The sequence below is a fragment of the Streptomyces sp. NPDC005017 genome (genome assembly GCF_042873115.1).
Taxonomy (GTDB): domain Bacteria; phylum Actinomycetota; class Actinomycetes; order Streptomycetales; family Streptomycetaceae; genus Streptomyces.
Genome location: NZ_JBIALD010000017.1, coordinates 114692 through 170241 on the forward strand (window position 1 = coordinate 114692; position 55550 = coordinate 170241).

Sequence of the window (55550 nt, forward strand, 5' to 3'; positions counted from 1 at the left end):
GAGGGCGTCGGCTGACGCCGGGCGGGGCGACGCAGGGCTTCAGCGGCGGCCTCGGTGCGCCGGGCCGGGCCGCCGCGCGTCAGCGATGGCATGCGCATGGAACTCGCCGCATCATGGATATGTAGGTGATGAGCCGCCTCCCGTCACGAGGCACAGCCTCGAGGCCACCACCGCCATGCAAAGGCGTACCGGGAACGGGGTGGCGATGACAACGACCCTGGAACTGCAGATCGGCCGGCTTCACTCGGGCGAGTACGAAGTGCGGGTGGTGAGGTCTGCCGCCGGTGGTGAGGCCCAAGGGCCCCTGAGTCTCGACGTCGAGGAGTTGCTGGGGCGGCGTTCCACGTTGCAGGACCAGTTGCTCGCCTCTGCGGCTGCACCCCGGCGGATCGTGCCGGCGAATGAGCAGGACGTGCAGCAAGTGGGACGGCAACTGTTCGACGCGCTGTTCGACGGTCCGGTCTCGGGAACCTACCGAGCGAGTCTCGGTGTGGCCCGGGAGCGGCAGGATCGGCTGCAGATAGTGCTACGGCTGGACTCGCCGGAACTGACGCTTCTGCCGTGGGAGACGCTGTTCGACCCGCAGCTGGAGACGTACGTCTGCCGCCAGGAGCCGATGATCCGGCACGTTCCCGCCACCCACACACCCGATCCCCTGCCGGTGGAGCCACCCCTGCGCATCCTGGGGGTGATCGCCTCTCCTCACACGCTCCCGCCATTGAACACCGACGCCGAGAAGGAGCGACTCGAGAAGGCGCTCGCGGCACAGATCGCTGCCGACCGGGTCGAACTGGTGTGGTTGACCGATGCAGGCTGGGACACCATGCACACGCGCCTCATGGACGGCCCGTGGCACGTCGTCCACTTCATCGGGCACAGCGGCTACGACGACGAGGCGGGAGAAGGCGTGCTCGCGCTGGTGGGCGAGGGCGGCGGCATCGACATGGTCCAGGCTTCCCGCCTGGCCGACCTTCTCAGGGAAGCGGTCCCCGCACCAAGGCTGGTGGTGCTGAATTCCTGCGCGTCTGCTCAAGGCGGCCGAAGGGGCAGATTCTCCAGCATGGGAGCCGCTCTCGTCGAGCGCGATGTCAGCGCGGTGGCGGCCATGCAGTTCGCGGTCACCGACCAGGCCTCGGTGCGCTTCGCCCAGGGGTTCTACACCGCGCTGGCCCATGGGCGCCGGGTCGACGATGCCGTCAGGAGCGGACGCATCTCCATGCTCGGCGCAAGCCAGTCGCTGGAATGGATCACACCAGTGCTCTACGTGCGGGGCGAGGGCAACCTCTTGTTCAGCATGCCCAAGTCGCCCAGGCCGCATCCCGCTCAGCCGCCGCCCAAGGACGCCCGACGCAGCGCGCATGCTCGGACGCTTTACGTCAATGCCAGAGCCGAGCTTCGCATCGGCAACCCCGACAAAGCCGTCGCATTGCTGGACGACCTGCTCAGCCTGAACCCGAATCACACCGAAGCCATCCTGCTGCGCACCCAGGCAGCCGAAAAGGCGGTCCTCCTGGGCCTCTACGAAGAGGCGGTGGAAGCGGAGAAGGCGCGTCAGTGGCCGGAAGCGATCGACAGCTACGAGCAGATCCTTGAGAAGAACCCTGAATACGAGGACGCCCTCGCTCGACGCGACCGGTGTCGCGACCTGGAGCACATCGAAGACCTCCAGGACGAACTGCGGCACCACGCAGAAGCACAACGCTGGCGGATCGTCCTGGAAGTCAGCGAAGAACTCGCCCGGATCGACCCGACCACGACCGACCCCGACGGGCTGACCACCCGGGCCCGCCAGGAAATCGCCCAGACGGAGCAGACAGCACAGCTGAAAGCCCTCTACACCAGCGCGCGCGCCGCAGAACAGTCGAAGAACTGGGCCTCTGCGGTCAACAGCTACGAACAGATTTTGGGAGTCGACCCCCAATACCGGGACGCGCCCTCACGACGCGACCACTGCCGGGACCGGAAACGCATAGACGACCTTCACAAAAAGCTGCGGCACCACGCAGAAGAACAACGCTGGCAGTCCGTCCTCGACATGAACGAGGAACTCGACCAGATCGACCCCACCACGACGGACCCTGACGGACTGGCCACACGCGCACGCCGAGAACTGGCCCGGGCCGCGAAGGCGGCACAACTGGACAGCCTGTACACCGGCGCTCACGACGCGGAACGGACCGAGGACTGGGCCACGGCGATCGACTGCTACGAGCAGATCCTGCGGAAGGACCCCCAGTACCGGGACACCCGCGCGCGACGCGACCACTGCCTGAACCGGAAGCACATAGCAAACCTGCAGAACAATCTGCGTCGCGACGCGGAAGCACAACGGTGGCAGTCCGTACTCGAGGTCAGCGAAGAACTCTACCGACTCGATCCCGAATCCCATGACCCGAACGGGCTCGCCACACAAGCCCGTCACGAGATCGCCCTGGCCGCACAGGTGGCACAACTGGAAGAGCTCTACACCAGCGCCTACTCCGCAGAACAGTCCGAGGACTGGGTCACAGCGATCAACGGCTACGAGCAGGTCCTGCGGAAGGACCCCCAGTACCGGGACGCCCGCGCACGACGCGACCACTGCCTGGACCGGCAGCGCATAACGCAACTGCAGGGTGAACTGCGATATCAGGCGCAAACACAGCAATGGCAGTCCGTGGTCGAGGTCAGTGAGGAACTCCACCGGATCGACCCGGCCGCGGACGATCCCGACGGGCTGACCACACGCGCACGCCAAGAACTGGCTCAGGCGACGCACATTTCACAACTCGACCTGTACACCCGAGCCCGCGCGGCCGAAAACTCCGAGGACTGGGCGACCGCGATCGCCTGCTACGACGACCTCGCACGACTTGCCGACGGCGAATACAGGGACAGTACGCAGCGTCGCAGTATGTGCCTGGAACGCCTCTACCGCGACGAACGCGTCTCCGACAGCCACGACGAATCGCCCGCGTACGCGAGGGTGTCCCGTGAAATCGACGCACCGTGCGGGTGCCTGGCCTGGGCATCCAGCGGATGGTCGATAGCGGTCAACCTGCTGGACGATCCACGGATCCGTGTGTACGACATGGCCGGCGACGAGCAGTTGAGCATCAAGACCTCGAACAAGTGGGCGCCTTACGTCCTGGGCTTCAGTCCGGACGGTACGCGGCTGGTCAGTCAGGGAAGAAAAGGGGCGACCGTGTGGGACGCCGAAACGGGCGAGAGCGTCCTCCAGGTCACCCTCCGCCAGAGGGTCACCGCGGCAGCTTTCAGCCGGGACGGCAGCCGCATCGCCACCGGAACCTACGACACGGCTTACGTCTGGGACGCCGAGAGCGGCGAGGAACTCTTCCGCACCGAGCAGCACGCGGTGAAGGCGATGACCTTCAGCCCGGACGGCAGCCGACTCGTCGTCGCCGACCGGCTCGGACTGCACGCGTGGAACCTGAGCACCGAGCTGAAGAGCTTCGAGGATCGCAGGAGTTCTCTGGAGTCGATCGCGTACAGCCCGGACAGCAAACGCTTCGCCGCAGGCAGCAGGGACGGCACAGCTCTGCTGTGGACTTCGGGCGAGGTGGAGGAGCTGGTCCACGAGGGCCCTGTCACGTCCGTGGCGTTCAACGCGAGCGGCACACGTCTCGCCACCGGCAGTGAAGACGGCGCCGCGCGCGTCTGGGACACGTCCGACGGGCAACTGATCTGCCGGATGGTTCACGACGAGCCCGTCAATTCGGTGGCGTTCAGTCCGTACGGCACACGTCTTGCAGTCGGTACCAAGACTGACGTCACCCTGTGGACCTTCCAGTGATTCCTCACGGGCAGCAGGCAGACAGGAGGGCCAATCATGGGACGGCTTGTCGAGTTCTCCACCGACGACGGCAGTGCGGTACTCGTCGAAGTGAGCGGTCAACCGGCCGGAGTCGTGACCCGTGGAATTCAGGGTACCGAGGTCGCAGATCGTGCCAAGCGTTCCTTCGAAGAAGCCATATACCGGGTGCAGCCGGCCATGCACGCCGTGGTCGCCCACATCCAGTCCGCCGCCCAGTCCCCCGACGAGATCCAGGTCGCCTTCGGACTGAATCTGCACGCGGAGGCCGGTGCGTTCATCGCCGCCGCGAGCGCCACCGCCAATTTCACCGTCACGCTCACCTGGCAGCGAAACCAGTCGGGACCCTCCGGAGAGGGCACCGGCTGACCCGGCTCTCGCCCCACCACGGCGGTCCTGTGCCCGGCCCGGACCTCGTCGGGGCGGCGGGGGGGCGTGGGGTGGTGTTTTGATGGGTGGCATGAGCAGCAGAAGCGTCGTCGTGGAGCGGCGCATCGGTGCCGGGCAGCAGGCCGTGTGGGAGGCGCTGACCGATCTCTCCGGGATGGTCGGGGTACTCAGCGGTGTGTCGAAGGTGGAGGTCCTCACGCCGCAGCCCTTCGGGGTCGGTACCCGGTGGCGGGAGACGCGGCGCATGTTCGGCAAGGACGCCACCGAGGAGATGTGGGTGACGGCCAGCGAGGCTCCCCGGCGTTATGTCGCGGAGGCCGAGTCGCACGGCAGCCGGTACATCTCGGAGTGGGAGCTGAGGGCGGACGGGCCCGCCACGACGACGGTGCGGATGACGTTCACCGGTGTGCCGACCGGGGGCGCGGCGGGCATGCTCGCCAAGGTCCTGGGGCGGCTGGGGACGAAGACGGTGAGCCGGGCGATCGCGAAGGACCTCGACGACGTCGCCGCCGCGGTGGAGCGCCGCGGCGGCTAGGGCCGTTCTGATGGATCTCCGTGGACGCCGCGGAGATCCATCAGAAGGGCCGTAGGTCCGAGTCGCGTCGGCCGGCCCGCCGCCCTGGCGGAGCGGCGGGCCGGCCGGGCCGGTGTCACCGGACCCGGTGGGGGCGGCGAGGATCAGGGGCGGTACTCGAAGGCCCCGATGTCACAGGCCGGGCCCTGGGGCCGGGCGACGCCTCGCTGGTCGGTGGCGGGGCAGTCGGAGGCCGCGTCGACGGCCGGGCTGCCGGGCAGCAGTGACAGGGTGTCCGTGGGCCCGCCGTGGTTGCCGAGGGGACCGAGGCGGGGGTCCTGGCGCGGCAGGTCGCCCTCGGCCGTCAGGCCGCAGGTGCCGGCGCTGTCGAGGTTGCCGCCCCTGGACTCGATCGCGGCGAAGGCCTTCTTGCAGTCGCCGAAGGCGGGGCCGACGGTGTTGCCCGCGATGATCGTGTTCTGGAGGGCCAGGTGCCCCAGCGGCGCGTCGATCACGTCCGTGACGCCGGAGGGCAGACTGTCCAGGTAGGCGGGGGCGATGTTGATCCCGCCGCCGCCGTCGGTGGAACTGTTGCCCGTGATCGTGGAGTTGCGGATCTCCACCAGTCCGGTACCGCGGATGTCGATGCCCCCTCCGTATCCGGACAGGCTGCCCGGCCTGTCCCAGTCGTCGGTCACCCGGTTGTTCGCGATCGTGGAGTTGAGCACGGTGCCGGTGTCGTCGAAACGGATGCCTCCCGCCTCGCCGGCGACGTTGTCGCTGACCGTGCTCTCGATCAACGTCAGGTGGGAGTCCGGGATGTTGAAGACGCCGCCGCCGTAACCGGCGGTGTTCCCGGTGACCGTCACCCTGCGCAGGGTCATGTTCCCGCTGTTGGCGATTCCGCCGCCCCCCGGGTCGGTGACGCGCACCTCGCGCTGCCTGGCCTCGCCCCCGGTGACGGTGAGGTCGGACAGCGAGGTGTCGGCGCCCATGCGGAAGACGCGGTCGACATGGTCGGCGTCGACGACGGTTTCCCTGGCCCCGGCCCCCCGGAAGGTGGTCGGGGCGGTGACGTTGAGGTCGCCTGTGGTCGGGTCGGCCGTACGGGTGTTCAGATAGCGGGGGTTCGGGGGTATGGACAGGCGGTAGTGGCCGGCGGGCAGTTCGACCGTGCTGCCGGGCCGGGCGTTGGCTGCCATGACCGCCGCGCGCAGCGTGCAGGTGCCCGCGGCGGTACGGCAGACGCCGTCGGACGCGTCGCTGTCCACGGCGTCCAGGGTGGAGTCGACCGTGAACGTCGCGGGCCCTTCGACCGCCTGCGCGGGGGTCGGCGCGGCGGCCACGGTGCCCGCGACGGCCGCGAGTAAGGCGGTCGTCGCCGAAAGGGCGGTTGACTTCTTCATCGCCATGGTGGGGGGTGCCTCTCTGCTGTCTGTCTCGTCCAGTGGGAAACACACGCTCTGCGCAACACTCGCCCTGTGGAACGCTCGGCCTCCGGAGCGCTCGGTCTGCGGAGTGCTCGGTCTGCCGGATCAGACGTCCTGCCGGATCACCGGGATCGCCGGAATCACGCGTCCTGCCGGTCACCGGGGTCGCCGGGATCGCCGGCTCCGCGGGATCGTCCGCCCTACGGGCTTCTCGTCGTGCGGCAGAGTGAGAAACATTCGCGTACCCAACATGTATCAGAATGTTCGGCAGCCATGACAGATTCGATCCGGCCCCTCCTGAAGCCTCAGCTGTCCAACCTCCCACGTGGGCCACACGGGCTCGCGCAGGAGCTCGTGACGGGCTCTCAGCGCCAACGGCTCCTCTACGCGATGACGTTCGTGGTGGCCGAAAAGGGCTACATCGCCACGACCGTGGCGGACGTCACCTCGCGGGCGGGGGTGTCCCGCAAGACGTTCTACGCGCTCTTCGCGGACAAGGAGGAGTGCTTCATCGCCGCCGCCGACACAAGCCGTGAGCTGACGGTCAAGTGGCTCAAGGCGTCGTTCGCGCAGTCGTCGGAGCAGTCGCTCGCACCGGTGGCGACACTCCGCGCCTCGATCCGCGCCTTCCTCGGACTGGTCGCCGAAGAGCCGGAATTCGCCAGGGCGTTCTTCCTGGAGACGGCGACGGCGGGGGGCCGGGCCCAGGAGCACCAGGACGCCTGCCGGACCTGGTTCGCCGAGTCGATGCGCGTCTGGCGCAGTGCGCTGCCCGGCCACGACCGTGTCCCCGACGCGAACTACGTCGCCGCCGCCGACGCCACCCACGAGGCCGTCTGCCGCCGTCTGCGCCGGGGCAGCGTCGACGAGGTCCCAGGCCTGGAGGACGCCGTGCTGCACATCTGCCTGGCCCTGCTCGGCGTGGCCGAGGGGCCGGAGAGGCCGGTGGAGGAGAGCCGTCCCGCTACGGCGTCACGATCGGGAAGTTCGGGTCGGTCCGGGTGAGGTAGGAGAACAGGCGGGCCAGCAGGCCCTGATCACCGGTCGTCTCGACGCCGTCCAGGCCCCGGCCCGCGATCACGCCCAGCAACTGCGGCTTCGTGAGCGTCAGGACGAGCCCGGCCGGCGTGCGCGGCCGCGCGATCTCGCGGTGCGTGAGGGCGCCGTGGTGGAGGGTGAGCCGGTGCCGGACCTGCTCGGCGTCCGGTCCGGTGACGATCAGGTCGATGGTCAGGTCGTCGTCCCAGGCGCGAGGCCCGTCGACACGGATCGCGAGGGAGTCGAGCAGCATCGGGACCGTGAGGGCCATGAGCACCTCGGGGCTGGCCAGATCGACGATCTCGGTACGGGCGCCCTCGCGGAGCTCCTTGGCTCCCGTGAGGTAGAAGTTCCGCCAGGTGGCGTTCTCGGAGCCCTGACCGAGGCGTGTGTAGACGTCCGCGAGCAGCGCCTTGGCCTCCGCGTGGCCGGGGTCGGCGAAGACCACGTGGTTGAGAAGGGTGGCGGCGAACCGCAGGTCACCCGCGTCGGCATAGGTACGTGCCTTCGCCACCGCCTGTGCCGGGCCCCCGGCCACGTCCACGTACCGGCGGGCGAGTTCGACGGGCGGGTGTTCCCAGAGGTGGGCGGGGTTTCCGTCGAACCAGCCCAGGTAACGCTGGTAGACCGCCTTGGAGTTGTGGCTGAGGGAGCCGTAGTAGCCGCGTCCGTGCCAGGACTTCGCCAGCGCGGGCGGGAACTCGATCGTCTCGGCGATCTCGGCGCCGGTGAGACCGTCGTTGAGCATCCGCAGCGTCTGGTCGTGCAGATACGCGTAGAGGTCGCGCTGTTCGGTGAGGAAGCGCACGGCGTTGTCGTGGCCCCAGGTCGGCCAGTGGTGCGAGGCGAAGGCGACGTCGTAGCGGCCGTGGAAGTACTCGATCGCCTCGTCCAGATAGCGGGCCCAGATCCGTGCGTCGCGCACGAGGGCGCCGCGCAGGGTGAGGACGTTGTGCATCGTGTGGGTGGCGTTCTCGGCGAGGCACAGCGCGCGGTGGTCGGGGAAGAGGAAGTTCATCTCGGCCGGAGCCTCGGTCCCCGGTGTCAGCTGGAAGAGTACGCGGACGCCGTCCACGGTCTCCTCCTGCCCGGTCCGGGTGATGTCCACGGTCGGCGGGACGAGGGTGAAGGCGCCGACGGAGGTGCCCTGGCCCAGGCCGACGCCGATCTGGCCCTCGGCCGACTTCGGCAGCATCACGCCGTACATGTAACTGGCTCGGCGTCCCATCGCTCCGCCCGCGTACACGTTCTCGCTGGCCGCGTGCTCGAGGAAGCCCGCCGGGGCGATGACGGGAACGCCCTCCTCGGTGCCGTGCGGGAGGACTCCGCGCGCTCCGCCGAAGTGGTCGCCGTGCGAGTGGGTGTAGATCAGTCCCGTGACGGGCCGGTCGCCCCGGTGCTCCCGGTAGAGCGCCAGTGCGGCGGCGGCGGTCTCGGCGGAGATCAGCGGATCGACGACGATCACCCCGCGCTCGCCCTCGACGATCGTCATGTTGGACAGGTCGAGCCCGCGCACCTGGTAGACGCCCTCGGTCACCTCGTAGAGCCCCTGCCGGGCGCAGAGTCCGCTCTGCCGCCACAGGCTCGGGTGCGCGGTGCCGGGGCAGTCGGCCTCCAGGAATCCGTAGACGTCGTTGTCCCAGACCACCCGGCCGTCGGAGGCCTTCACGACCCCGGGTGTCAGTGCGGCGATGAAGCCCCGGTCGGCGTCCGCGTGGTCGGCGTCGTCGGACGGGGGCAGGGCGTCGCTCATGGGCGCGTGCTCCGATCGCCGTACGGGGTGAAAGGGTCGGAACCATCTCAGCACCGGGCCGACGCGGGCGCATGTCGTCGCCCGGCGAGGGCCGCGGAACGGGTCGCGGCCCGGCTGTGAACCGGCACAGTGACCGGGCGGTGACGCTGGGCCCGGGCACCCGATGACGGCCTCACGTCCTCCATGGCGCGCGGGCGCTGGACGAGCCCGCGGGGCCTCGGGATGCTGCCTTGGTCGCCACGGACCACGCACCTGAATCAGGGCATGCCGGGCGGCTCACCCACCTCGCCGCGGGCGGTGCCGCACACCGTGCCGTCCCCGCCGCCCCCGTGCCATGAGACGCGGGGGCGTGGCCGGGCATCGACCTCCTCCGACCTTCGTGGAGCCTTCGTGAACTCCCCGCACCGTCCCCCGCACGACGACCGCCCTCCGCGCCCGCTCGGCCGCATCGGCGGCGTGGTGCTCAGCTACCTCCTCCTCGCCGTCACGACCGCGCTCCACCCCACCCTGATGAGCACGCGCGTCGTGGGACAGGTGAGCTTCGGCCTGGTCCTCGTGACACTCCAAGTGGGCGTCATGGTGGCCGCGTTGGCCGTTCCGGCGCGCCGGGCCGCGGCCGTCGAGCCCGAGGCCTCGCGGTCACGGGCCCACGACCCGGGGCCGTGGTCATGATCGCGGCGGCCGGACACCAGGCGACCACGGTCGTCGGCTTCCTGATCTTCATGACGCTGTGCGGCTTCCTCTGCGTGCTGACCAACTCCGACGACAGCGACGACGCGGACGAGCTGCTCCCGCACCGCGGACTGAGGCCGTGGCAGCAGGGCCTCGCGATCAGCGGTACCGGCATGTCGTCGGTCACCCTGATGGCGATCACCGGCATGGTCGCGGCCACCGGAAACGACGGTGTGATGCTGCTGCTCGGCATCGTGCTGAGCATGGTGCTGCTCGCCCTGGTGCTCGCCGAACCGCTGCGCCGCGCCGGCCGCCGGACGGTCGGTGACGCGCTGGCCCACCGGATTCCGCGGTCCTCGGTCCGGATCGCGCTCGCCCTCGTGACCCTCGCGGTCTGCCTGTGCTACCTGGTGCTGCAACTGGCCGCGGTCGGCACCCTGACCGTGCGTCTCCTCGGGCTGTCGGGTTCGGAGCCCAAGTCCGCCTGCATCGTCATCGTGGGAGCCGTCATGGTCTCGATGGCCGTGACGGGCGGGCTGCGCGGCACGGCCCTGGTGCAGATCGTGAAGGTGTGCGTGCTGCTGCTGGTCTACGCGGTCCTCGCGCTCGTCGTCCTGCGCCGGTTCGACTGGAGCCCGGACCGGCTGCTGGCGGGGGCGGTGCAGGCCGGTGGGCACGGCCGGGCGCTGCTGGGCTCGGGGCTCCAGTACGGCTCCGACACGGTCGGTGTGCTGGAGCAGATCGGTACGGCGATCGTCGTTCCGCTGGGCATCGCGTGTCTGCCCCAGGTCACCATGCGTGTCCTCGCCACCCGGCACCCGGAGGAGACCCGTGCGGCGACGCGCTGGGCGGCCGGTCAGATGGTGCTGATGGCGACGCTGCTGGTGGTCGTCGGTTTCGGCGCCGCGGCCGTGGTCGGCGGTGCCGGCCTGGCGGGCTCGGAGTCGGCGGCGGGCGCCGTCCTGTCGCTGGCCGGGGCGCTCGATGCGGGCGGGCTGCTGCTGTCGGCCGTGGCCTGCGCGGTGTTCCTGGCGGCCCTCGCGACCGTCGCCGACGTCGTACTGGCCGGGGCCCGCACGGTCGCGCACGATCTGTACGCCCACGTACTGCGCCGTGGTGACGTCTCCCCCGCGCGGATCTCGGCCTTCGCCCGGTGGACCGCCCCGGCCATCGGCGCGATCGCCGTGCTGCTCGCCGTACTCGCGGGCGACTGGCCGCTGTTGGTGCTGTCCACGGTGGCGGTGACACTCTCGGCGTCCGCTCTCGCCCCGGTCCTGCTGTACGGGCTGCTGTGGCCGCGCTTCACGAGCACGGGGGCGCTGTGGTGCCTGTACGGCTCCACGCTGCTGACGCTCGGTCTGTCGGCCGTGTCGCCCATGATCTCGGCCGATCCGACCGCCGTCTTCCCGGACCTCGACTTCCAGTTGACGCCCTTGACGGTGCCCGGTGTGGTGACGGTTCCGGCGGGCTTCGCGCTGGGCTGGCTCGGCTCGGTGCTGAGCCGGCCCGACGGGGCCGGTGGGCGTGTTCCGGACGAGCTGCCCACCGCTCACTTCACGGCACGGCCGCGCTGACGCCTGGGGTGACATGTGAGAACAAAACCCCTCTGAAGCGAGTTCCTGCACAAGAAGGGGGTTTCAGGCCGTTGACGACGGTGGTCGATCGTGTGTCAGCGGCCTGACGGACCGCCTCACGGCGGGGCCGCTGCGCCTCCGGGGGCAGGTTCAGTCGGCGACGGCCGAAATCCCCTGCTGGGCGATCTGCTCGTCGACGTCCAGGTGGTGGATGACCGCCTGGACGGCACGGCCCGGATCCCGCCCGGCGACCGCGGCGAGCAGCCCGGCATGCGCGGCCTCCCGTCCGCGGGGCTCGTCGGGGTCGCTGTCCCGGTCGCCGACGGTACCCGCCGGCAGCCCCACGGTCTGCGGTGCCAGCCGCTCCCGCCACGCCCGCAGCTCGGCGGTCGGCTCACCGGATGCAGTCGTACGTCCATCGTCGCAGCACGGCACGCGAACAGCCCGGTACTGCCCTTACCAGCCAGCGCCACCGGCTCCGTGCCTGTACAGAGCGGCCAGCCGCGGCAGCCGGCGGACTGGGCCGCCCGCCCGGGGGCGGGCGGCCCCTTTCTCACCTGCCGGGGCACTCCTTCCACGCCATGTGGTACACGGTGCTGATGTCGCCGTCGGTCGAGTCCATGGTCATGAAGCTGACCTTGTCCGGCGAGGTCGTGCCCGCGTTCACCCGGATCTCCGTGTTGATGTTGAAGTTGCGCTGGACCCCGCACGGTGCCCAGACGAGCTGCGCCCAGTCGGTGACGTCCGTGGCCTGCCAGTTGTCGTTGTAGGCGCCGTTGAAGGGATGGCTCTTGAACGCCGTCTGCGAGGACCCCTGGAAGTAGTACGAGGCCCGCTGGACGGCACTGGCGCCGGGCTGGAGCGAGGCGAAGCCTCGGTAGTCGGCGCTGGCGATGGCGTAGGTGAAACCCTGCGGGACGTGGACGATCAGGTTCAACTGGCAGTTCTTGCGGAACGCCGTGGGGGCGGAGCTGCCGCCGGCCTGGGCGAGGTATTCGCTGTAGGTCACCGTGAAGGCGGTGTTGTCCTCGGAGACGGCGACGGCCGCGGTGCCCGCGGGGCAGCCGGAGCCGTTCACCGTGGCGACGTCGATGACGATCTTGTCCGGGGGCGGGTCGACGATCCCGCTCGACGGGCTGTGCGCGGGCAGAACGGCGGCGGTGAGAACGGCAGCAGCAGCGCCGCTCAGGAGCAGCCCACCTGTCATGGTCTCTCCCCTTCGCTCGGATCGGTGGGGGGTGGAAGCGTCCGAGCCCTCCTCAGCGTGGACAATCAATGAAGGAGCTGTGAAGAACCGGAGCGTTCGCATCCTAGGAACGCCCCGGTTGCCCGCCCAGAGAGAACTCCGGCCATTCACCCCGGCCCGTTCACACCAGGGTTGCCGTCCGCAGCACGCCCCGACAGGCTCCAGCCGAGCCCACTTGCCCCCCTTCGGCCCGGCCCCGATCCCACCGGACGGGCCAGACCGACAGTTGGGCGCCGCTCCGGCCCATCTACCGCTTCTGGCGGGTCAGTTCGCACCTCCCGGCCGCGCACGACCGTCGCAGGCGGCCCGCCGAGACCGTCTCCATGAGGCCGATCGCCCAGCACATGGGGCAGCCGCGCAGTGCGACCAGGCCGACGGGGGCCAGGAGCAGGCTGATCGGGCCGGTGACCGGCAGCAGGGCCAGGGACGCGGTGAGCGCGCCGAACCCGACGGCGCCACGGGCCAGATGCCGTGGCACGGTGGCGCTGGCGAAGCCGCCCCGTGCGGGGGCGTCGGGCGGTGTCGTCGTGGCCGGGTCAGGCGTCATCGCCGGCTCCCGTCGTCCGCGCCGGTTCGTCGCGCAGCGACTCTCGTACCGTCGAACGGGCCCTGTGCAGCCGGGACTTCATCGCGGCGGTGCTCAGGCCGAGCAGGTCGGCGACCGTGCGGCCGGGCAGGCCCTGGATGTCCCGCATGACCAGCACCTGACGCTGGTCGGCGGGCAGGGCGGCGACCGCGGCGGCGACGCGTTCGGCCTCCAGGCGCAGCAGGACGTCCTCCTCGGCGGACCGCGCGGTGTCGCCGGTCGTTCCGGGTCCCTCGGAGTCGGCGGCCGGGCCGCGGTGGACCAGCGCACGCGTGCGGCGCAGGCACTCGTTGCGGACGATCCGGAACATCCATGACGCCAGCGCCCCGGAGGCGCGCAGCATCCCGATCTTGCGGTACAGGATGATCAGCGCTTCCTGCGCGGCGTCCTCGGCGTCCTGGGGTGTGGCGCACAGCGTGTGCGCGAAGCGGTGCACGTGCGGGTAGGAGCCGTACACCAACGCGCTCAGTGCCTCGACGTCACCACGCTGCGCCGCGGTGACCAGCGGCGCGCCGGGCCAGGTGTGGTCAGCCACGCTGACGCCTCCGGCGGCGCAGCAGCGTGACGGTGCACGCGCAGATCAGCAGCGCGGCGGCCGCGACGATGACGACGGTGGTCATGGGTACCTCCCGTAGGTGCGGGGCGGACTCGTTCGTCCGCACACCTATGAGAGGCGGGGCGGCCGCAAAAGGATTCTCCCCGGTTGGTGGTTCAGTCCGGTTGGTGGTTCAGTCCTCACCCCGTACGACGTTCGCGTCGGCCCCCCGCCGCGGCTGGGCGGCGTTGCCGTCGGCGATCGCGCGGACGCAGGTGCGGATGCTCTGCCCGCGCAGGCGGCGTGCCCTCGCCCAGCCCGTCTCGGGCGGGCGGGCGACGGTCGTGATGTCGGCTTCCACGGCCACGGCTGTTCATCTACTTTCCGAGTCGACTGTCGAGGCCCGGTTCGTCTCCCGTGCCCCGGTGCTTGCCGTCCTCCCGGGTGTCCCGAGGGGCGCGGCACGAAACGCCGCGCGGAGTCATAGCGGCCCGCTCGCGCGAAGGGCTCAGGCGGCCGGCACGCGCAGGGCCGAGCCGCCCTCCCGCCAGGCGGTGAGCAGCCTGCCGGCCAATCGGTCCTCCAGCCACGTGGTGGCGCGGACGCCGAACACCACGTCCGCGTCCAGGTGTGGTTCGCTCTCCAGCAGCCCGCCGACCACGTCCTCGCGTACGACCTGTTCGTGCACGGCGTCCGCCTCGACGTGCTCGGCGTAGAACCGCACGGCCGCGGGTCCCGCGCCGGTACGGCGCATCGCGTCGGCCAGTCGGCGGGAGGCCGGGGACGAGGTCACCTCGACGGCGGCGAAGTGCCCGACGAGAGCGGCGCGCAGCGCGCGGTGCAGTCCGAGCAGCGACATCAGGTTGACGGTGGCGAACATCTCGGCGGGGGCGGCGTCGACGTACCGGCCGTACGCCGTGTCGAGCCCGAGGTCCGCCATGGCGTCCGCGAACAGCCGCGCGTGGATCTCCTCGGCACGGCCGGCGCCGAACTCGTCGTACTCGACGGCGACCATGGCCGCCTTGGCCCGGCCCTGCAGCCGGGGGATGACCCAGGCGTGCGGGTCGGCCTCCTTGAGGTGGTAGAGCGAGCGCAGCGCGGTGTACTCCCGCAACTGCCGCAGGGTGCCCTCGTCCCGGAGGAAGTGGGAGACGCTGTTCTCGGTGCCGGTGACCGGCTCGAGCTGGAGCTCGTCCAGGGCCTGCCCGGCGCTGTCGCCGTCCACCGGGACGTCGGCGCGCAGGGCGCTCAGGAAGCGGTTCTCCAGCGCGCCGCGGACGGCCAGCAGCCCGCTGTCCCACTCCAGTTCGTCGGGGACGCCGTCGAAGCCCTGGTAGTGCAGCTCGTAGAGGACGTAGAGGGCGAGTTGCAGGTCGTCGCCGTACGGGGAGGAGCGTTCCGGGGACGGTGTGGCGCCCGGGTCCGCGCCGCGCAGCGCGTCCAGGGCGGCGGCGGAGAGCGGGCCGCGCGGCTGCGGAAGCGTCGGGGGAAGGCGAGGCGTCATGAGGCGTCGCCCTCACCGGGGCGGGGACCGCGGCGGCGGTGGCTGGTGTCGCACCAGGGGAAGATCCGGCTGCGGCGGCAGGTGCAGACGGCGACCATGAACCGCTTCGACACCGTCACCTCCCCGTCCTCGCCCACCACTTCGACGGGCCCCTCGACGAGGAGGGGTCCGTCGCGCTGGACGCGGACACGGCGGGGGCGGTCAGGCGGGTTCGGCACGGATCACCACCAGTTCCTCGGTCGTCCCCTCGGCCGTCAGACCGCGCTCGCGCAGCCAGTCCAGCCGTGAGCGCAGCACCTGCCCGAAGGGCAGCCGGGCGCGGTCGACGACCTGCGCGCGCAGCCCGGCCTCGGTCAGGCGGGTCAGCGTGGCGCCGACGCCGCACAGGTGCGAGTGCACGATCAGCAGCGTGCCCGTCGGCCGCAGCACCCGCGGCGCGGTGTCGCAGATACGGTCGATCAGCAGACGGCCGTCCGCACCGGCGTCCCAGGCCCTCGCCCGGCCCCGGGTCGGCGCGGCGCCCGGCGCGGGCACGTACGGCGGGTTGGCGATCACCAGGTCGAAGCGGCGGCCGGGCACCGCCGTCGCGAGGTCGCCGTGGCGCACCCGCACGTTCAGCCGGTTCAGCAGCGCGTTGATCCGGGTGACGGCGACGGCACGCCAGGAGATGTCGACGGCGGTGACCCGGCCGCCGAGCCGGGCCGCCTCCATCGCGAGCACGCCGCTTCCGGTGCCGAGTTCCAGCACGTCGGTCCGTTCGGTGATCGGTTCACGGCACATCGCCCGTCCCAGGAGCCGGGTGTCGGTCTGCGGGGCGTAGACGCCCCGGGGAACCCAGCAGCGGAGGGGACGGGCGGCGGGGAGGGGGGTGGTGGCGGTCACGGTGTCCTTGTCGGTGGTGCGGTACGGATCGATGGCGGGTGGTCCGGCAGGGACCGGAGGTCCGGTACGGGCCTGTCGTGCAGGGACCGGAGGTCCGGTACGGGCCTGTCGTGCAGGGACCGGAGGTCCGGTACGGGCCTGTCGTGCGCCGACCGGGTTACCGTCCGCCCCTGCCGGGAAACACCTGACGTCGCAGCGGTCACACACTCACTTCCCCCGGCCGGGGCCGGGGCCGGTCAGCCGCGCAGCCGCTTGTGCAGCGCGGGTCGTGAGGCGTGCTCCCACAGGGCGGGCAGTTCCCGCTCCCTCTTCTCCGCCACGGCCTCCTCCCTGCCGTACAGCAGGCCCCAGGTGAAGCCGGTCTCGTGCGCGGTGTGGGCGGCCGTGGCGAGGTCCCTGAGCGTGCCGCGGGCGACGACGCTGTCCTGATGGTCGCCGAGGGCCTTCTGCACCGCCTTGGCGCGTTTGCCCAGGCGCCTGGCCGGGTCGCCGAGGGAGGGACGAGCCGCCTCCGTCGCGTAGCGCACCTTCTTCGCCGACTTGCGGGCCTCGTGCAGGGCCACGTCGCGCCCGGAGCCCGGCGGCAGGGACAGGGCCTCGGTCATGCGCCGGGCGAGGCGGTCGTACTCCTTGCGGACGGCCCTGGCCATGACCTTCTCCGCCTTCTTGCCCGCCTTGGCCCGCAGGGGCGGCCGCTCCACGAGCGCGGTGAGGGTGTCGAGCAGGGCCAGGTAGCGGGCCGAGTGCAGGGCGTCGAGCGTGCGCCGGTGGTCTTCGGCGTGGCGGGCGACGTCCCACACCTGGAGCCGTGCGGCCACGGGGCCGAGGACCAGTTCCCCTGGCAGGGTCCCGACACCGTGGGAGATGCGCTCCATCAGTACTTCCTGATCGCGTTCGGGGCCCAGTTCACCGGCCAGCCACTTCAGCTCCCCGCGGATCTCGTCGGTGACCTCGCGGTCCAGGACGGAACGGTAGGAGCGCAGACAGCTGCGCAGGCGGCGGCAGGCGACGCGCATCTTGTGGACGGCGTCGGGCCGGTCCCGCCGCGCGGCGGGGTCGTATGAGGCGAGGCTGTCGATCTGGGCGCGCAGGTAGGCGAGCACCTGGTCACCGGCCGGGCCCGTGGACGGGTGCGGCGCGCCTGCCGGGGCGGCGGCGGTCTCCTCGACCGCCCGGGCGAGCTTCGACGGCGACTGCGCACGGGCGAGGCCCCGCTCGCGCAGCAAGTCGTCCACGGCGTCCAGAACCGCCGTGTCGTCCTCGTCCTCGGCCAGCTCCACTTCCAGTTCGCGCCACGCCGTACGCCCGCCCTGCGCGCGCAGGGACTCCGCCTGGACGGCGTCGACGCTCAGCTCCGCGCGGACGGTGCCCTCGGGGCGTCCGGTGTCCACGAGCGGCCACACCTCGCGGTGGGTGCGCAACCGGACCACGGGAGTCAGCTCGGCGCCCCGGGTGCGGGACAGCGTCAGGTCCAGCAGCTCGCCGGGGATGTGCTCGGCGGGCGCCGTCCGGATCTCCTCCCGGCTGTCCCCCGGCAACGGCAGCTTCAGATGCCATCCCGCGTCGGCGCCGCCGCTCCTGCGCCGCAGGGTCACCGAGGAGCCGAGCAGCCGGAGATCCTCGGTGTCGTAGTAGACCGCGTCCAGTTCCTCGGAGCGCGGGTCGGCGACCCGCGTGACGCCGTCCAGCCTCGTCAGCCCGGGCAGCCAGGAGATGTCCTCGAAGGGAGGAACGTCGTACTTTCGCTCTGTCTCGCGCATCGACCCAACCATGCCTCCCGGGTGGGCGCTCCCCGGCCGTTCCAAACCACGGACCCGGGGGCAGGAGCACGTTCCGGCCCCGTCCGGCGTCCGGGATGCCCCGGACGCGGGCCGGCGGGCTCACCGGCAGGTGCGTACCAGAGGAAGTACGCGTGCCGACCACGACGGTCATCAGGCCCGCGCCGGGCCGGAGCGATGACGCTACGGCCGACGGGGTCCGCGGCGCGGACGAGGACGCCGCCGAGGAGCACCGCGCCCGGCACCACGCGGGCGTGCCGGCGGCCCGCCAGGGCTCGGGCCGCGTGGTGCCGGGCGACGAGCCCGACGAATGCGAGGGTGCCCGCGGCGGCCACCGCGGTACCGCCGAGCGGCACGCGGAGGACGAAGAGGGTGCGGCGGCCGCGGACCGGGTTCAGACCGAGGAGCCCCGGGGTGTCCTTGTCGAGCGAGACCAGGTCGAGCTCGGTGCGCCGTGCTGGCGTGCCGCCCCAGGACGTCACCCGCCCGCGGCCGCGCGGGTGCGGTCCTGGGCCGTTCGGCCCGGCGGAAAGGACGTCCAGGACCTGTCGGACCGGCCGGGGGCGTCCGAGTCTGGAAAGGGGCCGAGGTCGAAGGGCCGGCCCCGAGGTGCCTGTCCGAGCCCCGAGCCGAGGAGTGCCGCGTCATGGTGCGATACGTGTACGACTTCCGCGAGGGCCGCCGGGAGATGGCGGACCTGCTGGGCGGCAAGGGCGCGAACCTGGCCGAGATGACCCGGCTGGGCCTGCCGGTCCCGCCGGGCTTCACCGTCACCACCGACGCGTGCCGCGCCTATCTGGCCACCGGCACCGAGCCGCCGGGTCTGGCGGCGGAGGTCGACCGGTATCTCGCGGCGATCGAGGAGGAGGCCGGCCGGCGGCTGGGGCAGCGGGACGACCCGCTGCTGGTGTCCGTCCGCTCCGGGGCACGGTTCTCGATGCCCGGGATGATGGAGACGGTGCTGGACATCGGCCTCGGCGACGACTCCGTGGCGGGCCTGGCCAAGGTGTCGGGCAGCGACCGCTTCGCCTGGGACTCGTACCGCAGGCTCGTCCAGATGTTCGGCAGTACGGTCATGGGGGTCGACGCGGCTCTCTTCGCGGGCGCGCTGGCCCGCCTCAAGGAGGAACGCGGGGCGGCCGACGACACCCGGCTGGACGCGCACGACCTGGCCCGTCTCGTCGGGATCTACCAGCGGATCATCCTCGACGAGACCGGGGAGGAGTTCCCGCAGTCCCCCGCCGACCAGCTGCGCCGCGCGGTCCTCGCGGTGTTCCGCTCCTGGAACGGCGACCGGGCCAGGCTGTACCGGCGGCGGGAGCACATCCCCGACGATCTCGGCACCGCCGTGACCGTGCAGCGTATGGTCTTCGGCAACCTCGGCCCCGACTCCGGCAGCGGCGTCGCCTTCACCCGGGACCCGGCCACCGGCCGGCCCGGCCTGTACGGCGACTATCTGCCCGACGCGCAGGGCGAGGACGTCGTCGCCGGCATCCGCAACGCCATGCCGCTCACCGAGCTGGAGCGGCTGGACCCCCGCTCGTACGCGGGCCTGCGCGAGCACATGACGACGCTGGAGCGGCACTACCGGGACCTGTGCGACATCGAGTTCACGATCGAGCACGGCACGCTGTGGATGCTCCAGACCCGGGTCGGCAAGCGCACCGCCGAAGCCGCCTTCGCCCTGGCCGCGCAGCTGACCGACGAGGGGCTCATCACCCCCGACGAGGCCCTGGTGCGGGTCGACGGCGACGGGCTGGCCCGGCTGATGTTCCCGGCCTTCGACACGTCCGCCGCGGGTGAGCCGCTGGCCCGGGGCGTCGCCGCGTCGCCCGGCGCGGCGGTGGGCGCGGCCGTCTTCGACTCCGCCGAGGCGGTACGGCGTGCCGCCGCCGGCGAGAAGGTGGTCCTCGTCCGCCAGGAGACCACCCCCGACGACCTGCCGGGCATGATCGCTGCGCAGGCCGTGCTCACCAGCCGCGGCGGCAAGACCAGCCACGCGGCCGTGGTGGCCCGCGGCATGGGCAAGGTCTGCGTCTGCGGGGCCGACGGCCTCGACGTGGACACCGTGGCGCGGCGCTTCACCACAGGGGCCGCGGCCGTGGTCGAGGAGGGCACCGTCATCTCCGTGGACGGCTCCTCCGGCGCCGTGTACGCGGGGGCCGTGCCGCTGGCCGACTCGGCGGTGATGCGGTTCCTGGAGACCGGCGCACGTTCGGCGGGCGTGGTCGACGCGGTGGCCGGTGCCCTCGAACACGCCGACACGGTACGGCGGTTGGAGGTGCGGGCCAACGCCGACACCGCCGAGGACGCGGCCCGCGCACGGCGTTTCGGCGCACAGGGCGTCGGGCTGTGCCGTACCGAGCACATGTTCCTCGGCGAACGCCGCAAGCTGGTCGAGCAGATGATCCTGGCCCAGGACGACGCCGGGCGCGAGCGGGCGCTGGCGGCGCTTCTCCCCCTCCAGCGGCAGGACTTCACCGACATCCTGGAGGCCATGGACGGCCTGCCGGTCACCATCCGCCTGCTGGACCCGCCGCTGCACGAGTTCCTGCCAGACCGCACCGAACTCGCCGTACGCGTCGCGTCCGCCGAGGCGCGCGGGGAGGAACCCGACCCGCACGAGCGGGAGTTGCTCGACGCCGTCGGCAGGATGCACGAGGAGAACCCGATGCTCGGCCTGCGTGGTGTGCGCCTCGGACTGGTCGTGCCGGGGCTGGTGGCCATGCAGGTACGGGCCGTCGCGGAGGCCGTCGTGGCCCGTACCCGGGCCGGGGGCGCACCGCGCGCCGAGATCATGGTGCCGCTGGTCGGTGCCGTCGAGGAACTGCGCATCGAACGCGCGGAGGTCGAACGGGCCCTGGCCGAGGTGTCGGAGGAGTCCGGGGTGCCCGTGCACTGCCCGGTCGGCACGATGATCGAGCTGCCCCGGGCCGCGCTCACCGCCGGCCGCATCGCCGAGGAGGCGGAGTTCTTCTCCTTCGGCACCAACGACCTCACCCAGACCACCTGGGGCTTCTCCCGCGACGACGTCGAGGCGGCCTTCTTCTCCGCCTACCTCGACAAGGGCGTCTTCCCCGCCTCACCGTTCGAGACCCTCGACCGCGACGGTGTGGGACGGCTGGTCGGTATCGCCGTCGCCGAGGGCCGCGCGACACGGCCCGGCCTGAAGATCGGTGTCTGCGGCGAACACGGCGGCGACCCCGACTCCGTGCACTTCTTCCACACGGTCGGCCTGGACTACGTGTCCTGCTCGCCCTTCCGGGTCCCGGTGGCACGCCTGGAGGCGGGCCGGGCGGCGCTGTCGGGGACGGAGGGGAGCGACAGCAGGTGAAGTCCTGCCGACGAGAGACGGCCGTCCCCGTCCGCCCCGGCGTACGGCTCCTCAGCCCGTCTCGGGCCGGACGATCACCACGGGGCAGCGGGCGTGGTGGGCCACGTGCTGGCTGACGGAGCCCAGCAGGGCGCGGGCGAAGCCGCCGCGCCCCCTGCTGCCCACGACCAGGGCCTCGGCCCCCTCGGCCGCCTTGAGCAGCACGTCCACGGGGTTGCCGCGCACCACCAGCGGTCGCACCGCCCCGGCGGACTCGGCGCCGAGGACCTTCTGCAGCTCCTGGGCCAGCGCCTGACGGGCGATGTCCTCGTCGACGTCGGCGTCCACCGCGGGAGCGGACCAGGTGTGCGCTCCGGGAAGATCCCAGGAGGCCACCGCGTCCACGGTGGCGCCCGTCAGTCCGGCGTAGCGGACAGCCCATCGCAGTGCGGCCGCCGAGGACGGCGAACCGTCGACCCCCACCACGACCCGCGCCCCCGCAGCAGCCTCGTCCATCCGTCTCACCTCTCCTGTGGCCTGCGCCTTCTTCCACGCTGCGCGACCCGGGACGCGACCGCATCCCGGCGAGGGCCGTCACGGACCGCGCCCGGACCGGTGCGCGGTCCGTGCCCGGGACCCGTCCTCCGGCCCGGTCTCCTCGTCCCGGCTCGGCCAAAAGGGTGTGGCGAGCGGTGGGACGCGCACTCCCCGGCACGCGCGTCGGGGTGGGAAGGGGTGTATTCAGAACGTATGGCCCCCGCACGCCCCAGCCGTCGCCTCCCGTCCCTGGAGCCACGCCGTGCGCTGCTGGCCGTGCCGATCCTGCTGATCGTGCTGGTCACCGTGGTCGACATCCTGGCGCCGTCCAGGGTCCACCTCGGGCCGTTCCTCGTCGCGGCACCCGCCGTCACCGCCTCGTTCGCCGGGCCGCGGACGACCGCGTTCATGGGCGCGCTCGCCGTGCTGGCCCAGCTCACCGTGGCGAGTATCCGTACCAGTGCCGTCGATCTGAACCACAGCTTCCAACTCATCACCCTCGTCCTGATGTCGGCGTTCGTGACGTCCTTCGCCGCGCGCCGGGAACGCCACGAGAGGGAGGTGAGCCGGCTGCGTACGGTGGCGACGGCCGCCCAGGAGGTGGTGCTCAAGCCGCTCCCCCACCGGATCGGCCCGTTGCGCATCGCCTCGGTGTACCTGGCCGCCGAGTTCGAGGCGCAGATCGGCGGCGACCTGTACGCGGCGGCCCGCACGGAGCGGGGAACGCGGTTCATCGTCGGTGACGTCAGGGGCAAGGGCCTGGCGGCCGTGGGAGACGCCGCGCTGCTGCTGGGCGCCTTCAGGGGCGCGGCGCACCAGCAGGCCGATCTGCCGATGCTGGTGGCCTTCCTGGAGGGCACGGTGGCGTCCGACCTCGACGACCCCACGGCGGTGGACGCCGAGGCCGAGGACCGCGGCGAGGCGTTCATCACCGCGGTCCTGCTGGACGTCCCGGACGACGAGCCGGTGCTCCACCTGATCAGCTGCGGCCACCCGCCCCCGCTGCTCCTGCGCGGCGGACGCGTCGGCACGCTGGACACGACCCGTCCGGCACCGCCCCTGGGCCTCACGGGCTTCACCGGCCCCGACTACCGCGCCGCGACGTTCACCTTCGAACGCGGCGACATCGCCCTGCTCTACACGGACGGCGTCATCGAGGCACGCGACGAGCACGGCACGTTCTACCCCCTCGAGGAACGCGCGGCCCACCTGGCCGACAAGGACCCCGACGCCCTCCTCTCCCACCTCCGCAAGGACCTCCTCCGCCACGCAGGCGGCCACCTGGGCGACGACGCCGCGCTGGTGGCGATCACACGGGTGGATCCGTGCGGCGGGGACGCGTGACCGTCCGGCGCGGCCGCCGCGTTCAGGTGTCCTCAGACGTCGAGGTCGACGTCGGTCAGGGGGTAGGCGACGCAGGCGTGGGTGTGGCCGGAGCTGGGGTCGGAGAGGCGTAGGCGGGCCTCTTCGGCTGTGTGGACGGTGCCTTTGAGGACGCGGACGCGGCACAGGCCGCATTCTCCGGAGCGGCAGGCCGACTCGGGGCGGATGCCCTGGTCCTCCAGGGCGTCGAGGAGGGGGCGGCCGCGGGTGGTGGTGAAGGTGCGGCCGCGGGCGGTCACGGTGACCTCGCCGGACGGGTCGGTGCCGCCGGGCCAGTGGGGCTGGGCGGTGGGGTCGGCCGGGGCGCCGTTCGCCTCGAAGCGGACGCGGCGGCGGGGATGGCCGAGCGCGGCGAGCTGGCCGAGGGCGTACGGGTAGAGGGCCTGGGGTCCGCACACGTACACCATGCGCCCGTCGAGCGGCCCGGCCAGCGTCGTGATCAGGGCGGCGGTGAGGAACCCGGTCGGTCGCGCCCAGTCGGGGTCCGGTTCGGTGACGACGTGGTCGACGCGGAGGTTCGGATGGCCGGCGGCGAGGGTGTCCAGTTCCTCGCGGAAGAGGATGTCGTCGGCGCGGCGGGAGCCGTAGATCAGGTGGAAGCGGCGGGCGAGTCCGCCGTCGACGATGTCACGGATCATGCTCATGGCCGGTGCGACGCCGGATCCGCCGGCGAGGAACACGACGTCCTCGCCGTGGAAGAGCGGGTTGTGGTGGAAGGTGCCCATCGGGCCGGTGGTGGTGAGTGGGTCCCCGGGCCGCACCGTGTCGACGAGCAGGTTGCTGATCCGGCCGCCGGGCACCCGGCGCACCGTGAGGTCCCAGTGGTCGTGGCGGGCGGGGCTGGAGGAGATCGCGTACGGGCGGTTGGTGCCGTCGGTGAGGACGCCGACGTACTGCCCGGCGAGGAAGGGCGGCAGGTCGCCGCCGTCGGTCCGTACGAGCCGGAAGGTCCTGGTGCTCGGTGTGTCGGTGCGGACCTCGGCGACGGTCAGGTGCAGCCGCTCGGGGTGCAGGGCGTCGACCCGGCGCGCGGTGTCGGCCGGGGGCCGCGGGACCCGGCCCGCGATGTCGGCCGCGACGTCCTCGTGGCCGTCGAAGAGCGGGGCGAGGGAATGCGTCACTGCTGTCTCCCGGATCGGTTCAGGCGGCCTTGCCGCGGATCAGTCGCCGGGCCACGCGGACCCCGGCTTCGAGGGTGGGCTGGAAGCCGCCCATCGCGGCCCAGGAACCGGCCAGATGCAGGCCCCGCACATGCGACTCGCGTTCGTCGTTCCGGTACAGCCAGCCCTCGGTGCGGTCCTGGTCGTAGCCGTAGAACGCGCCGCCGGGGTGGCCGAGGTAGCGGGCCATGGTGAGCGGCGTCGCCACGTCGACCTCCTCGATCGCGTCACGGATGCCGGGCGCGATCACCTCGACCCGGTCCAGGAGCTTCTCGGCGTAACGGAACTTGGCGCGGGCGTACTCCGCGGCGGGTATCCGCTCCCAGACGTCGCCGTACTGTAGGGTCATGAGACTGACGTGGGTCGCGCCGGCGGGGGCGAAGCCGATGGGGGCCACGTCGTAGGAGCTGACGCAGATCCCTCGCGGGGCGTCGAGGGTGCGTGTCGCGGCGTACGTCGCCTCGTGGTCGAGGCCGGTGTTGACGAAGCTGGTGCTGGTGGTGAAGCCGAGTTCGGCCGGGGTGGCGTCGAGGCCCATGTGCAGGACGAAGCCCGAGACGCCGATCCGGCGGGAGGCGAGATCGTCGCGGACGGCCGTCGGCACGGCGGCCTCGCCGAGCATCGCGTACGTCAGCGGCAGTGAGGCGTTCGAGACCACGTCCTGCGCGGTGATCTCCTCCCCGTCGTCCAGCCGGACGCCCTTGACCCGGCCGCCCTCGCTGAGGATGCCGGTGACGGCCGTGTTGAACCGGATCTCGCCCCCGGCCTCGAGGAACACGTCCAGGAGCGCGCCGGACATCGCCTGCGAACCGCCCCTGATGTGCCAGGGCTTGAACTCGAGGTACGCGTAGAGGGTCAACGCGAGGTCCTGGAAGGCCAGTCGGGACGGCGGCTGTCCGAGGTACGACCAGTACGTCGCCAGCACCGACTTGAGCCCGGCGTCCTCGAAGTGCTCGTCCAGGACGTCCCGGACGGGCCGCAGCCCCTGCCGGAAGAGGACGGGGTCGAGTTCCTCGGCCGGCATTCTGCGGCGGGCCGCGATCTGCCAGAAGGTGACGTTCCTGACCAGGTCGAAGAAGCGCGTCAGCCGGTCGCGGTTGCCGGGGAACGCCGCCTCCAGCGCGTCGACGGCCGCCTCCCAGCCGGCCGGTACGGTCACGTCGTACTCCCCGGGCACGACCGCGCGGTAGAGGTCGTGCTCCTCGACGAACTCCAGCCGCTCGGCGACCCCCAGCCCGTCGAGCAGGCCGCGCAGCGGTGCCTCCTCGCCCTCGCGCCCGATGCCGGACAGCTGGTGCAGGGCCACCTCGAACTCGAACCGGCCGCGCCGGAAGGAGGTGGCACAGCCGCCCGGGACGTTGTGGCGCTCGACCAGCAGGGTGCGCACTCCGGCGCGCTGGAGGCTGGCGGCGGCGGTGAGTCCGGCGTTCCCGGCCCCGATCACCACGGCGTCGACGTCGGCCATACGCATGCACACCCCACTCAATCGAGTATTCAAAAAGTTGAGTATTAATATCTCGGAGCGTACGCCTCACGCCCCCGCACCGCCACCCCGCGGGAAGCTCGGCATGGACAACTTGTTCGGCGGCCGAGGGGAACGCGAGGAGACGCCCGGCGGGCGGGCCCGACCGTCAGGCCCTGCGGATGTGCAGTGTGGACGCGCCGAGAGAGAGCGGTGTGTGGCCGAGCAGTTGGAGACCGCACTCGGCCAGCAGCCGGGCGTAGTGGTCCGCGGTGCGCTCGCGGCCGCCCGTGTTGCACATCATGTGGAGGTCCCACGCGGTGGCGAGGGACGGGGTCGCGTCGGTCGGCAGCAGGCGTTCCACGACGAGGAGGTCGGCGTGCGGCGGCATGGCGTCGGCGCAGTGACGCAGGATGCTCCGGCAGCGGTCGTCGTCCCAGTCGTGCAGGACGCGGGAGAGCAGGTAGACGTCACCGTCCGGGGGTACGTCGGCGAAGTCTCCGGGGCGGTAGTCGCAGCGGCCCTCGGCGGCGGTGGCCGCGAGGCGGGTGCGGGCCGCGGCGAGGACCTGAGGGCGTTCGAGGAGGACGCCTCGCAGGGTGGGGTGGGCCGTCAGAACACGGAGCAGGAGTTCTCCGGTGCCGCCGGCGATGTCGACGACGGTGCGCGCGCGGGCGCCCGGTACCCCGGCTGCGGAGGCCGCGGCGGTGAGGACCGGGTGGGTGGGAAGGACGTCGAAGATGGGGGCGCTGGACACCATGGAGGCGTCGAACAGGGTGGCCAGTTCGGGATCGCGGGCGAAATGGTCGAAGTGGTTCTCGCCGTAGAGGTGCTCGAAGCCGGGCTGCCCGGTGCGCACGGTGTGCACCAGGTGGGCGAAGGACTGGTAGAACGGGCCGCCGTACATGAGCGCCAGGGGCCGCATCGAGCCACGGGCCCGCGCGGTCAGCAGCTCACCGACACGGGTGAGACGAAGGCCCTGCGGGGTCCTCGACACCACACCCACCATGGCGAGATACCTCAACAGCGTCGCCAGGCTGTCCCGGTGGGCGCCGACGGCCTCCGCCAGGACGTCGACGTCCGCGCCGGGGTGTTCGTCGATGGCCTCCGGCAGTCGCAGTTGGGCGCACGTCGCCAGGGCCTGGGTGGTCCAGGCACCGGTGAGCAGCCGCAGGAGCGTTTCCGCTGACCGCTGCTCCTCCTGCCGCGAGGCGAGGTGCTCGGCCAGCACGTCACGGTGGTCGCCGCTCGCGTACAACTCCAGCCGCCGGTACGGCGTCTTGGTGCCGGAAGGTGCGGTGAAGTAGAACACCGTGCCGTCCTCGTGCGGGTTGTGGCCGCCGCCGTCGGCCACCGCGCCCAGCCGTACGAAGCTCGCCAACAGCCCGCGCAGCACCAGCGGATCGGGTCGCGTCGCCTCGAAGGCGAGGTGCGCCTCGTGGTCCCGTCGGCGTTCGAGGGCGGCGATCCCGGCCAGCCCGGAACCCGGCGGTACGGTGAGCGCGAACACCTCCACCGCCCGCCGTTCCCCGCCGGGGCCGGACAGCGTGGGGCGGAGAATCCTTACGTCAAGATCGGCGGCAGCCCGCCCATGACGGGCGGCCAGGCGGTCACGGACGACGACACTGGGCTGTGCCACCGCGTCGGCGTTCAGCCCGCACGCGGCGAGTCGCTTCCGCAGTGTGTGTTCGTCGGGCGGGAAGACCAGCACCGCGGCATGCGCGAAGCGGCATCGGTCCGTGAGCGCCCGCAGTTCGGGGCCGTCCAGGCCGGGCAGTACACGGGAGAGCAGGACGGAGGTGTCCTGCTCGCGGACGAACGCGGCCGTGGCGCTCAGCCGTGTCGCGTCGTCGGCCTCGTTCGGGGCGATCGTCGTCGTGGGCGTCGTCAAGGAAACCTCGCAGTGCATTCCAGGTCCGTATCGAAGGAGAGGGGAAAGGTGCGCGGGTCGGGGCAGGCAAGTGCGCGGGAGCGCACGGGCATGCGCGGCCCCGGGCGGGCCAGGGGCGGAGGAAAGGGAGAAGTGAGAGATGATCGCGTGGGTCAGACGCCGACGTAGTTCTCGGCGAACCAGTCCTGGTGGGTGCGCGAGTCGCGCAGGGATGCCATACGGGAGCGGCGCAGGCGCTCCTGGAAGTGCGAGGACTTCCCGGGATCCCGCGTTCCGTGCAGCAGGCGGATCATCCAGTGCGAGAACTCCTGCGCACGCCAGATGTGTTCCAGGCATCGCTCCGAATAGCGGGCGAGCGGTTCGAGGTCGTGCCGGGTGAGCGCGTCGGTCAGGGCACGGGCCAGGATCTCGGCCTCCAGCACCGCGAGGTTGGCGCCCTTGGCCGCGGACGGGCTGATCAGGCCCGCGGCATCGCCCACCAGGAACAGCGAGCCGTAGCGCAGCGGTTCGAGCACATCGGATTCGAGGTCGACGACCGCACGCTGCACGACCCGGCCCCTGACCAGGGGACCGTACTCGGATGCCCGCATGCGCAGGGCGAGTTCGTCCCAGATCCGCTCGTCGCTCCACTCCTCGGCCAGGGTTCCCCGCGCGCACTGCAGGTAGTAGCGGGTGATCTCGGCGGAGCGTGCCATGTGCCCGGCGAATCCGTGCGGGTGGACCGCGTAGCCCACGGCGTCCAGACTCGGGGGCGCCTCGGCGAGCAGGCCGAGCCAGGTCACTCCGTGGTCGCGGCGATGACGGCGTACCGCGCCCGGCGGCAGCGAGCGCCGCCCCACCCCGTGCCGGCCGTCGCAGGCGGCGACGTACCGGGCCCGCCAGCGAGCGGGACGTCCGTCCCCCTCACGTACCGTCACCGAGGGTGCCGGGCTGTCCGCGTCCCGCACGGCGACCGCCTCGGTGCCGAAACGGACGCGCCCTCCGGCCGCGACGAAGCACGCCAGCAGATCGGAGACCAACTCGTGCTGCGGATGCACGGTGTGTGTCTCACCCCGGCCCAAGTGCCGGTAGTCCAGGCGGAACCGGCCGGCCCCGGTACGGAACTCGCAGACGCTGTGCTCCTGTCCCCGCAGCCGGATCCCCTCGTCCAGGCCGTGGCGCTCCAGGACGCGCACGGTGTGCGCGGCGAGGTAGCCGGCCCGTGCCCGGTGCCGGATGTGCGCGCTCGCGGCGCGTTCCAGGACGACACAGTCGATCCCGGCGCGCTGGAGGAGGTTTCCGAGGACCAGCCCGGCCGGACCGGCACCGATGATGACCACGTCGGCGGAGTCCTGGGCGACCTGAGCGTACTGACTCTCTGTCACAACGGTGGATCATAAGCATCGATTACTGGATGGATCGCCGAAGATCACCCGAATGCCCCGTCTGACGGAAAGTGACTTCTCCGCCGGTCAGTTGGGGGTACGACGTCGCCGCCCCGCCGCCCGGTCGGCCACGTGAGCCGTCAGCCGTGCCACATGTCCGCGACGGCCTCGCGAGACCCCCCGACCACGTCAGACCGTCTTCACCACCGTCCCCAGCCCTTCGAAGGCGGCCACCTCGTCGGGGGGTGCCGTGGTGTCGGTGACGAGGGTGTGGAGGAGAGTGGACGGGCCGACGTGGGCGTGGGCGGTGTGGCCGAGCTTGCTGCCGTCCGCGGCGGCGATGCTGCGGCGGCTGGAGGCGATGATCGCCTTCTTCACCGCCGCGTCGTCGAGGTCGTAGGCGGTCAGGCCGTCCGCCGCGGTCAGGCCGCAACAGCCGAGTACGGCGGTGTCGAACCGCAAGGCGGAGAGGGACGCGAGGGTGAGGGGTCCCGTCAGGGCGCCCTCGGCGGCGCGGGGCTGCCCGCCGGGCACCAGGAGCGTGGTCGGGGTCGGTGAGTCACCCAGGACGCGGATCGCCTGGAGGGACAGCGGCATCACGGCGACCGGCCGCCCGCGCAGCAGACGGGCGACCTCCAGGCAGGTGGTGCCGCTGTCCAGCAGCACCGTCTCGCCGTCACCGATGAGCGCGGCCACCTCGGCGGCGATACGCCGCTTGGCGTCGACGGCCTCGTGGGCGCGCAGCGCGAAGGGCGGTTCCTCGCCCCGGAGCAGCGCGGTGCGCGCCCCGCCCCGGACCCGTTCGAGTACGCCCTGCGCCGCCAGCGTGTCGAGGTCGCGCCGGATGGTCATCTCCGAGGCGCCGGTCAGTTCGGCCAGTTCCAGGACGGTGACGCTGCCCGAGTCCCTGACGGCCTGCGCGATCAGCCGGTGACGGTCTGCGTTGCTCATACCGCGATTGAAACACCCCCCACAATGAGCGTTCAATCTGTTCGAAGTCACGCTGTTCGAACATGGAACTTGTTCGTTATGGTGTCGGCGTGAACAATCCAACGCTGCGAGCCACCCGTGTGGCGACCTTCGTCTACTTCGTCCTCAACGGCACCCTGCTGGGCCTGTGGGTGGTGCAGATCCCCGCGATCGAGGACCGCGTGGACATCAGTCACGCGACCCTCGGGGGCTTTCTGGTACTGCTCGGGGCAGGAGCCTTCGCCGGCATGCAGGCAGCGGGCCGGCTGGCCGATCACCATGGGACGCGGGTCGTGGTGCCCGCCGCCGGCGTCCTGTGCAGCGCGACCCTGGTGCTGCCCGGCCTCTCACCCGGCCCCTGGACGCTGGCGGGCGCGCTGCTGCTCTTCGGCTTCGGCAACGGCTGTCTGGACGCGAGCATGAACGCCCATGCCGTCCACGTGGAGAAGGCGTACCGGCGGCCCGTGATGTCGGCCTTCCACGCCACGTTCTCCGTGGGTGGCGTCATCGCCGCGCTGGTCGGCGCGGGTGCCGCGAGTGCCGGTGCGGGTCCCGCCATGACGCTCGGCGCCGCGGCGGCCGTGGGGACCGTCGTCGCCCTGGTCCCGGCGCGGGCGCTGCTGCCGGGTCCGCCGGGGGCCGACACGGCCGTCGCGCGCACCGGCACCGCCGTCGCGGAGACGCATGCCGGCGCCGCGGAGTCGGATGCTGGCGTCGCGGAGTCGGATGCCGGCGCCGCGCAGGACGACGGGCGTCCGGGCGGGAAGGGGCGGCCCGCCCCGGGGCGCATCTGGATACTCGCTGTCCTCGCGCTGATGATCATGCTGTGCGAGGGAGCGGCCAACGACTGGAGCGCCCTGCACCTCAAGAGCGTCCTCGGCACGCCCGCGGGCGTCGCCGCCTTCGCCTACGGCACGTACGCGGTGACGATGACCATCGGCCGGCTGCTCGCCGACCGCGTCTCGGCCCGGTTCGGCCCGGTGGTCATCCTGCGGTACGGCTCGGTCACCGCCGCCGTCGGCATCACCGTCGCCGCCGTCTCGCCGTGGGTCTGGGCGGCGTTCGTGGGATGGGCCCTGTTCGGCCTGGGGCTGTCAGGCTGCATACCCCAGCTGTTCAGTGCGGCGGGGCACGCCGACCCCGCTGCGGCCGGGACCAACGTCTCGCGGGTCGCCGGACTCGGCTACCTCGGCATGCTGGCCGGGCCCGCCGTCATCGGCTGGCTGACCCATGTCACCGCGCTGAACCACACGTTCCTGCTGCTGACCCTGCTGTGCGCCCTCACCGCCGCGAGCGCCGGAGTCCTGCGGACCGGCCCCGACCGTGCGCGTGAAACGGCGGGGAGCGCTCACTGACCGGGCGGGGGCGCACGGGGCTCGTGGGCCGTACGAGTGACCGTCCTTCCCTTCACTCGTTTGACGCAACGCAAGAGCATCCCGGCGTCGGGCTTGGAAGGCACGCACTCCACGCCCCTTCTCTCGTTCCGTCGGCAGGCCGGCACATCGGCCGCCCCGGCGGTGCTGCATGCCGAATCGATTCTGGTCGAGCAGTACGCCGCCCTCGTACGGCTCGCTCATCTGGTCCTGCCCGCCTCCATCTGGTCCTGCCCGCCTCGATGGGCCGCCATCGCCGGGTGCTCGTGGCACACGGATCGTGCAACACGCCCTGCCCGGCGGCCCCGTGGCACGCGTCGGCCCGGCGGTGCCCGCGCCGTGCCACGAGCCCGGCCGACGAGGCACTGCGGCGGCTGCGCGTCCGGGACGGTGCGGCACGCCATCTCCTCGCTCCCCGGGTCGCGGGGGCCGCCACCAGGGACCTGTTCCGCCCCGACGGTGGCGGCCTGGCGGTGTGGACCTGCTCACGGGCCGACACCTGGCGGGGCGCCGAAGACGTGACGCTGACGCCGCGCACGCCCGGAGAACCGGTGCGGGTGCCGGGCACCCGACGCTCGACAGCCGCGTGCAGCCGCTTCGGACAGCATGTGGCCACCGCCGCTCCCTGGCGCTCACCGTCCGGCCACGACTACGTTCTCGCGGCAGGCAGCCGAGCCGTCACCGGTCTCACGGTCACCGGGGAGGTGAACGCCTCCCGCGACGGCCACACCCTCGCGGTACGCGGTACGCGCCCCGAAGGACGCGGCGGCCCGGGTGACCGCGAGGCTGACGACGGGCGAGACACTCACCGGGATCACCGGCTGAGCCCGGCCCGTCGGACCCCGACCGGCCGTCGGCGGGCGAAGAGGACCGGGATCCGATGCCGCGCCTCACACAAAGCACACATTCCCACCATTGCGTCATTCGAGGGATCGTGGCACGGCAGCGCAACCACGCACCCCCGGCCGCGCGACTCAACGGGCAGACAGGCACACCAAGCAAGGGAGTTCCGCCGTGAACGCAGCCAGCGACACGCTCGTCCCGACCGCGGACGTCTGGCCGATCTGCGACCCGTACCTCTACTCGTCCCCCGGCCACCCGGCCGATGGAGACACCCTCGGTCTCGTCGGGTACGACGGCGGCGACTTCCTGCTGCCTCCCCCGGACCCGGCCCAGCGTCTGAACCTCCCGGTCAGCCCGGCGGACCAGCGCCGGCTGGACCTGCACGCGGCGCTCACCGTGCGCGGCATCGCGCCCCGGCCGGGCGACCAGGACGCCATCGCCGCGATCAGCTCTCTCGGCGACACGGTCACCGACTCCGTCCTCCGCTGGGTCACGAACCCCGACCGCCAGTGCCTGTCGTAGGGCCTGCGGCGCCCCGGAGGGCACGAGAACCCGGGCCGGAAGGGCTGCTGGGGCCCCAACCCGCCCTTCCAGAGTCCGACTTGGAGTCCGGCTCCGTCCGTCGTCCGGGCGGGCCGCCGCATTCCCGTGAACGGGACGGGTCCGCGAGGGTACGCTCCCCCACGAGCGCCGCCGCAGGGCGGTGAGACGCCTGTGGGGGGCAGCAGGCGGAACGTCGCCGACGTCCTCGTGGAACGGGTCGTGCTCATGGTCGACGCGTCGGCCCGTGTCGTGGCACCGGAGGAACACGACGACCTGTTCGAGGAGTTCGCCGAGGACCTGCGCGCGAGCGGACGGATCCCGGGCGCGGACTCGGGGCACGTCGACGAGGCGGCCCCGGGCATCGCCGACACCCAGGCCGACCAGGCCGGGAACGAGGCACCCGGCACGCCGGACCCTGACGCGGTGAGGTCTCCTTCGGGGTGACCGGTTGCGGGCCGGGTCGGTGTCAGGCGGTGCGGCGGCGGTGGACTCGCGCCTCCCACGGCCTCAGGGTGACGCGGCCGGTGAGAGGTGAGGGGTCGGGGACGTTGGTGACGAGTGTGTCGCCGTGTTCCCAGCCGCCGGGCAGCTCGACGGTGAGTTCGTCCCCGCCGAAGTTGGCGAGCACCAGCAGTTCGGTGGCGGACGCGGCGTGGTGGCGGGTGAAGGCGTAGAGCCGCTCGTGGTCGGGGTGGAGCAGGGTGAAGTCGCCGTGGGTGACGGCGGGTTCGGTGTGGCGCAGCCCGATCAGGCGGCGGTAGTGGTGGAAGACCGAGTCGGGGTCGGCCAGCTGGGCCTTGGCGTTGACATGGATGTGATCGGGGTTGGCCGCGATCCACGGGGTGCCGGTGGTGAATCCGCCGTGCTCGGTGGCGTCCCACTGCATGGGGGTGCGGGCGTTGTCCCGGCCGCGCCGCCGCAAGCCCTCGAGTACGTCCGCCTCGTCGGCGCCCAGGGCGAGCTGGTCGCGGTGGTGGTTCAGTGACTCGATGTCGCGGAAGTCCTCGATCGAGGCGAACGGGGCGTTGGCCATGCCCAGTTCCTCGCCCTGGTAGACGTACGGCGTACCGCGGTGCAGATGCAGGACCGTGGCGATGAGCTTGGCGGAGCGGTCGCGGTGGGCGGGGCTGTCGTCGCCGAAACGCGAGACCACGCGGGGCTGGTCGTGGTTGCTGAAGTACAGGCTGTTCCACCCGGTGTCCCCCAGGCCGGTCTGCCAGCGGCCGAGGCTGGCCTTGAGGTCGGTGAGCCGCAGCGGGCGGACGTCGAACTTGCCGCCGGGGCCCTGGTCGAGGCCGACGTGTTCGAACTGGAAGACCATGTCGACCTCGCGGCGGGCGGGATCGGTGAACAGCCTGGCCTCGTCCACGGTGACACCGGGCATCTCGCCCACGGTCAGCAGCGGACGTGTGCGTCCCGCGAACACCTCGCGGTGCATCTCGGCCAGGTAGTCGTGGACACGCGGACCGCAGACGTAGTGCGCGCTGCCGTCGCCGTGGCGGCTGCCGCCGTGCACCGGTCCGTCGGGCAGGCCAGGGGCCTTGGAGATGAGGTTGATGACGTCCATGCGGAAGCCGTCGACCCCGCGGTCCAGCCACCAGCGCATCATCGCGTACACGGCCTGCCGGACCTCGGGGTTGTCCCAGTTCAGGTCGGGCTGCTTGCGGGAGAACAGGTGCAGGTAGTACTCGCCGCTCGCCTCGTCGTACTCCCAGGCCGGGCCGGAGAAGAACGAGCCCCAGTTGTTGGGCTCGGCGCCGGGTGTGCCGGGCTCCACGCCCTCCCGGGGCGGGCGCCAGACGTACCAGTCGCGCTTGTCACCGGTGGGGCCGCCGTCGCGGGAGGCGGTGAACCAGGAGTGCTCGTCGCTGGTGTGGTTGACGACCAGGTCCATCACCAGTTTCATGCCCCGCTCGTGCACACCGGCCAGCAGCCGGTCGAAGTCGGCGAGGGTGCCGAACAACGGGTCGATGTCCTGGTAGTCACTGATGTCGTAGCCGTTGTCGTCGTGCGGCGAGGGGTAGACGGGCGAGAGCCAGAGCACGTCGACGCCGAGTTCGGCGAGGTAGTCGAGGCGCTCGATGACGCCCTGGAGGTCTCCGACGCCGTCCGCGTCGGAGTCGGCGAAGCTTCGGGGGTAGATCTGGTAGACGACCGCGTCGCTCCACCAGGAGTCGGCGGGTCCGGCCACGTTCTCGGGCACGTCACAACCTCATCGCGGGTCTCGGGAACCGGGTGTCTTCAGAGACGAGCGTAGTCAAGGTCCGGCGGGGCGAGGACCAGGGCAGGGGTGTCCCGGCGGGACGTGATCACAGCAGTCACGCCGCGTATACACCGCGCGTATACGCGCGGTGTATACGCGGCGGGGGTACCTGGGCGGAGTGTCCGTCGGCACCCACTCACCGTGCCCGTGCGCTGCCCGTGACCGGTGGCGGCCTGATTCGGGAGACGAACCCGGGGCATCCGCTCTGGTGTCGATCCGAAGGGTCGACCTTGGTGTCGATCCGAAGGGTCGAGCCGTCGAGATGCCGATCCGGGAGGAGTGACACACATGACCGTGGCCGGTACGCCGACCGCCGCGGCGAGACGCGCGGCCCGAGGGGACGCCGTACGCGTTGCCGCCCGGGCGGGTTTCGTGGGACGGGGTGTTCTCTACCTGCTCATAGGAGTGCTCGCGGTACGCATCGGTCTGACGGGCGCGCGTGAGCAGGCCGACCGGGGCGGAGCGCTGGCGGAGGTCGCCTCGGCGCCGCTCGGAGCCGTGCTCCTGTGGGCCCTGGGCGCGGGTCTGGCCGGGATGTCGCTGTGGCGGCTGTCGGAGGCGCTGTTCGGCGCCGCCGGGCCGAAGGGCGACGGCAAGGGCAAGCGCCTGATGGCCGGTGTCAGGTTCGTCTTCTACGGCGTGACGTCGTTTCTCGTGATGTCCTTCGCCGCGGGCTACCGGGGCAGCGGCGCGGGCGAGACCGACCGGCAGAGCCAGGACATCACCGGCTGGCTGCTCGGGCTTCCGGGCGGGCCCTGGTGGACCGGGGCGGTGTCCCTCGCCGTGCTGGGCGCGGGGCTGTGGATCGGCGTCCGCGCCGCGCTGCGGAAGTACCGCGAGCATCTGACCTGGTCCCGCCTGTCGCACCGGCAGCGGCGCTTCATGGACGTGACAGGTGTCGCGGGCGGAGTGGGCCGGGGACTGGTCATCGCCGCCGTCGGATTCTTCGGTGTGAAGGCCGCGCTCGCGTTCGACCCGGCCGAGGCCAAGGGGATGGACAACACCATCCGCTCGTTCGCGCACACACCGGCCGGCCCCTGGCTGCTGATCGCGGTGGCGGCCGGGCTCGTGCTGTTCGGCGTGTTCTCGTTCGGCCAGGCCGCGTGGCGCAAGGTGTGATCCGCGCCCTCACTCCCCGTCGGGCCGGCCCGCGTGGCGCAGGGTGTGATCCGCGCCCTCACGTCCCGTTCGGCCGGGCCGCGTGGAGACGGCGCCGCGCCGCGCACTCACACTCCCTGGCGCGGAGCCCGTACCCGACCCCGCGCGCCCGCGGCACGGCTCATGACTCGCGTCGGGGCAGCTTCCAGCCGGCGCGCGGGAAGTGGCAGGTGTAGCCCTCGGGGTAGCGCAACAGGTAGTCCTGGTGCTCCGGCTCCGCCTCCCAGAAGTCACCTTCCGGCTCCACCTCGGTGACCACCTTCCCGGGCCACAGTCCGCTGGCCTCGATGTCGGCGATGGTGTCGAACGCCTCACGCTGCTGCTCGGCGTCCGTGTAGTAGATCGCGGAGCGGTAGCTGCGGCCGATGTCGTTGCCCTGACGGTCCCTGGTGGTGGGGTCGTGGATCTGGAAGAAGAACTCCAGCAGGTCGCGGTAGGTGGTGACCGAGGGGTCGTAGAGCACCTCGATCGCTTCCGCGTGGTCACCGTGGTCGCGGTAGGTGGCGTTCGGGGTGTCGCCCCCGGTGTAACCGACTCGTGTGGCGACCACGCCCGGCTGCTTGCGGACGAGGTCCTGCATCCCCCAGAAACAGCCGCCGGCCAGCACGGCTTTCGCGGTCCGGTCAGACATGAGCACTCCAACTGTCAGCGGTACGGAGGTCCGTGCCCGCACCTGGTGTTCGGAACATGTGCACGAGCACTCACCAGCGTAGTCGCACACCCAGGGCCCGCGTCCGGCCACGGTCCGCGAGAACAGTCGGCCACACCCACGGGGGATATCGGCCAGGACCCTGAGCGCGACCGCGTCGTCATCCGTACTATCGCTGACACATGACTGTGCGGTAGTAACTAGTACAGCTCATTCAGCACCAGGAAGAAGAGCGATGGCGTTAGACATCGCATATGTCTCGGGCTCACCGACCGCTGGCCGTGGCGCCCGGAAAGGTGGGAGCAGCATGTCCGAATCGCTACTTGGAACCACTGATGTGGCTTCGCAGTACGGCGCGCAGGTGGCGGAAGACCTCGAGCGCAACGTCAAGGAGCAGGAGCGGCTCAGTGGTGAGATCGAGTCCCTCCAGGCGCAGTTGACCGCTCTGCGCAGCGCGCACACGATTCTGGTGAACCTCCGGTCGGTGCTCGGTGAGGACTCGCAGAAGGTCTCGCCGTCCGCGCCCGAGCCCGCAGCGAAGGTGCCGACGCCTCGCCGCAAGGCCGCTTCCGCTCCGGCCGCCACCGAGCGGAAGAAGAAGGCCACGACCAGCTCACGCAAGCGGCCGGCCACGGCCAAGGCCACGAAGCCGGCCACGGTCACGGCGGTGAAGGACACCGCCGCGAACAGCACGGCGGTGAAGGCGGGCCCGAAGACCAAGGCGAGCACCGCCAAGAAGAGCACCGCCAAGGCACCGGCCGCGGCGACGGCCGCGCCCAAGCTGGTCGACCTGGTGCGCGACCATCTGACCGCGCAGAGCGAGCCGCGTTCCGCCGCCGAGGTCGCCGCCGCGCTGGAGAAGGCGCAGCCCGAGCGCACCATCAAGGTGACCGTCGTGCGCTCCACGCTCGAGGGGCTCGTGGCCAGGAACCAGGCTCAGCGCAGCAAGCAGGGCTCGTCCGTCTTCTACACCACCCCCGACAGCGCCGACACGGCCGGGTCCGCGCAGCCGGCCGAGCAGGCCCCGCAGGCCGAAGAGGCCACGCAGCAGTCCGACTGACGAGTCGTCAGGCCGACGCGGACGGTCGAGGACGGCCGACCGCGGGGTCAGGCCCAGGGGCACGGCGGCCACGTGCTTCTGGGCCACCGGCCCGTCACAGTGTCACAGGCTTGTGCGCAGACGGCTCCCAGTGGGTCCGAGCTGGTGAAATCCCGGCTCGCATAGGGCACGATCACCGGGACATTCCGACTCCCGGGGGGCACCTCATGGCCTACGCAGCTCGCTCACGCCGTACCACCGCCGTACTCGCCGCCGTCTCGCTCGGCCTCGTGGCACTGACCGCGTGCGAGGGTGACACCGACGCGGCCGCGCCCAGCGCCTCGGTGAGCTCGCCCGCCGCCGGTGACCCGGGCACGGACAAGGGCTCCGGGACGCCGTCGACGTCCGACCCCGGTGACGGTGGCACGGGAGGCGGTGACACGACCGGTGGGGGCTCGACCGGCGGCGGCGGTGGCACCTCCGCACCGACCGAGCCGGGCTCCGACGACGGCCAGGACGGCGGCGTGGGCATGTGCGAGACGACCGACCTGACCTATGTGGTCACCGTCGCCTCCAAGCCCGTCAACCACGCGCTGCTGACCGCGACCAACAAGAGCGCCGACTCCTGTCTGCTTCCTGCCAACGAGCTGGTGCTCACCATCCCCACGCTCGACGGGGCCGCCGGGCACATGGGCCCCGAGGGCAAGGACTGGATCCTCGAGACCGGTGAGACCGCCTACGCCGGCATCCTGTTCTCACACGCCGACACCGCGGGCGGCAAGAGCGCCGACAAGGTGGAGATCGCCCTCACGGCCGCCGAGAGCCCGGCGACGGTGTCGATCGGCGGCGGTCCCGTCAACGTCAACGACCCCGAGGTCACCACCTTCTTCGGCACCGCCGAGGACGCGCTCACGTACTGAGTCCCACCCGCTGACGCCCGTCCCGGCCGCGTTCGCGGAGGTACTCCTCCAGCTCCGCCGCCCCGGTCAGCATCGCCCGTCCGCGGGCGGACAGCCGGCCGTGCCAGTCGCGCAGTGCGGCCTGCAGCGGATCCGGTCCGCCGGCCGCCCTCACCCGGGCGAGCAGCGGGGCGATGCGTTCCAGCGGGTAGCCGCCCCGCCTGAGCTGATGGGCCAGGCGGGCGTCGCGTACGTCGGCCTCGTCGTAGACGCGGTATCCGGTGCGCGGATCGCGGCGGGGCCGCAGCAGACCGGCGCGCTCCCAGGTGCGCAGGGTGGCGGGCCGGAGGCCGAGTCCGGCTGCCAGGGGGCCGATGAAGGTGCCGCCCGGGCCGGACGCCGGAGGTGACTCCGGCAACGGGCCGGACCCGGGCGCGGCCACGGCCGCCTCCAGGTCGCGCAGGGCGTCCTCCACGGCCAGCAGGGTCCGCCGGTCGTCGAGGAGTTGGGCGTGGCTCTCGTCGATGAGGCGGAGGGCCTCGTCGACGGCGTCCTCGTTCACGGCCCGCATGACCGACGCCGCCGCCCGGTGGCCGTGGCCGGGCAGCAGGGCGAGGAACGCGCGCAGGGCGGCCGCGTGCAGGGCGGTGTAGGCGCGGTAGCCGTGCGGCGTGCGAGCGGCGGCGGGGAGGATGCCGGCCTCCTCGTAGTTCCTGACCGCCTGGGTGGACAGACCGTGCGCGCGGGCCAGGTCGATCGGCCGCAGCCGTCCCGTGGTTTGAAGGTTTCGCACCATGGCGCCGACGCTATCGCGGCAAAGTCTCAACCGAGGCTTCAACGATAGCGTTGAAGGCATGCCCACCGACATCAAGGACATCACCCATGCCGTCGAGGCCGCCGCCCTCATGGGGCTGCTGCCGGGCCGGCCCCGGCTGCTCGCCCTGGGCGAGCCCACCCATGGCGAGGACACCCTCCTCCGTCTCCGCAACGACGTCTTCCGGCAACTCGCCGGACAGGAGGGCTACCGGACGATCGCGCTCGAGACCGACTGCATGGCGGGCCTGGTCGTCGACGCGTACGTGACCTCCGGCACGGGCACCCTCGACGAGGTCATGGAGAGCGGCTTCAGCCACGGCTGGGGCGCGTCCGAGGCCAACCGTGAACTCGTGTGCTGGATGCGCGAGTTCAACGACGGACGCCCCGCGTCGGAGCACGTCCGCTTCGCCGGATTCGACGGCCCGCTGGAGATCACCGGCGCCGCGAGCCCCCGGCAGTCCCTCACCGCGCTCCACGCCTACCTCGCGGCGCACACGGACACCGGCCTGCTCCCCTGTACCGCGGACACACTGGACCGGCTCATCGGCGACGACGGCCACTGGACGGATCCCGCCGCGATGAGGGAGCCGGCCAGGTCCGTGGGACGGTCGCCGGAGGCCGGTGAACTGCGTCTGCTCGCCGACGATCTGGTGGCCCTGCTCGACGAACAGTCACCGCTTCTCGTCGCGGCGACCTCCCGGGACGACTGGGACCGGGCACGGCTGTACGGCCGTACCGTCACCGGTCTGCTGCGCTACCACCACTGGATGGCCGACACCTCACCGGCGCGCCTGGCCCGGCTGCTGGGCGTGCGCGACCAGATGATGGCGCGCAACCTCCTCGGCCTGGTGGCTCGGGGTCCGGTGTTCGCCTATGCCCACAACGCCCATCTCCAGCGGGAGAAGAGCACGATCCGGATGGGCGGGCAGCCGCTGGAGTGGTGGAGCGCCGGTGCGCTGGTGAGCGCCCGGCTCGGGGCGGAGTACGCCTTCGTCGCCACGGCTCTCGGCACGATCCGGCACCAGGGAGTGGACACCCCGCCGCCGGACACCGTGGAGGGGCTCCTGTACACGCTTCCCCGGGACTCCTGTGTCGTCGACAGCGCGCGGCTGTCCGGCGTCCTCGAAGTCACCGCGCCCGTGCCCCGCACATCCCCCTGGTACGGCTACGCCCCGCTCGACCCCGCCCGGCTGACCGGTACCGACGGGCTCGTGTTCGTCAAGGACATGGTGCCGGGCTAGGACCTGTCGTCGCGGCGAGGCGGCTCGGGCCACGCCTCGTACGCGTGGCGCGGGGCCGGCTCAGATCCGCTCGATCCGCCAGGCGACCATGCCGGTGGCTCCCGGGTCCCCGTTCACGTCGATGCGTACGAGCTGGTCCATGGTGATGCGCCGCCGGACGACGGAACCGTCGCAGGGCGGTGTGGCACGGCTGCCCTCGCTCGCGGGCCTGAAGCTCAGGCGCGCGCTGCCCCGGCCGGCGGCAGGCCGCACCCGCGGGGACATGCCGGCCTCCGGTGCGGCCTACGCGAAGTCGTACACCGCGAAGTCGGCGATCGGGACGTACCCGAGGCGCCGGTAGAGGGCGTTGCTGGTGGGGTTGGCCGCGTTGGTGAACAGCACGACGTCCGTGGCGCCCGCGGCCAGCGCGGCGCGGCTGACCTCGACGGTCACGGCACCCGCGTAGCCCCGGCCGCGCAGGTGGGCCGGGGTGTAGACGGGGTCGACCCGGATCTGGCCGCCGACCATGGGGTTCACGCCCGCCATGGAGACGGGCGTGCCGTCCGGGGTCTCCCAGAAGGTGTAACTCTTCTCGGCGAAGCGGGTGTTGGACCAGGTGGTGGCGTCGATGGTGACGTTCTCGCCGACGTCCGCGGCGAACTCGCGGCACCAGCGCATGAGGTGTTCGTGGTCCCGCTCGCCCAGGCGCCGGCCCCGCCCCTCGGGCAACGGCTGCTGCGGGGTGAGGGTGCCGAGGCGGTGCAGGCACAGCCGGACGCGGACGCCGGCCGTCGTGCCCGCGCGCCGCTGCCAGGCCTCGGCGAAGGCGGCCGCCGTGTCCAGGTCCGCGCTGACGTAGGGAACGGTGTGGCCGAGGGACAGCAGACGGGCTGCCAGAGTGTCGGCCTGCTCGGGGGTGAGCGCGGTGACGCTGAGGCCGCGGCCCGGGAGGCGGTAGAAGGCGGCGGTGACCTCGCCCGCCCTCTCCAGCCGGCCGAACAGGACGGGTCCGGAGCCGTGGGCGGCGGAGCCCTCGGTGCGCAGCTTCTCGACCGTCGTCAGCTGTGTGGTGTGCAGGGCGGGGCGTGAGCGCAGGAACGCTGCGGCTCCGGCGAGGAAGTCGTCGAGGTCTTCGGTCAGGTGGCAGTCGTCCGCGCGCATCGCCTCATCATTCCCCGCGGCCTCGGCCGCGGGGAGGGCGGCTGCCCGCCCGGTCTCCCCCGGCACGGGGGCGCGGCTCGCACCGCCGGGCGAACTCCCTCTGCCGGGAGGATGGTTCAGCGGGCGGGTGTCTCGACCGCTTCCGCGGCCTCGGCTGCGGTGTAGGACGAGGCGAAGGTGAAGGCGTGCGGCGAGGGGCCGTGGGTCTGGAGGTGTGCCAGGCGCTCCAGGGCCTCGCCGACGGTCGGGATGTGACCGGCGGGGACCCACCAGAGCACCAGGTGCGCCTCGACGTGCCGCTCGAACCACTCGCGGCGCCGCCGCATCACCTCCAGGTGCCCGCTGCGGTAGGTGAAGTCCCACAGGGCCTCCTGGCTCTCCCACACCGACATGTTGACGATGACGTCCTCGCCCGCCGGGCGCATGCCCGTGGCGTCGGGCTGCCCCTCCTCCGCGAGCCGCCAGACGAAGCCGGGGGTGCCGTCGGCGGCGGCGTTGACCGGGTCGAGCAGTTCCACGAACGACGCCATGCGCGGGTCGTCGAGCGGGTGACGGAGGGTGGCGACGTTGATCTGGGCGAGGTGCGCGGCGGGCGCGGCAGTGGTCATGGCGCCATCCCAGCACGCCCTGATTTCTATGTCAATGAATATTGTTTTTAGAAGTCTCGACCACCACGCAGCACTCCCCCGGCCGGGCGTCCATGCGGGCGCGCACGGCACCGTCCGTGCCGAGCAGCCCTTCCAGCAGCGCGAGGTTCATCCCGCACACCAGGGGTGGGAAGCGTTCGGCGACGGCGTGGAAGGGGCAGTTGCGCATGCGGACGACGGGCTCGCCCACCGCGGCCGTCCCTTCGGCGCCGACGACGGGCTCGCCCGCCCCGGCCGTCCCTTCGGCGCCTTCCAGATGCGGTTCGTAGCCACGGGCGGCCAGCGTCCGCATCGCGTCCTCGAGGCCGCCGCACGGCTCCCCGGAGCCGCGCAGGGCCTCACCGCGGCGGCGTGCGGCCGCGCAGAGCCCGGCGTCCAGACCGGCCTCCTCGGCGGCCTCGGCGAGCAGTTCGGCGGCCGTACGGTAGTCGCGGGCGGGCAGTGACACCGTCCGCTCGGCGCGGGCCCGCGTGTACACCTTCGCGGGGCGGCCGGCGCCGGGCCCCGAGCGGCCCGTGAGGCGGCGGCTGCCGCTCTCCAGCAGCCCCGCCTCGGTGAGCCGGTCCAGGTGGTGCGCGGCGAGCGTGCGCGCCACCCCGGCCGCCTCGGCGGCCTCGTTGCGGCCGACCTCACGGCCCTGGGCCGCCACGTACTCGTACAGACGGCGCCGTACCGGATCCTGGAGCGCCGCGATCGCGTCGATGTCCTTCACTCGGCCATTCTAGGAACAACGCGCGTTGGAGATAGAAGCCCGCCCGTCCGCCTCGGGTTCGGGAGGGACGTACCGGTGAGGGCGGGCGGTGGCCGCTCGGCGTCAGGCGGGCTCCTCTCCGGCGGCGCGTTGCAGGCCGGCGAGCTTGTCCGGGTTGACCTGGAAGCGCAGACGCCGGATGTGGCCGTCGACGATGTCGTAGGTCAGGGCGCCGATCGGGGTGTCGCCGAGGGTGACGATCAGGCCGAGTTCGCCGTTGAGCGTCGTCGGAGCGGTGCGGGCGCCGGCGGAGCTGGGCTTGGCCATCGCGCCCAGCAGCCAGCGGGCCACGTGGTCGGGGCCGTACAGGGGGCGGCGGGCGGCGGTGACCTTGCCTCCGCCGTCGTTCCACAACGTGACGTCGGGGGCGAGGAGCTCCATCAGGGCGTTGAGGTCGCCGCCGTTCGCCGCGGCGAGGAACTTCTCCGTGACCCGCTCGCGTACGGCCGCGTCGGAGTCGCCGTGGGGGCGGCGGGACTGCACGTGGTTGCGGGCGCGGTGCGCGATCTGACGTACCGTCGGCTCGGGGCGGTCGATGAAACCGGCGATCTCGGCGTGCGAGTACCCGAAGACCTCGCGCAGGACGAAGACCGCGCGTTCGGCCGGGCTCAGCGTCTCCAGCACGACGAGCATGGCGGTCGAGACGGTGTCGGCCATCTCGGCCTCCTGGGCGGCGTTGGGAACGGTGAGCAGGGGTTCGGGGAGCCAGGGGCCGACGTAGGTCTCGCGGGTCGCCCGCGCGGAGGTGAGCCGGTTCAGGGACAGGTTGGTGACGGTGCGCACCAGGTAGGCCTTGGGGTGCCGGACGGTGTCCCGGTCGACGGCGTGCCACTTCAGCCAGGTGTCCTGGAGCACGTCCTCGGCGTCGGTGACGGTACCCAGCATCTGGTACGCGGTGCCGAACAGCAGGCGGCGGTGTTCGATGAAGGGGTCGGTCGCGGGGCCGGACGCGGGATCCGTCGGCCGGGTGGTGGCACGGGCGCCCGGCCGTGAGGCGCTCTCGGCCGGGCGGGGTTCGTTGTCCATGATCCACATCGTTCTCGGTGGCGGGTGGGGGACGCAAGGGTGTTCGGGTGTTGTCGGCGCTCGGACGGTGCTCGCGCTGTGGGTGCTTCCGGCGGCTCGAGCGGTGCCGCGCGGGAGGTCGCCCGCCAGGGGGTGGGCCGATGCCGTGCCGCCGCAGGGCCCCGGACTCAGCCGTTGGCGCGCGTGGCCCGGCCGCCCTTCGACAGGGTCACCACGACGTTCACCCGGCGGCTCAGCTTCATGAACGGCACCGGGCTGCCGCTCACGCTCTCCTTGTACATGACCGCCGCGCGCCCCTTCAGGTACCAGCGCCTCGGGGTGTCGTCGGCGTGGGTGAACTGGATGACGGCGTCCCCGCGGCCGAGGCTGACCGGCTGGTGGAAGTAGCCGAACCGGAACGGCTTCACCGTCCTGCCGCGCAGTCGGCGGGTGATGGCGTCGGCCACGTACGCGGCGGTGGGCAGGCCGCTCTGGCAGGTGCCGTGGATCTGACCCCATGCCTGCCGCACCGCGGCCGCGTCGCCGATGGCGTAGATCTCCGGGTGGGAGACCGAACGCAGTGTCGCGTCGGTGACGATCAGGCCGCGCTCGTCGGTGGCGATGCCGGCCTCGGCGGCCAGCGGCGACACGCGCACCCCCGCCGTCCAGAGCGTGAGGCCGGACCGCAGGTGCTCACCGCCGCTCAGCCGGACCGCGTCGGGCAGCACCTTCGTCACCCGCTCGCCGGTCCTGCGGACGACGCCGAGCCGGTCCAGTGCGCGGGTGAGGTGCGCCCTGGCCCGCTCCCCCATCATCGCGCCGGGTTCGGTGGAGCTGATCAGGGTGACGGTCACACCCGGGTGGCTCTCGGCGATCTCGGTGGCCGCCTCGATGCCGGTGAGCCCGCCGCCGGCCACGGTGACCGTGCCGCCGGCCGCGGCCAGCTCGGTCAGACGCCCCGCGAAGCGGTGCGCGGCCCGTGGGTCGTTCAGCGTCCAGGCGTGCTCGGCGACGCCCGGCACCCGGGTGGTGTCGGTGGCGCTGCCGAGCGCGTAGACGAGCGTGTCGTAGCGCAGCACCGCACCGTCGTCGAGAGTCACCTGCCGCTCCTCGGGGTCGATCGACGCGGCCGCGGCGCGGCGGAACTCCACGCCGGTACCGGCGAGCACCTCGGGAATGCGGTGATCGGCCAGCGTCCGGCCCGCGGCGATCTGGTGCATGCGCAGCCGCTCGGTGAACCGCTCCGACGGGTTGACCAGTGTGATCCGCACCTTCCGTCCACGGGTGCGGTGGGCCAGCCGGGCGGTGGCCAGCATGCCGGTGTACCCGGCGCCGAGGACGACGATCTCGTGGCGTGCGATGGCGTTCATGGCGTGCTCCAGCGGTTGGGGTGGATGCGGTGTCGCCCATGGGACAGACCGGGGCACCGATCCGTGACAGCCCTGGATGTGACAACGGTCACACTCCGGAACCGGGCCTGACGCTCATGCCCCGGCTCCCCCGGCCGGCCCCGTTAGGCTGCCCCCGGCACGCGAGGGACGGGAGGCAGCCGTGGCCGGGACGACGTTGGCCGAGGTGATGACCGAGCTGGCCGGGCTCGAGGATCCGAAGGCCCGGGCGGTGAACGAGCGCCACGGCGACGATCACGGCGTGAACCTCGGCAAGCTGCGCGCGCTCGCCAAGCGGCTCAGGACCCAGCAGGAGCTCGCGCGGCAGCTCTGGGCCACGGGCGACACCGCGGCGCGGCTGCTGGCGCTGCTGGTCTGCCGCCCGAAGGCGTTCGACCGGGACGAGCTGGACGCCATGCTGCGCGAGGCCCGCACCCCCAAGGTGCACGACTGGCTCGTGAACTACGCGGTCAAGAAGAACCCACACGCCGAGGAACTGCGGCAGGCCTGGTTCACCGACCCCGATCCGGTGGTCGCGAGCGCCGGCTGGGCACTGACCACCGAACGCGTGGCGAAGAAACCCGAGGGCCTCGACCTCCCCGGGCTGCTCGACGTCGTCGAGTCGGAGATGAAGGACGCACCGGATCGTCTGCAGTGGGCTATGAACCACTGCCTGGCCCAGATCGGGATCGAGCACCCCGAGCACCGCGCCCGCGCGCTGGAGATCGGTGAGCGCCTGGAGGTGCTCAAGGACTACCCGACGCCCCCGGGCTGCACGTCGCCGTTCGCGCCGGTGTGGATCGACGAGATGGTGCGGCGGCGGGAATCCGTGTGAGTGACGGCCACGGGGACCGGGCTCAAGGGGTGGCCGGCGGGCCGGGAGACACCGACCGGGTGCGGCGGGCGTTCGTCCACGAAGCGGTCGTCCTCATGGCGGCGGACGGTGATGTGCGTGCCCCGGGAGCCGCGATCACCGTCGCGCTGTGCGGGCACTGGGGGCACGAGCCGCCCTGCCCCCTCGCGCCCCACCACACCTCCGCGCGGCGCCACGGCGGCGAGGTCCGGCTGCGGGTGCTCTTCGCCGCCGCCCCCGCCGCCGAGGCCGAGGTCCGCCGCCGGATCGAGGCGGCCCTGTCGCGGGGGCACCTCGACGGCCCGGACGGCACGACCACGCGCTGGGAGCTTCACGACGCACGGCCCGGCCTGCTCGGCGAGGACGAGGCCGGGCACGCCCGGCGGCTGCTGTCGACCTGAGCCGCCCGGACGCCCCGGCCGGACACGTGTGCGCCTGAATTACCGTCAGGAACCGCTATGCGTACGGACGTTGCCCCGTCCACCCAGAGCGCAGTTGTTCAGCAGCGTCGTCGCGTCCGCTCCCGCGGGCAGGGCGATCGTGCCGGACGCCGGGGGACGGTGGCCCTTCCTGAGCCAGTCCTCAAGTGCCGTGAACGCCGTGCGGTGGCACGGTACGAGGGGGCGGAGGCGGTCCGGGAACATGTCGGTGAGTGCGTCGGCGTGGGTGCCGCCCTCGACGCGGTAGTAGCGGTGCAGCGGGGCGCGGCCGGCGTCACGGACCATGCGGGCGTAGACGTCTGAGTCCCGGGTGATCGGGAGCAGGACGTCCAGGGTTCCGTGGATGGTGATCAGCGGCCTGGCGATGCGGCCGGTCAGGGCGATCTTCCGGACGGCCTGGCGGACCTCGGCGGGGCGGGACGCGTAGTCGTAGTCGGCGTCGCAGGCCGGTGTGCCGCTCGTGCAGTACGGGGTTCCGGCCTCGGTCGCCCCGTCGAAGCCGGGGTCGAGTTCCTCGCGGTAGATGCGCTGGGTCAGGTCCCAGTAGACCTTGTGGTGGTACGGCCACAGGAACTCCGACCCGGCCGGGTAGCCCGCCGTGTGCAGGGCGTCCCGCGCCGGGCCTGCGTCCTCGCCGCCGGCGGCGTAGGCCGGGTAGGCGCGCAGCGCGGGCGGCAGGAAGTCCAGGAGGGTGGGGCCGTCGGCGCGCCAGAGGGTGCCTTCCCAGTCGACTCCCCCGTCGTAGAGCTCGGGGTGGTTCTCCAGCTGCCAGCGCACCAGGTATCCGCCGTTGGACATCCCCGTCACCAGGGTGCGCGCGGGCGGGCGGTGGTAGTGCCGGGCGACCGTGGCGCGGGCGGCGCGGGTCAGCTGGGTGAGGCGGTCGTTCCACTCCGCGATCGCGTCGCCCGGTGCCTCGCCGTCACGGTGGAAGGCGAGGCCGGTGTTGCCCTTGTCGGTGGCGGCGTAGGCGTAGCCGCGGGCGAGCACCCAGTCGGCGATGGCCCGGTCGTTGGCGTACTGCTCGCGGTTGCCGGGGGTGCCGGCCACCACCAGGCCGCCGTTCCAGCGGTCGGGCAGCCGGATGACGAACTGGGCGTCGTGCTGCCAGCCGTGGTTGGTGTTGGTGGTGGAGGTGTCGGGGAAGTAGCCGTCGATCTGGACGCCCGGGACCCCGCTGGGGACGGCGAGGTCCTTCGGTGTCAGGCCCGCCCAGTCGGCCGGGTCGGTGTGTCCCGAGGCGACCGTACCCGCGGTGGTCAACTCGTCCAGGCAGGACGCCTGTTGGCGCTCGGCGCCCGGCACGCGCGGCTGTGTCCGGGACGCGCAGTGAGGTGCCGCGCCGGTGGCTTCCGCGGTGCTCCCCGGCGCGGCCGCGGCCGGCACCGGGCTGAGCACGAGGGCGGCCAGGGCGAGAACCGTCGGTATCCCCCGTCGCCGGGAGCGAGAAGGGGAGTCGGGTGTGGGACGACGCATCTGTGTGCCTCCGGAGTCGCATGCTGGGATGCGCGGGAGGCTATGGCGCGCACGTGGCCCACCCTATGGGTGCGGGCACCATCGTCCGGTCTCTGTCAGTGGTCGCCGACACCACCGTGCTGCTGTCGCCTGCGACTTGACGCACTGCAGTGGCGCCGTACACCCGGTCCCCTACCCCGTCGGTCTCCGGCCCGGCCATGGATGCCCGTCACACAGACCCCGGCTCAACCCTGGCTGCCCCGCCCATGCCGCCCTCACCGCGACGCCCAGATGATGCACGCCACACCGATCCCGGGAGATCCGGCGTCGACGAGCCGCAGAGCACGAGCCAAGTCATCACCCAGCCATCACCCCCTCATCGCATCAGGAGGCAGTCGTCATGGGACAGTCGCACCCTCCGCACCGGTTCACCAGGAGCCGCGGAGTCCTCGAGCGCTTCCGCCGCCGGCTCGTCGTCGGGGCCGGGGCACTGGCTCTGACCGGTGGCCTGGTCGCCGCCGGGCCGCCCGCGCACGCCGCCGGACTGACCCAGGTCACCGGCTTCGGCACCAACCCCGGCAACCTGTCGATGTACACCTACGCACCCGACGCCCTGCCGTCCGGCGCCCCGCTCGTGGTCGCCCTGCACGGCTGCACCCAGAGCGCGAGCGACTACCACGCGAACTCCGGCTGGCCGAAGTTCGCCGACCGCTACGGCTTCGCCCTGGTCTTCCCCCAGACGAGCGGTGCCAACAACGCCAACTCCTGCTTCAACTGGTTCGAGCCGGGCGACAGCAGGCGGGGCCAGGGCGAGGCGCTGTCGGTCCGGCAGATGGTCGACAAGGCAGTGTCGCTGTACGGCGGCGACAGCCGGCGTGTGTTCGTCACTGGCCTGTCGGCGGGCGGGGCCATGACCGCCAACCTGCTCGCGGCCTACCCCGACGTCTTCGCCGGCGGCGCCGTCGACTCCGGCATCCCGGCCTCCTGCGCGACCACCATGTCGGCCGCTTACACGTGCATGTACAGCCCACCGGACAGGGCCCCCGCCCAGTGGGGCGACCTGGTGCGCGCCGCCGCCCCCGCGGGCACCGGCGACTGGCCCCGTGTCGCCGTCTGGCACGGCACCGCCGACACCACCGTCCGGCCCGCCAACGCCACCGAACTGCGCGACCAGTGGACCGATGTGTGGGGCATCGGCCAGACGCCCTCCCGCACGGAGAGCTTCGGCTCGGGCACCACACTGTCCGTCTACGACGACCCCTCCGGCCGGCCCGCCGTCCAGGTCTACTCCGTCTCCGGCATGGCACACGGCCTCGCGGTCGACCCGGGCAGCGGCCCCGAGCAGTGCGGTACCGCGGGCACGTACTACCTCGACACCCTCTGCTCCAGCTACCACACCGCCCGGTTCTGGGGCCTGGACGGCGGCGGGCAGAACCCCGGTTCCCTGCCCGCGCCCACGGGGCTGAGGGTCACCGCGACGACCGGCACCACCGCCGCCCTCACCTGGACCGCCGTGCCCGGCGCGGCGTCGTACCACGTCTTCCGCGGCGGCACGAAGACCGGCAGCGCCACCTCGGCCTCGTACACCGACACGGGCCTCGCCACCGGGACGACGTACACCTACACCGTGGCGGCCGTGGACGCGGCGGGTACGGCGGGCGCGGTCTCCTCCGCGGTGACCGCGACCACCACCGGCCACACCCCCACCTGTCACACGGCGAGCAACTACGACCACACGGTCGCCGGACGCGCCTACCAGAGCGGCGGCCACACCTACGCCCAGGGCTCCGGCCAGGCGATGGGTCTGTGGAACACGTTCACCGCCCATACCCTCGAGCAGACCGCGCCTGGTCACTACGTCGTGGCGGACAACGGCTGTCCGGCGTGAGAGACGGTGGGTGACACACCATCAGCCCAGTGGCGGCGTTAATTCGGTGGGGCGTCGGCCCACTTGTGTCCTACGGTTTGCAACAGCTCAGGTGCGCAGGCGACGGATACTTCGAATCCAGATCGAGTGGCCGCAGGTTCGAGTCCTGCCACCGGTTTCGGCCGGTGTAGCTCAGTTGGCAGAGCACTGTGTGCCGTCGCCGATCCGATCTCTGAGCCCATAACTTCACAGCACCTCCCGGTGCGCGGACAGCGGCTCCTTCCTGTAAAGAACACGCCGCTGCCCATTCTGAACTCGGGAGGCACGACGCGGGGGTGCCCGGTGCGCAGGCAGCGGATACTTCTCCTTCCAAGAGAGTGACGCGGGTTCGAATCCCGCCGCCATCCATGGGGTGGTGTCGTCCAGCGGCCCAGGACACTTGTGTGACCGCCGCCGATCCGATCTCGGGCACCCTCGCGTCGTCGTCTCCCTCCTTTTTTGGGGGTTTCCTTTTCATGTCCCGTTTCAACCGCCGCGCGTCCCGCACGGCCGCCCAGTCCCCGGTCACCACGACCGGTGAGCGCACCGCCACCTTCGAGGGCGGGGCCGCCTTCGTGCGCGATGCGCGCAGTGACCTGTTCCTGCTCGCCGTCGTCAACATGGTCGGCCAGGACACCTTCTACGAGAAGGCGGGCGCCCGGGACGACCGTTTCCGCGGCCTCGTACGGCAGCTCGCCGTGGAGGACCCGCGGTGGACGGCCGGTCTGCTCGGCTGGCTGCGCGGCTCGGCGAACATGCGCAGCGCGGCGCTGGTCGGCGCGGCCGAGTTCGTGAAGGCACGCGTCGACGCGGGACTCGACGGTCACTCGCGCCAGGTCGTGGCCTCCGTGCTCCAGCGGCCCGACGAGCCGGGCGAGTTGCTCGGGTACTGGGCCCAGTCGTACGGACGCCGGCTGCCCAAGCCGGTCAAGCGCGGCCTCGCCGACGCCGTGCGGCGCATGTACAACGGCAAGGCGCTGCTGAAGTACGACACCGCCTCGAAGGGCTACCGCTTCGGCGACGTCCTCAACCTCGTGCACGCCGCGCCTGACCCCGACAAGCCGTGGCAGGGCGAGCTGTTCCGCTACGCGCTCGACCGCCGTCACCACCCCGAGACCGCGGTCGCGCCCGCGTCCGACCGGACGCTGACCGCGCACCGGGAGCTGATGGCGCTGCCCGTCGCCGAGCGGCGCGCGGTCGTCACCGGGCCGGACGGCGCGGAGCGGCTGAAGGCCGCCGGTATGACGTGGGAGGCACTGGCCGGATGGCTCCAGGGCCCGATGGACGCCGCCGCGTGGGAGGCGGTCATCCCGTCGATGGGCCTGATGGCCCTGACCCGGAACCTGCGGAACTTCGACGAGGCGGGTGTCTCCGACACCGTGGCCGCCCAGGTCGCGGCGCGGCTGGCCGACCCGGAGGAGGTACGCCGGTCGCGGCAGTTCCCGTACCGGTTCCTGTCCGCTTACCGGGCCACGCCGTCGCTGCGCTGGGGTCACGCCCTGGAGCGGGCGCTGGCCGCGTCCACGGCGAACATCCCTGCCCTGCCCGGCCGTACCCTCGTCCTGGTCGACACCTCGGCGTCCATGACCGGACGGGTGTCGGCACGCAGCGAGATCCGGCACGTGGACGTCGGAGCCCTGTTCGCGGTGGCCCTGGCCGCGCGCGGCTGCGAGGTCGACCTGGTGGGCTTCGCGAACAGCGCCTTCCGGCACCCGCTCGTCCGGGGCGGCTCGGTGCTGCGGCAGGCGGACGAGTTCTGCGCGCGGGTCGGCGAGGTCGGTCACGGCACGGAGACGGTGGCCGCGCTGAAGGGGACGTACGCCGGGCACGACCGGGTGGTGATCGTCTCCGACATGCAGGCCTTCGCCTACCCGGGCCACTCGGTGCGGGGGCTGTCGGTGTCGGAGGCGGTCCCGGCCGGGGTCCCGCTGTTCGGTCTCAACACCTCCGGCTACGGACCGGCCTCGATCGACACCGGCAAGCCGAACCGCTACGAGGTCGGCGGCTTCTCCGACCAGCTGTTCACCCTGGTCGACCTGCTGTCGCGGGGACGTGACACGGGCTGGCCCTGGGAGGACTGACGCCTGCCCGGCCCCTTCCCGCCGTCGTCCGCGGCGGCCGGGAGAACGCCATCGGGCCGCCGTGCCGGGCGGTCTCGCGGGCCTCAGCTTCGGGCTCGTCGCCGCGCGGCTGCTGCCCGGCCTGGACGTGCGGGGCGTCCTCACCGGCCCGGCCGCCTACGCCGTGGTCTGCTCCGGCATCACCGGCTGTCTGCCGCTGATCGAAGCCCCAGGCGGGCGCGGTCACCGCCGCCACGGCGGCCATGGTCATCGGCGAGACGGTCGGCCCGGCGGTCTTCGGCGTCGTCCGGCTCGGCGACACCACCCGGCACGGTCTCGCCCCGGTCGCGGTGACCGGTTTCGCGCTGTCCCTCACGGGCGCCCCGGCACTGGCCCGCTTCGGGGACGCGGAGCAGCCCGCCTCGTAGCCGTCGGCGGCCCGTCCCGTGGCCACCGTGGAGCGGATGTGCCGGGCCGTGCACCGGAGTCTGCGGCCCGGCGGGCCGCGGAGGGCCGACCCGCGCGAACATCACCCGTCCTGCCCGCGCGGCCGCCTCACGCCCCTTTCCGGGTGCCGCACCCCGGGCTCCCACACCGTGCGCCCCACCGGCCCCCGTCGCACGCTGGCTCCATGGCTACCGAACATCCCGTCGCCGTGTACCCGCCCTCCGGGGACGGAGGCCGGCGCGTCCGCATCAACGGCCGCTTCGTCGGTATCGCGTACGGCGTGCTGGACGTCGCCGCCTTCGTCCAGGAGGCCGGACTCCAGGACTGGGACGAGATGGACGTCGTACGGTCCGAGCTCATCGAATGGCGGGGCGGCGGGCCGGAGGACTGGAAGGCCTGACGCACGGGTGCGCCCCCGAGGCGGTACGGCTCAGCCCTGCTCCTGCCCCTCCTCCGGCTTGTGGCCCCAGACCGTGAGCATTCCGGCCGAGAGGGCGGCGCATTCCTCGGAGCCCAGGTAGAGGATGCCCGCGTCGATCGCCGCGTCGTCGACGAGGCCGGTGGCGAGCATCGCCTCTCGGCTCCGCTCCCAGGTGTCCGCCCAGAAACGGCTGAGCGGACCGCCCGGCACCAGCGGCGGCACATGGATCTCGGCGGCGACGGGCCGCAGCCCGGCCCCCCGCAGCAGGTCCGGATAGGCGGGCACCCAGGAGACGTCGGTGCCGATGGAGTCCTTCAGCCCCTGCCACATCGCCCGCATCACCTCGGTGTACGGCGTGGTCGGCGTACGGTCGCTCGTCAGGTCGACCGCGTCGCCGAGCACCAGGACGCCGCCGGGCTCGACCAGCTCCGCCAGCGCCCTGATCAGGCGTTCCCGCTCGGGCAGGTGCATCAGGAGGAAACGCGCGTGGACGAGCCGGAACCGCCCGGAGACGACGGTGCCGGGGGCGGTGACGTCCCCTTCCAGCACGTCGAGCCCGGGTGCGGGCCGCTCGGCGAGGAACCGTACGTCGCGGTCCACGGCCAGCACGCTCTCCACCCCGGCCTCCTCCAGCAGCCGCCGGGAGACCGTGCCCGTGCCGGCTCCCACGTCCAGGCAGCGCCATCCCGGGCCGACTCCCAGCTCCCGGAGCCGCGCCATGGTGATGTCGTCGTAGGCGAGGGCTCCGTAGTCGATGCGCTCGCCCTCGCCCTCCTGGCCGGGGCGGAAGACGGCCTCGCCGTAGCGTCCCCCGTCCGGGGCGTCGCCCTGCGGTGCGGTGGTCATGGCGTCACCGCCACCGGCGTGGCGTCGAGGATGTCACCGGACCCGGGGCACGGGAGCGGCGGGGCGTCGAACGGTTTCATGACCGGACCTCTTCACGCGCTGGAGTGATGCGGGGCCGCCCGTTCCCCGGGCCGCCGGTCCACCGATCCTCCATGGGCCGCCCGCCACCCGGCCGAGGCGCGCCGCGCCTGATCCGATCGGCCCAAGCCCGCCCGCGCCACCGCCTCACGCCCCCACCGGGGCGACCGGAGCACCGGGCGCGGTGCCGCCCGCTCACTCGTTCGGCCCCGCCGAAAAGGGGGGAGGCGTACGGCCGTGGGTTTTCGGAGAATGGCGCACTGACGGCTACTGGGCCCGGGCACCGTGTCGGGTGAGGGCCCGCCGTCGTCGTTCGAAGTCGGGGGTCTCGCCGGTGATGTACTCGGCGGTGACGGGCCGGTTGTACTGGGCGGTGACACCGAGCAGCGCACAGGACCGGGCCACGCTCTCGGGCGAGGGGTCGGCGGCCCGGGCGCGCTCGGCGGCCCAGACGTCGTAGACGCGCCAACGCAGGTAGTGACGGCGCAGGTTGGAGGTGCCGACGGGCCTGCCGCCGCGGCCCGTCAGGCCCTTGGCGGCGAGCAGCGCGGAGAGTTCCTCGGCGCTGGGCTCGGCGCCGTTCTCGTCCCGGTACGCGGCCCAGGCCAGGTAGTAGCGGTCGGCGGCGGTCAGTTCCGTGCCGTCGTCCGACGGGGACCCTGCGGCGGGGGCGTCCGCCTCGGCCGCCGGTTCGGACGGTTCGGCGCTCCCGTTCGTCCCGCCGTCCCCGTCCGGGGTGTCCTCGCCCTGTTCGCGTTCCAGGATGCCCGCGAAGTAGTCGGCGATGTCGTCACCGGTGATGGGCCGGCCGTCGGCGCCCGTGATGCCGTCGCGCTGGTACACGTACGCGGCGAGTTCCTCGGCGTCGGGGGACGTGCCCGTGTCCCGTGCGTAGGCCCGCCACGCTTCGTGGAAGTAGTCGAACCACTCGTCGGTGGGCCCCTGTTCCGCGGGCGCGGGCAGGGGTTCCTCGGCCGGCGCGTACCGTTCCTTGAGGGCTCTGAGCAGCGGCTGCACCTGCTCGTCGGCGAGGGGCGCGCCGGCCGCGGTGGAGATGCCGTAGGTGTCGCGGAGCCAGAAGGCCCATTGCGCGGCGGTCGGTTCGATCTTGAACTGGTCCAGGAAGGCGGTGTAGGCGTCGGCGAACCGTTCGACACCCTCGTCCGTGGTCGCGAGGGCGGGGCGCGGGCGCGCGCTGTCCGGGGCGGCCCCGCGCGAGGGCTGCTGCTCCGGGCCGCCCGCGGCTACGGGCGCGGGCCCTGCGGTGAGCGGCGCGGGACCGCCGGTGAGGGGCGCGGGGCCTCCGGTGAGGGGCGCGGGCAGCGCCGCCGTGCTCTCGGAGGCGGTCTCGTGCCGCTCAGGCGACATGATCCGCTCGGCCGTGTGCCGGACACCGCGGTCGTCGATGCCGGCGGCGGCGAGGCCCGCGGGGGCGGTCTCGGCGAGGGGGACGCCGTAGCGGGCCAGGCGCAGCGGCATCAGGGACTCGACGGGGGC

Annotated in this window: 51 protein-coding genes, 1 tRNA gene and 2 pseudogenes (1 of these 54 cut by a window edge); 23 read left to right on the top strand and 31 right to left on the bottom strand. The window is 72.3% G+C overall.

Annotated features, from left to right (window positions below):
* The 4 genes from ACFYR0_RS24970 to ACFYR0_RS24985 form a co-directional block, all read left to right on the top strand.
* Positions 1-15: the end of a hypothetical protein gene (locus ACFYR0_RS24970; protein ID WP_389332097.1), read on the top strand. It extends 144 nt beyond the left edge of the window; the window shows 15 of its 159 coding nt (coding positions 145-159); the start codon falls outside the window, past its left edge; its stop codon occupies positions 13-15.
* A 190-nt stretch (positions 16-205) separates the two neighbouring features.
* A complete protein-coding gene (locus tag ACFYR0_RS24975) occupies positions 206-3793 on the top strand; it encodes a CHAT domain-containing protein (protein ID WP_389332100.1) in 3588 nt (1195 codons plus the stop codon).
* A gap of 36 nt (positions 3794-3829) precedes the next feature.
* A complete protein-coding gene (locus tag ACFYR0_RS24980) occupies positions 3830-4180 on the top strand; it encodes a CU044_2847 family protein (protein WP_389332103.1) in 351 nt (116 codons plus the stop codon).
* A 91-nt stretch (positions 4181-4271) separates the two neighbouring features.
* A complete protein-coding gene (locus ACFYR0_RS24985) occupies positions 4272-4736 on the top strand; it encodes an SRPBCC family protein (protein ID WP_389332106.1) in 465 nt (154 codons plus the stop codon).
* A 143-nt stretch (positions 4737-4879) separates the two neighbouring features.
* Here ACFYR0_RS24985 and ACFYR0_RS24990 read toward each other — a convergent pair whose 3' ends face one another.
* A complete protein-coding gene (locus tag ACFYR0_RS24990) occupies positions 4880-6121 on the bottom strand; it encodes a choice-of-anchor Q domain-containing protein (protein WP_389332109.1) in 1242 nt (413 codons plus the stop codon).
* Positions 6122-6499: 378 nt separating this feature from the next.
* On the opposite strand from ACFYR0_RS24990, the gene ACFYR0_RS24995 reads away from it, so the two are divergent.
* Positions 6500-7150: a TetR/AcrR family transcriptional regulator gene (locus tag ACFYR0_RS24995; RefSeq protein WP_389332112.1), complete on the top strand. Its 651-nt coding sequence runs from the start codon at positions 6500-6502 to the stop codon at positions 7148-7150.
* Here the strand turns inward: ACFYR0_RS24995 and ACFYR0_RS25000 are convergent.
* Complete coding sequence (locus ACFYR0_RS25000) at positions 7110-8936, bottom strand: alkyl/aryl-sulfatase (protein ID WP_389332115.1); 1827 nt, start codon at positions 8934-8936, stop codon at positions 7110-7112. The two genes, ACFYR0_RS24995 and ACFYR0_RS25000, sit on opposite strands and share 41 nt — an antisense overlap.
* Before the next feature lie 390 nt (positions 8937-9326).
* Here ACFYR0_RS25000 and ACFYR0_RS25005 point away from each other — a divergent pair, with 390 nt between their 5' ends.
* Positions 9327-9608, top strand: a complete 282-nt coding sequence (locus ACFYR0_RS25005; protein ID WP_389332118.1) for a hypothetical protein — start codon at positions 9327-9329, stop codon at positions 9606-9608.
* Complete coding sequence (locus tag ACFYR0_RS25010; RefSeq protein ID WP_389332273.1) at positions 9605-11182, top strand: cation acetate symporter; 1578 nt, start codon at positions 9605-9607, stop codon at positions 11180-11182. The genes ACFYR0_RS25005 and ACFYR0_RS25010 overlap by 4 nt, the downstream gene beginning before the upstream one ends.
* Positions 11183-11332: 150 nt before the next feature.
* Here ACFYR0_RS25010 and ACFYR0_RS25015 read toward each other — a convergent pair whose 3' ends face one another.
* The 10 genes and pseudogenes from ACFYR0_RS25015 to ACFYR0_RS25060 all read right to left on the bottom strand — a co-directional run.
* Positions 11333-11617 (bottom strand): hypothetical protein, encoded by a 285-nt coding sequence (locus ACFYR0_RS25015; protein WP_389332121.1) that lies wholly within the window; start codon positions 11615-11617, stop codon positions 11333-11335.
* Positions 11618-11735: 118 nt separating this feature from the next.
* Positions 11736-12389 (bottom strand): DUF4360 domain-containing protein, encoded by a 654-nt coding sequence (locus ACFYR0_RS25020; RefSeq protein ID WP_389332124.1) that lies wholly within the window; start codon positions 12387-12389, stop codon positions 11736-11738.
* Positions 12390-12675: 286 nt separating this feature from the next.
* Positions 12676-12975, bottom strand: coding sequence for a hypothetical protein (locus ACFYR0_RS25025; RefSeq protein ID WP_389332127.1), 300 nt, complete (start codon positions 12973-12975; stop codon positions 12676-12678).
* Positions 12965-13549 (bottom strand): RNA polymerase sigma factor, encoded by a 585-nt coding sequence (locus tag ACFYR0_RS25030; protein ID WP_389332130.1) that lies wholly within the window; start codon positions 13547-13549, stop codon positions 12965-12967. The genes ACFYR0_RS25025 and ACFYR0_RS25030 overlap by 11 nt, the downstream gene beginning before the upstream one ends.
* Positions 13550-13742: 193 nt before the next feature.
* A complete protein-coding gene (locus tag ACFYR0_RS25035; protein WP_389332133.1) occupies positions 13743-13916 on the bottom strand; it encodes a hypothetical protein in 174 nt (57 codons plus the stop codon).
* 141 nt (positions 13917-14057) lie between these two features.
* Positions 14058-15053 carry an iron-containing redox enzyme family protein gene (locus ACFYR0_RS25040; RefSeq protein ID WP_389332136.1) on the bottom strand — a complete coding sequence of 332 codons (996 nt, stop codon included), beginning with the start codon at positions 15051-15053 and terminating at the stop codon, positions 14058-14060.
* Positions 15050-15271, bottom strand: coding sequence for a CDGSH iron-sulfur domain-containing protein (locus ACFYR0_RS25045; RefSeq protein WP_386385648.1), 222 nt, complete (start codon positions 15269-15271; stop codon positions 15050-15052). The genes ACFYR0_RS25040 and ACFYR0_RS25045 overlap by 4 nt, the downstream gene beginning before the upstream one ends.
* Positions 15255-15935, bottom strand: coding sequence for a HemK2/MTQ2 family protein methyltransferase (locus ACFYR0_RS25050; RefSeq protein ID WP_389332139.1), 681 nt, complete (start codon positions 15933-15935; stop codon positions 15255-15257). Before ACFYR0_RS25050 ends, ACFYR0_RS25045 begins: the two co-directional genes overlap by 17 nt.
* A gap of 236 nt (positions 15936-16171) precedes the next feature.
* On the bottom strand, positions 16172-17707 hold the full coding sequence (locus tag ACFYR0_RS25055) for a CHAD domain-containing protein (RefSeq protein ID WP_389332142.1): 1536 nt from the start codon (positions 17705-17707) through the stop codon (positions 16172-16174).
* Positions 17708-17846: 139 nt separating this feature from the next.
* Positions 17847-18168, bottom strand: a pseudogene (locus ACFYR0_RS25060) (iron chelate uptake ABC transporter family permease subunit); the annotation flags it as partial.
* 191 nt (positions 18169-18359) lie between these two features.
* Between ACFYR0_RS25060 and ppdK the strand changes: the two are divergent.
* Positions 18360-21047 (top strand): pyruvate, phosphate dikinase, encoded by a 2688-nt coding sequence (ppdK, locus tag ACFYR0_RS25065; RefSeq protein ID WP_389332145.1) that lies wholly within the window; start codon positions 18360-18362, stop codon positions 21045-21047.
* 51 nt (positions 21048-21098) lie between these two features.
* On the opposite strand, the gene ACFYR0_RS25070 is transcribed toward ppdK, so the two are convergent.
* Complete coding sequence (locus ACFYR0_RS25070; RefSeq protein WP_389332148.1) at positions 21099-21542, bottom strand: universal stress protein; 444 nt, start codon at positions 21540-21542, stop codon at positions 21099-21101.
* A 234-nt stretch (positions 21543-21776) separates the two neighbouring features.
* On the opposite strand from ACFYR0_RS25070, the gene ACFYR0_RS25075 reads away from it, so the two are divergent.
* Positions 21777-22907 carry a PP2C family protein-serine/threonine phosphatase gene (locus ACFYR0_RS25075; protein WP_389332151.1) on the top strand — a complete coding sequence of 377 codons (1131 nt, stop codon included), beginning with the start codon at positions 21777-21779 and terminating at the stop codon, positions 22905-22907.
* A 32-nt stretch (positions 22908-22939) separates the two neighbouring features.
* Here the strand turns inward: ACFYR0_RS25075 and ACFYR0_RS25080 are convergent, their stop codons facing one another.
* The 5 genes from ACFYR0_RS25080 to ACFYR0_RS25100 all read right to left on the bottom strand — a co-directional run bounded on the left by ACFYR0_RS25080 (position 22940) and on the right by ACFYR0_RS25100 (position 29774).
* Positions 22940-24067 (bottom strand): 2Fe-2S iron-sulfur cluster-binding protein, encoded by a 1128-nt coding sequence (locus ACFYR0_RS25080; RefSeq protein WP_389332154.1) that lies wholly within the window; start codon positions 24065-24067, stop codon positions 22940-22942.
* Between the two features lie 19 nt (positions 24068-24086).
* Positions 24087-25571 carry a phytoene desaturase family protein gene (locus tag ACFYR0_RS25085; protein WP_389332157.1) on the bottom strand — a complete coding sequence of 495 codons (1485 nt, stop codon included), beginning with the start codon at positions 25569-25571 and terminating at the stop codon, positions 24087-24089.
* A gap of 166 nt (positions 25572-25737) precedes the next feature.
* Complete coding sequence (locus ACFYR0_RS25090) at positions 25738-27459, bottom strand: methyltransferase (protein WP_389332160.1); 1722 nt, start codon at positions 27457-27459, stop codon at positions 25738-25740.
* 152 nt (positions 27460-27611) lie between these two features.
* On the bottom strand, positions 27612-28823 hold the full coding sequence (locus tag ACFYR0_RS25095) for a 4-hydroxybenzoate 3-monooxygenase (RefSeq protein ID WP_389332163.1): 1212 nt from the start codon (positions 28821-28823) through the stop codon (positions 27612-27614).
* 189 nt (positions 28824-29012) lie between these two features.
* Positions 29013-29774: a DeoR/GlpR family DNA-binding transcription regulator gene (locus ACFYR0_RS25100; RefSeq protein WP_389332166.1), complete on the bottom strand. Its 762-nt coding sequence runs from the start codon at positions 29772-29774 to the stop codon at positions 29013-29015.
* A 62-nt stretch (positions 29775-29836) separates the two neighbouring features.
* On the opposite strand from ACFYR0_RS25100, the gene ACFYR0_RS25105 reads away from it, so the two are divergent.
* Positions 29837-31147, top strand: a complete 1311-nt coding sequence (locus tag ACFYR0_RS25105; RefSeq protein WP_389332169.1) for an MFS transporter — start codon at positions 29837-29839, stop codon at positions 31145-31147.
* 650 nt (positions 31148-31797) lie between these two features.
* Here ACFYR0_RS25105 and ACFYR0_RS25110 read toward each other — a convergent pair.
* On the bottom strand, positions 31798-31974 hold the full coding sequence (locus ACFYR0_RS25110) for a hypothetical protein (protein WP_389332172.1): 177 nt from the start codon (positions 31972-31974) through the stop codon (positions 31798-31800).
* Positions 31975-32179: 205 nt separating this feature from the next.
* Here ACFYR0_RS25110 and ACFYR0_RS25115 point away from each other — a divergent pair, with 205 nt between their 5' ends.
* Together ACFYR0_RS25115 and ACFYR0_RS25120 are read left to right on the top strand one after the other, a co-directional pair.
* On the top strand, positions 32180-32530 hold the full coding sequence (locus tag ACFYR0_RS25115) for a hypothetical protein (protein ID WP_389332175.1): 351 nt from the start codon (positions 32180-32182) through the stop codon (positions 32528-32530).
* A 192-nt stretch (positions 32531-32722) separates the two neighbouring features.
* On the top strand, positions 32723-32995 hold the full coding sequence (locus ACFYR0_RS25120; RefSeq protein ID WP_389332178.1) for a hypothetical protein: 273 nt from the start codon (positions 32723-32725) through the stop codon (positions 32993-32995).
* Positions 32996-33017: 22 nt separating this feature from the next.
* Here the strand turns inward: ACFYR0_RS25120 and ACFYR0_RS25125 are convergent, their stop codons facing one another.
* The gene (locus ACFYR0_RS25125; protein WP_389332181.1) at positions 33018-34754 is read right to left on the bottom strand and encodes an alpha-glucosidase; all 1737 of its coding nucleotides are present in this window, start codon (positions 34752-34754) and stop codon (positions 33018-33020) included.
* A gap of 348 nt (positions 34755-35102) precedes the next feature.
* Here ACFYR0_RS25125 and ACFYR0_RS25130 point away from each other — a divergent pair, with 348 nt between their 5' ends.
* Complete coding sequence (locus ACFYR0_RS25130) at positions 35103-35933, top strand: DUF1206 domain-containing protein (protein ID WP_389332184.1); 831 nt, start codon at positions 35103-35105, stop codon at positions 35931-35933.
* 160 nt (positions 35934-36093) lie between these two features.
* Here the strand turns inward: ACFYR0_RS25130 and msrA are convergent, their stop codons facing one another.
* The gene (msrA, locus tag ACFYR0_RS25135; RefSeq protein ID WP_389332187.1) at positions 36094-36603 is read right to left on the bottom strand and encodes a peptide-methionine (S)-S-oxide reductase MsrA; all 510 of its coding nucleotides are present in this window, start codon (positions 36601-36603) and stop codon (positions 36094-36096) included.
* Positions 36604-36928: 325 nt separating this feature from the next.
* Between msrA and ACFYR0_RS25140 the strand changes: the two genes are divergently transcribed.
* The gene (locus ACFYR0_RS25140) at positions 36929-37681 is read left to right on the top strand and encodes a hypothetical protein (protein WP_389332190.1); all 753 of its coding nucleotides are present in this window, start codon (positions 36929-36931) and stop codon (positions 37679-37681) included.
* Between the two features lie 206 nt (positions 37682-37887).
* A complete protein-coding gene (locus ACFYR0_RS25145) occupies positions 37888-38580 on the top strand; it encodes a DUF4232 domain-containing protein (RefSeq protein WP_389332193.1) in 693 nt (230 codons plus the stop codon).
* Here ACFYR0_RS25145 and ACFYR0_RS25150 read toward each other — a convergent pair.
* Entirely contained in the window at positions 38570-39355 is a 786-nt protein-coding gene (locus ACFYR0_RS25150; protein ID WP_389332196.1) for a TioE family transcriptional regulator, read from the bottom strand. The genes ACFYR0_RS25145 and ACFYR0_RS25150 overlap by 11 nt on opposite strands.
* A 58-nt stretch (positions 39356-39413) precedes the next feature.
* Between ACFYR0_RS25150 and ACFYR0_RS25155 the strand changes: the two genes are divergently transcribed.
* Positions 39414-40616 carry an erythromycin esterase family protein gene (locus ACFYR0_RS25155; protein WP_389332199.1) on the top strand — a complete coding sequence of 401 codons (1203 nt, stop codon included), beginning with the start codon at positions 39414-39416 and terminating at the stop codon, positions 40614-40616.
* Between the two features lie 60 nt (positions 40617-40676).
* Here ACFYR0_RS25155 and ACFYR0_RS25160 read toward each other — a convergent pair whose 3' ends face one another.
* From ACFYR0_RS25160 to ACFYR0_RS25185, 6 genes are all read right to left on the bottom strand, one after another.
* Positions 40677-40880, bottom strand: coding sequence for a hypothetical protein (locus tag ACFYR0_RS25160; RefSeq protein WP_389332202.1), 204 nt, complete (start codon positions 40878-40880; stop codon positions 40677-40679).
* 18 nt (positions 40881-40898) lie between these two features.
* Entirely contained in the window at positions 40899-41756 is an 858-nt protein-coding gene (locus ACFYR0_RS25165) for a GNAT family N-acetyltransferase (RefSeq protein ID WP_389332205.1), read from the bottom strand.
* A gap of 116 nt (positions 41757-41872) precedes the next feature.
* Positions 41873-42364, bottom strand: a complete 492-nt coding sequence (locus ACFYR0_RS25170; RefSeq protein ID WP_389332208.1) for a DUF3291 domain-containing protein — start codon at positions 42362-42364, stop codon at positions 41873-41875.
* A 31-nt stretch (positions 42365-42395) separates the two neighbouring features.
* Positions 42396-43115: a helix-turn-helix transcriptional regulator gene (locus tag ACFYR0_RS25175; protein WP_389332212.1), complete on the bottom strand. Its 720-nt coding sequence runs from the start codon at positions 43113-43115 to the stop codon at positions 42396-42398.
* Positions 43116-43217: 102 nt separating this feature from the next.
* Positions 43218-44180, bottom strand: coding sequence for an RNA polymerase sigma-70 factor (locus ACFYR0_RS25180; RefSeq protein ID WP_389332215.1), 963 nt, complete (start codon positions 44178-44180; stop codon positions 43218-43220).
* A gap of 167 nt (positions 44181-44347) precedes the next feature.
* Positions 44348-45529 carry an NAD(P)/FAD-dependent oxidoreductase gene (locus ACFYR0_RS25185; protein ID WP_389332218.1) on the bottom strand — a complete coding sequence of 394 codons (1182 nt, stop codon included), beginning with the start codon at positions 45527-45529 and terminating at the stop codon, positions 44348-44350.
* A gap of 181 nt (positions 45530-45710) precedes the next feature.
* Here ACFYR0_RS25185 and ACFYR0_RS25190 point away from each other — a divergent pair, with 181 nt between their 5' ends.
* Complete coding sequence (locus tag ACFYR0_RS25190; RefSeq protein ID WP_389332221.1) at positions 45711-46382, top strand: DNA alkylation repair protein; 672 nt, start codon at positions 45711-45713, stop codon at positions 46380-46382.
* On the top strand, positions 46379-46801 hold the full coding sequence (locus ACFYR0_RS25195) for a hypothetical protein (RefSeq protein ID WP_389332224.1): 423 nt from the start codon (positions 46379-46381) through the stop codon (positions 46799-46801). The genes ACFYR0_RS25190 and ACFYR0_RS25195 overlap by 4 nt, the downstream gene beginning before the upstream one ends.
* A 45-nt stretch (positions 46802-46846) precedes the next feature.
* Here ACFYR0_RS25195 and ACFYR0_RS25200 read toward each other — a convergent pair whose 3' ends face one another.
* Positions 46847-48316 (bottom strand): tannase/feruloyl esterase family alpha/beta hydrolase, encoded by a 1470-nt coding sequence (locus ACFYR0_RS25200; RefSeq protein ID WP_389332227.1) that lies wholly within the window; start codon positions 48314-48316, stop codon positions 46847-46849.
* Positions 48317-48695: 379 nt separating this feature from the next.
* On the opposite strand from ACFYR0_RS25200, the gene ACFYR0_RS25205 reads away from it, so the two are divergent.
* The 5 genes from ACFYR0_RS25205 to ACFYR0_RS25225 all read left to right on the top strand — a co-directional run bounded on the left by ACFYR0_RS25205 (position 48696) and on the right by ACFYR0_RS25225 (position 53108).
* Positions 48696-50183: a PHB depolymerase family esterase gene (locus ACFYR0_RS25205; protein WP_389332230.1), complete on the top strand. Its 1488-nt coding sequence runs from the start codon at positions 48696-48698 to the stop codon at positions 50181-50183.
* Positions 50184-50495: 312 nt separating this feature from the next.
* Positions 50496-50570: transfer RNA gene (locus ACFYR0_RS25210), tRNA-Gly, on the top strand.
* A 107-nt stretch (positions 50571-50677) separates the two neighbouring features.
* Positions 50678-52282 carry a TROVE domain-containing protein gene (locus tag ACFYR0_RS25215; RefSeq protein WP_389332233.1) on the top strand — a complete coding sequence of 535 codons (1605 nt, stop codon included), beginning with the start codon at positions 50678-50680 and terminating at the stop codon, positions 52280-52282.
* A 242-nt stretch (positions 52283-52524) separates the two neighbouring features.
* Positions 52525-52689, top strand: coding sequence for a hypothetical protein (locus ACFYR0_RS25220; protein ID WP_389332236.1), 165 nt, complete (start codon positions 52525-52527; stop codon positions 52687-52689).
* Between the two features lie 203 nt (positions 52690-52892).
* On the top strand, positions 52893-53108 hold the full coding sequence (locus tag ACFYR0_RS25225; protein WP_389332240.1) for a hypothetical protein: 216 nt from the start codon (positions 52893-52895) through the stop codon (positions 53106-53108).
* A gap of 30 nt (positions 53109-53138) precedes the next feature.
* Here ACFYR0_RS25225 and ACFYR0_RS25230 read toward each other — a convergent pair whose 3' ends face one another.
* Both ACFYR0_RS25230 and ACFYR0_RS25235 read right to left on the bottom strand, forming a co-directional pair.
* The gene (locus tag ACFYR0_RS25230) at positions 53139-53975 is read right to left on the bottom strand and encodes a class I SAM-dependent methyltransferase (RefSeq protein WP_389332243.1); all 837 of its coding nucleotides are present in this window, start codon (positions 53973-53975) and stop codon (positions 53139-53141) included.
* A 345-nt stretch (positions 53976-54320) separates the two neighbouring features.
* Positions 54321-55550 (bottom strand): annotated as a pseudogene (locus tag ACFYR0_RS25235) (hypothetical protein); the annotation flags it as partial.

What these genes read in the sequence shown, in the direction of transcription:
- ACFYR0_RS24975 (WP_389332100.1), top strand. Translation starts at nt 206, where the DNA reads ATGACAACGACCCTGGAACTGCAGATCGGCCGGCTTCACTCGGGCGAG.
- ACFYR0_RS24980 (WP_389332103.1), top strand. Translation starts at nt 3,830, where the DNA reads ATGGGACGGCTTGTCGAGTTCTCCACCGACGACGGCAGTGCGGTACTC.
- ACFYR0_RS24985 (WP_389332106.1), top strand. Translation starts at nt 4,272, where the DNA reads ATGAGCAGCAGAAGCGTCGTCGTGGAGCGGCGCATCGGTGCCGGGCAG.
- ACFYR0_RS24990 (WP_389332109.1), bottom strand. Translation starts at nt 6,121, where the DNA reads ATGAAGAAGTCAACCGCCCTTTCGGCGACGACCGCCTTACTCGCGGCC.
- ACFYR0_RS25000 (WP_389332115.1), bottom strand. Translation starts at nt 8,936, where the DNA reads ATGAGCGACGCCCTGCCCCCGTCCGACGACGCCGACCACGCGGACGCC.
- ACFYR0_RS25010 (WP_389332273.1), top strand. Translation starts at nt 9,605, where the DNA reads ATGATCGCGGCGGCCGGACACCAGGCGACCACGGTCGTCGGCTTCCTG.
- ACFYR0_RS25020 (WP_389332124.1), bottom strand. Translation starts at nt 12,389, where the DNA reads ATGACAGGTGGGCTGCTCCTGAGCGGCGCTGCTGCTGCCGTTCTCACC.
- ACFYR0_RS25025 (WP_389332127.1), bottom strand. Translation starts at nt 12,975, where the DNA reads ATGACGCCTGACCCGGCCACGACGACACCGCCCGACGCCCCCGCACGG.
- ACFYR0_RS25040 (WP_389332136.1), bottom strand. Translation starts at nt 15,053, where the DNA reads ATGACGCCTCGCCTTCCCCCGACGCTTCCGCAGCCGCGCGGCCCGCTC.
- ACFYR0_RS25055 (WP_389332142.1), bottom strand. Translation starts at nt 17,707, where the DNA reads ATGGTTGGGTCGATGCGCGAGACAGAGCGAAAGTACGACGTTCCTCCC.
- ppdK (WP_389332145.1), top strand. Translation starts at nt 18,360, where the DNA reads ATGGTGCGATACGTGTACGACTTCCGCGAGGGCCGCCGGGAGATGGCG.
- ACFYR0_RS25070 (WP_389332148.1), bottom strand. Translation starts at nt 21,542, where the DNA reads ATGGACGAGGCTGCTGCGGGGGCGCGGGTCGTGGTGGGGGTCGACGGT.
- ACFYR0_RS25075 (WP_389332151.1), top strand. Translation starts at nt 21,777, where the DNA reads ATGGCCCCCGCACGCCCCAGCCGTCGCCTCCCGTCCCTGGAGCCACGC.
- ACFYR0_RS25085 (WP_389332157.1), bottom strand. Translation starts at nt 25,571, where the DNA reads ATGGCCGACGTCGACGCCGTGGTGATCGGGGCCGGGAACGCCGGACTC.
- ACFYR0_RS25100 (WP_389332166.1), bottom strand. Translation starts at nt 29,774, where the DNA reads ATGAGCAACGCAGACCGTCACCGGCTGATCGCGCAGGCCGTCAGGGAC.
- ACFYR0_RS25105 (WP_389332169.1), top strand. Translation starts at nt 29,837, where the DNA reads ATGGAACTTGTTCGTTATGGTGTCGGCGTGAACAATCCAACGCTGCGA.
- ACFYR0_RS25130 (WP_389332184.1), top strand. Translation starts at nt 35,103, where the DNA reads ATGACCGTGGCCGGTACGCCGACCGCCGCGGCGAGACGCGCGGCCCGA.
- msrA (WP_389332187.1), bottom strand. Translation starts at nt 36,603, where the DNA reads ATGTCTGACCGGACCGCGAAAGCCGTGCTGGCCGGCGGCTGTTTCTGG.
- ACFYR0_RS25140 (WP_389332190.1), top strand. Translation starts at nt 36,929, where the DNA reads ATGTCCGAATCGCTACTTGGAACCACTGATGTGGCTTCGCAGTACGGC.
- ACFYR0_RS25145 (WP_389332193.1), top strand. Translation starts at nt 37,888, where the DNA reads ATGGCCTACGCAGCTCGCTCACGCCGTACCACCGCCGTACTCGCCGCC.
- ACFYR0_RS25150 (WP_389332196.1), bottom strand. Translation starts at nt 39,355, where the DNA reads ATGGTGCGAAACCTTCAAACCACGGGACGGCTGCGGCCGATCGACCTG.
- ACFYR0_RS25155 (WP_389332199.1), top strand. Translation starts at nt 39,414, where the DNA reads ATGCCCACCGACATCAAGGACATCACCCATGCCGTCGAGGCCGCCGCC.
- ACFYR0_RS25160 (WP_389332202.1), bottom strand. Translation starts at nt 40,880, where the DNA reads ATGTCCCCGCGGGTGCGGCCTGCCGCCGGCCGGGGCAGCGCGCGCCTG.
- ACFYR0_RS25165 (WP_389332205.1), bottom strand. Translation starts at nt 41,756, where the DNA reads ATGCGCGCGGACGACTGCCACCTGACCGAAGACCTCGACGACTTCCTC.
- ACFYR0_RS25170 (WP_389332208.1), bottom strand. Translation starts at nt 42,364, where the DNA reads ATGACCACTGCCGCGCCCGCCGCGCACCTCGCCCAGATCAACGTCGCC.
- ACFYR0_RS25180 (WP_389332215.1), bottom strand. Translation starts at nt 44,180, where the DNA reads ATGGACAACGAACCCCGCCCGGCCGAGAGCGCCTCACGGCCGGGCGCC.
- ACFYR0_RS25185 (WP_389332218.1), bottom strand. Translation starts at nt 45,529, where the DNA reads ATGAACGCCATCGCACGCCACGAGATCGTCGTCCTCGGCGCCGGGTAC.
- ACFYR0_RS25200 (WP_389332227.1), bottom strand. Translation starts at nt 48,316, where the DNA reads ATGCGTCGTCCCACACCCGACTCCCCTTCTCGCTCCCGGCGACGGGGG.
- ACFYR0_RS25205 (WP_389332230.1), top strand. Translation starts at nt 48,696, where the DNA reads ATGGGACAGTCGCACCCTCCGCACCGGTTCACCAGGAGCCGCGGAGTC.
- ACFYR0_RS25215 (WP_389332233.1), top strand. Translation starts at nt 50,678, where the DNA reads ATGTCCCGTTTCAACCGCCGCGCGTCCCGCACGGCCGCCCAGTCCCCG.
- ACFYR0_RS25220 (WP_389332236.1), top strand. Translation starts at nt 52,525, where the DNA reads ATGGTCATCGGCGAGACGGTCGGCCCGGCGGTCTTCGGCGTCGTCCGG.
- ACFYR0_RS25225 (WP_389332240.1), top strand. Translation starts at nt 52,893, where the DNA reads ATGGCTACCGAACATCCCGTCGCCGTGTACCCGCCCTCCGGGGACGGA.
- ACFYR0_RS25230 (WP_389332243.1), bottom strand. Translation starts at nt 53,975, where the DNA reads ATGACCACCGCACCGCAGGGCGACGCCCCGGACGGGGGACGCTACGGC.